Annotated in this window: 49 protein-coding genes, 1 tRNA gene and 10 pseudogenes (1 of these 60 running past the window's edge); 34 read left to right on the forward strand and 26 right to left on the reverse strand. The window is 39.8% G+C overall.

The genetic code is table 11. The annotated features are described in order from the left end of the window. The first annotated feature begins 47 nt into the window (after positions 1-47). A complete protein-coding gene (locus tag JEU79_RS12505) occupies positions 48-296 on the forward strand; it encodes a hypothetical protein (protein ID WP_198264382.1) in 249 nt (82 codons plus the stop codon). Here JEU79_RS12505 and JEU79_RS12510 read toward each other — a convergent pair. Next, positions 276-1640 (reverse strand): HD-GYP domain-containing protein, encoded by a 1365-nt coding sequence (locus JEU79_RS12510; protein ID WP_198264383.1) that lies wholly within the window; start codon positions 1638-1640, stop codon positions 276-278. The genes JEU79_RS12505 and JEU79_RS12510 overlap by 21 nt on opposite strands. 67 nt (positions 1641-1707) lie before the next feature. Beyond that, entirely contained in the window at positions 1708-4197 is a 2490-nt protein-coding gene (locus tag JEU79_RS12515) for a glycogen/starch/alpha-glucan phosphorylase (RefSeq protein ID WP_198264384.1), read from the reverse strand. A gap of 334 nt (positions 4198-4531) precedes the next feature. On the opposite strand from JEU79_RS12515, the gene JEU79_RS12520 reads away from it, so the two are divergent. The 4 genes and pseudogenes from JEU79_RS12520 to JEU79_RS12545 all read left to right on the forward strand — a co-directional run bounded on the left by JEU79_RS12520 (position 4532) and on the right by JEU79_RS12545 (position 8843). Continuing rightward, complete coding sequence (locus JEU79_RS12520; protein WP_198264385.1) at positions 4532-5881, forward strand: TolC family outer membrane protein; 1350 nt, start codon at positions 4532-4534, stop codon at positions 5879-5881. Positions 5882-5965: 84 nt separating this feature from the next. Next, positions 5966-6199: an LEPR-XLL domain-containing protein gene (locus JEU79_RS12525; RefSeq protein WP_198264386.1), complete on the forward strand. Its 234-nt coding sequence runs from the start codon at positions 5966-5968 to the stop codon at positions 6197-6199. 31 nt (positions 6200-6230) lie between these two features. Beyond that, positions 6231-7389, forward strand: a pseudogene (locus tag JEU79_RS28595) (IS3 family transposase). Positions 7390-8045: 656 nt separating this feature from the next. Next, positions 8046-8843, forward strand: a complete 798-nt coding sequence (locus JEU79_RS12545) for a DUF4347 domain-containing protein (protein ID WP_343075008.1) — start codon at positions 8046-8048, stop codon at positions 8841-8843. On the opposite strand, the pseudogene JEU79_RS26470 reads toward JEU79_RS12545, so the two are convergent. The 5 genes and pseudogenes from JEU79_RS26470 to JEU79_RS12565 all read right to left on the reverse strand — a co-directional run. Further along, positions 8834-9334: pseudogene (locus JEU79_RS26470) on the reverse strand (IS3 family transposase); the annotation flags it as partial. The gene JEU79_RS12545 and the pseudogene JEU79_RS26470 overlap by 10 nt on opposite strands. Next, complete coding sequence (locus JEU79_RS12550; RefSeq protein ID WP_198264389.1) at positions 9241-9798, reverse strand: hypothetical protein; 558 nt, start codon at positions 9796-9798, stop codon at positions 9241-9243. The pseudogene JEU79_RS26470 and the gene JEU79_RS12550, both read right to left, overlap by 94 nt. Then, complete coding sequence (locus tag JEU79_RS12555; protein WP_198264390.1) at positions 9799-10818, reverse strand: DUF4123 domain-containing protein; 1020 nt, start codon at positions 10816-10818, stop codon at positions 9799-9801. Then, positions 10818-12974, reverse strand: coding sequence for a type VI secretion system Vgr family protein (locus tag JEU79_RS12560; protein WP_198264391.1), 2157 nt, complete (start codon positions 12972-12974; stop codon positions 10818-10820). The genes JEU79_RS12555 and JEU79_RS12560 overlap by 1 nt, the downstream gene beginning before the upstream one ends. A gap of 267 nt (positions 12975-13241) precedes the next feature. Then, positions 13242-13883, reverse strand: coding sequence for an adenylate kinase (locus tag JEU79_RS12565; protein ID WP_198264392.1), 642 nt, complete (start codon positions 13881-13883; stop codon positions 13242-13244). A gap of 203 nt (positions 13884-14086) precedes the next feature. Here JEU79_RS12565 and efpL point away from each other — a divergent pair, with 203 nt between their 5' ends. The 13 genes and pseudogenes from efpL (at position 14087) to JEU79_RS12635 (ending at position 22732) form a co-directional block, all read left to right on the forward strand. Continuing rightward, positions 14087-14653 (forward strand): elongation factor P-like protein EfpL, encoded by a 567-nt coding sequence (gene efpL / locus JEU79_RS12570; protein ID WP_198264393.1) that lies wholly within the window; start codon positions 14087-14089, stop codon positions 14651-14653. A 127-nt stretch (positions 14654-14780) separates the two neighbouring features. Next, on the forward strand, positions 14781-15530 hold the full coding sequence (locus JEU79_RS12575; RefSeq protein WP_198264394.1) for a cytochrome c: 750 nt from the start codon (positions 14781-14783) through the stop codon (positions 15528-15530). Positions 15531-15616: 86 nt separating this feature from the next. Further along, on the forward strand, positions 15617-16261 hold the full coding sequence (locus tag JEU79_RS12580; RefSeq protein ID WP_246540255.1) for a TatD family nuclease-associated radical SAM protein: 645 nt from the start codon (positions 15617-15619) through the stop codon (positions 16259-16261). A gap of 79 nt (positions 16262-16340) precedes the next feature. After that, positions 16341-16417: transfer RNA gene (locus JEU79_RS12585), tRNA-Val, on the forward strand. 387 nt (positions 16418-16804) lie between these two features. Beyond that, positions 16805-17137 (forward strand): hypothetical protein, encoded by a 333-nt coding sequence (locus JEU79_RS26475; protein ID WP_246540258.1) that lies wholly within the window; start codon positions 16805-16807, stop codon positions 17135-17137. A 17-nt stretch (positions 17138-17154) separates the two neighbouring features. Next, complete coding sequence (locus tag JEU79_RS26480; RefSeq protein WP_246540260.1) at positions 17155-17583, forward strand: hypothetical protein; 429 nt, start codon at positions 17155-17157, stop codon at positions 17581-17583. 191 nt (positions 17584-17774) lie between these two features. Continuing rightward, on the forward strand, positions 17775-18263 hold the full coding sequence (locus tag JEU79_RS12595; protein WP_198264395.1) for a hypothetical protein: 489 nt from the start codon (positions 17775-17777) through the stop codon (positions 18261-18263). 115 nt (positions 18264-18378) lie between these two features. Beyond that, a complete protein-coding gene (locus tag JEU79_RS12600; protein ID WP_198264396.1) occupies positions 18379-19383 on the forward strand; it encodes a type II toxin-antitoxin system HipA family toxin in 1005 nt (334 codons plus the stop codon). Between the two features lie 26 nt (positions 19384-19409). Further along, positions 19410-19682 (forward strand): annotated as a pseudogene (locus JEU79_RS12605) (transposase); the annotation flags it as partial. A gap of 127 nt (positions 19683-19809) precedes the next feature. Further along, positions 19810-20908 (forward strand): annotated as a pseudogene (locus tag JEU79_RS12610) (IS3 family transposase). Between the two features lie 164 nt (positions 20909-21072). Continuing rightward, positions 21073-21984: pseudogene (locus tag JEU79_RS28600) on the forward strand (IS3 family transposase); the annotation flags it as partial. Between the two features lie 276 nt (positions 21985-22260). After that, positions 22261-22536, forward strand: a complete 276-nt coding sequence (locus JEU79_RS12630; RefSeq protein WP_198266127.1) for a hypothetical protein — start codon at positions 22261-22263, stop codon at positions 22534-22536. Further along, on the forward strand, positions 22529-22732 hold the full coding sequence (locus JEU79_RS12635) for a helix-turn-helix domain-containing protein (protein ID WP_246540262.1): 204 nt from the start codon (positions 22529-22531) through the stop codon (positions 22730-22732). The genes JEU79_RS12630 and JEU79_RS12635 overlap by 8 nt, the downstream gene beginning before the upstream one ends. Before the next feature lie 25 nt (positions 22733-22757). Here the strand turns inward: JEU79_RS12635 and JEU79_RS12640 are convergent, their stop codons facing one another. After that, entirely contained in the window at positions 22758-22994 is a 237-nt protein-coding gene (locus tag JEU79_RS12640; protein WP_343074964.1) for a GlsB/YeaQ/YmgE family stress response membrane protein, read from the reverse strand. 271 nt (positions 22995-23265) lie between these two features. Between JEU79_RS12640 and JEU79_RS12645 the strand changes: the two genes are divergently transcribed. The 7 genes and pseudogenes from JEU79_RS12645 to JEU79_RS12675 all read left to right on the forward strand — a co-directional run. Further along, positions 23266-23481 (forward strand): hypothetical protein, encoded by a 216-nt coding sequence (locus JEU79_RS12645; protein WP_198264400.1) that lies wholly within the window; start codon positions 23266-23268, stop codon positions 23479-23481. Positions 23482-23613: 132 nt separating this feature from the next. Beyond that, entirely contained in the window at positions 23614-24543 is a 930-nt protein-coding gene (locus JEU79_RS12650) for a 5'-nucleotidase (protein WP_198264401.1), read from the forward strand. Positions 24544-24550: 7 nt separating this feature from the next. Continuing rightward, the gene (yfbR, locus tag JEU79_RS12655) at positions 24551-25174 is read left to right on the forward strand and encodes a 5'-deoxynucleotidase (protein ID WP_246540264.1); all 624 of its coding nucleotides are present in this window, start codon (positions 24551-24553) and stop codon (positions 25172-25174) included. A 7-nt stretch (positions 25175-25181) separates the two neighbouring features. Beyond that, positions 25182-26429, forward strand: a complete 1248-nt coding sequence (locus JEU79_RS12660; protein WP_198264402.1) for an exonuclease SbcCD subunit D C-terminal domain-containing protein — start codon at positions 25182-25184, stop codon at positions 26427-26429. Beyond that, on the forward strand, positions 26426-29671 hold the full coding sequence (locus JEU79_RS12665) for an AAA family ATPase (RefSeq protein WP_198264403.1): 3246 nt from the start codon (positions 26426-26428) through the stop codon (positions 29669-29671). The genes JEU79_RS12660 and JEU79_RS12665 overlap by 4 nt, the downstream gene beginning before the upstream one ends. Before the next feature lie 45 nt (positions 29672-29716). After that, positions 29717-30082: a group II truncated hemoglobin gene (locus JEU79_RS12670; RefSeq protein ID WP_198265991.1), complete on the forward strand. Its 366-nt coding sequence runs from the start codon at positions 29717-29719 to the stop codon at positions 30080-30082. Positions 30083-30098: 16 nt separating this feature from the next. After that, positions 30099-30792 (forward strand): annotated as a pseudogene (locus tag JEU79_RS12675) (IS3 family transposase); the annotation flags it as partial. 503 nt (positions 30793-31295) lie between these two features. On the opposite strand, the pseudogene JEU79_RS12680 reads toward JEU79_RS12675, so the two are convergent. The 14 genes and pseudogenes from JEU79_RS12680 to JEU79_RS12750 all read right to left on the reverse strand — a co-directional run. Beyond that, positions 31296-32226 (reverse strand): annotated as a pseudogene (locus JEU79_RS12680) (IS1595 family transposase). 535 nt (positions 32227-32761) lie between these two features. Further along, a complete protein-coding gene (locus tag JEU79_RS27475; protein WP_198264406.1) occupies positions 32762-33088 on the reverse strand; it encodes an AMP-binding protein in 327 nt (108 codons plus the stop codon). A 17-nt stretch (positions 33089-33105) separates the two neighbouring features. Continuing rightward, entirely contained in the window at positions 33106-34428 is a 1323-nt protein-coding gene (locus tag JEU79_RS12695) for an AMP-dependent synthetase/ligase (RefSeq protein ID WP_198264407.1), read from the reverse strand. Positions 34429-34566: 138 nt separating this feature from the next. After that, entirely contained in the window at positions 34567-35040 is a 474-nt protein-coding gene (locus tag JEU79_RS12700; RefSeq protein ID WP_198264408.1) for a 3-hydroxyacyl-CoA dehydrogenase family protein, read from the reverse strand. A 276-nt stretch (positions 35041-35316) separates the two neighbouring features. Beyond that, positions 35317-36021 carry an IS3 family transposase gene (locus JEU79_RS12705; protein ID WP_198265992.1) on the reverse strand — a complete coding sequence of 235 codons (705 nt, stop codon included), beginning with the start codon at positions 36019-36021 and terminating at the stop codon, positions 35317-35319. A 4-nt stretch (positions 36022-36025) separates the two neighbouring features. After that, entirely contained in the window at positions 36026-36694 is a 669-nt protein-coding gene (locus JEU79_RS12710; RefSeq protein ID WP_281401065.1) for a 3-hydroxyacyl-CoA dehydrogenase family protein, read from the reverse strand. Positions 36695-36730: 36 nt separating this feature from the next. Continuing rightward, a pseudogene (locus JEU79_RS28605) lies at positions 36731-36915 on the reverse strand (3-hydroxyacyl-CoA dehydrogenase NAD-binding domain-containing protein); the annotation flags it as partial. Positions 36916-36956: 41 nt separating this feature from the next. Continuing rightward, positions 36957-37325, reverse strand: coding sequence for a 3-hydroxyacyl-CoA dehydrogenase NAD-binding domain-containing protein (locus JEU79_RS12720; protein WP_198264409.1), 369 nt, complete (start codon positions 37323-37325; stop codon positions 36957-36959). 41 nt (positions 37326-37366) lie between these two features. Continuing rightward, complete coding sequence (locus JEU79_RS12725; protein ID WP_198264410.1) at positions 37367-37738, reverse strand: hypothetical protein; 372 nt, start codon at positions 37736-37738, stop codon at positions 37367-37369. Between the two features lie 6 nt (positions 37739-37744). Beyond that, the gene (locus JEU79_RS12730) at positions 37745-37888 is read right to left on the reverse strand and encodes a hypothetical protein (RefSeq protein WP_198264411.1); all 144 of its coding nucleotides are present in this window, start codon (positions 37886-37888) and stop codon (positions 37745-37747) included. A 161-nt stretch (positions 37889-38049) separates the two neighbouring features. Further along, complete coding sequence (locus tag JEU79_RS28610; RefSeq protein WP_198265995.1) at positions 38050-38229, reverse strand: IS3 family transposase; 180 nt, start codon at positions 38227-38229, stop codon at positions 38050-38052. Next, positions 38154-38387, reverse strand: a complete 234-nt coding sequence (locus JEU79_RS12740; RefSeq protein ID WP_198262780.1) for a hypothetical protein — start codon at positions 38385-38387, stop codon at positions 38154-38156. The genes JEU79_RS28610 and JEU79_RS12740 overlap by 76 nt, the downstream gene beginning before the upstream one ends. After that, a complete protein-coding gene (locus tag JEU79_RS12745) occupies positions 38365-38562 on the reverse strand; it encodes a hypothetical protein (protein WP_198264412.1) in 198 nt (65 codons plus the stop codon). Before JEU79_RS12745 ends, JEU79_RS12740 begins: the two co-directional genes overlap by 23 nt. Position 38563: 1 nt before the next feature. After that, positions 38564-39351 (reverse strand): annotated as a pseudogene (locus JEU79_RS12750) (ribulose-bisphosphate carboxylase large subunit); the annotation flags it as partial. Between the two features lie 121 nt (positions 39352-39472). On the opposite strand from JEU79_RS12750, the pseudogene JEU79_RS12755 reads away from it, so the two are divergent. From JEU79_RS12755 to JEU79_RS12765, 4 genes and pseudogenes are all read left to right on the forward strand, one after another. Beyond that, positions 39473-39654 (forward strand): annotated as a pseudogene (locus JEU79_RS12755) (helix-turn-helix domain-containing protein); the annotation flags it as partial. Positions 39655-39990: 336 nt separating this feature from the next. After that, on the forward strand, positions 39991-40575 hold the full coding sequence (locus tag JEU79_RS26490; RefSeq protein ID WP_246539956.1) for a hypothetical protein: 585 nt from the start codon (positions 39991-39993) through the stop codon (positions 40573-40575). Beyond that, the gene (locus JEU79_RS12760) at positions 40569-41534 is read left to right on the forward strand and encodes an IS66 family transposase (protein WP_198262524.1); all 966 of its coding nucleotides are present in this window, start codon (positions 40569-40571) and stop codon (positions 41532-41534) included. The genes JEU79_RS26490 and JEU79_RS12760 overlap by 7 nt, the downstream gene beginning before the upstream one ends. Positions 41535-41559: 25 nt before the next feature. Next, a complete protein-coding gene (locus JEU79_RS12765) occupies positions 41560-42330 on the forward strand; it encodes a LysR substrate-binding domain-containing protein (protein WP_198264413.1) in 771 nt (256 codons plus the stop codon). Here JEU79_RS12765 and JEU79_RS12770 read toward each other — a convergent pair. Both JEU79_RS12770 and JEU79_RS27485 read right to left on the reverse strand, forming a co-directional pair. Then, on the reverse strand, positions 42283-44061 hold the full coding sequence (locus JEU79_RS12770; protein WP_198264414.1) for an alkaline phosphatase family protein: 1779 nt from the start codon (positions 44059-44061) through the stop codon (positions 42283-42285). The two genes, JEU79_RS12765 and JEU79_RS12770, sit on opposite strands and share 48 nt — an antisense overlap. Positions 44062-44167: 106 nt before the next feature. Continuing rightward, the gene (locus JEU79_RS27485) at positions 44168-45298 is read right to left on the reverse strand and encodes a methyl-accepting chemotaxis protein (protein ID WP_198264415.1); all 1131 of its coding nucleotides are present in this window, start codon (positions 45296-45298) and stop codon (positions 44168-44170) included. A 336-nt stretch (positions 45299-45634) separates the two neighbouring features. Between JEU79_RS27485 and JEU79_RS12780 the strand changes: the two genes are divergently transcribed. Beyond that, positions 45635-47806 carry a YgiQ family radical SAM protein gene (locus JEU79_RS12780; RefSeq protein WP_198264416.1) on the forward strand — a complete coding sequence of 724 codons (2172 nt, stop codon included), beginning with the start codon at positions 45635-45637 and terminating at the stop codon, positions 47804-47806. A gap of 64 nt (positions 47807-47870) precedes the next feature. Here JEU79_RS12780 and JEU79_RS12785 read toward each other — a convergent pair whose 3' ends face one another. After that, positions 47871-48458: a lytic transglycosylase domain-containing protein gene (locus JEU79_RS12785; protein WP_198264417.1), complete on the reverse strand. Its 588-nt coding sequence runs from the start codon at positions 48456-48458 to the stop codon at positions 47871-47873. 16 nt (positions 48459-48474) lie between these two features. Next, entirely contained in the window at positions 48475-50181 is a 1707-nt protein-coding gene (locus JEU79_RS12790; RefSeq protein WP_198264418.1) for a proline--tRNA ligase, read from the reverse strand. A gap of 897 nt (positions 50182-51078) precedes the next feature. Between JEU79_RS12790 and JEU79_RS12795 the strand changes: the two genes are divergently transcribed. The 4 genes from JEU79_RS12795 to JEU79_RS12810 form a co-directional block, all read left to right on the forward strand. Next, a complete protein-coding gene (locus JEU79_RS12795) occupies positions 51079-52215 on the forward strand; it encodes an efflux RND transporter periplasmic adaptor subunit (protein ID WP_198264419.1) in 1137 nt (378 codons plus the stop codon). Positions 52216-52295: 80 nt separating this feature from the next. Beyond that, the gene (locus JEU79_RS12800; RefSeq protein WP_198264420.1) at positions 52296-56132 is read left to right on the forward strand and encodes an efflux RND transporter permease subunit; all 3837 of its coding nucleotides are present in this window, start codon (positions 52296-52298) and stop codon (positions 56130-56132) included. A gap of 50 nt (positions 56133-56182) precedes the next feature. After that, the gene (locus JEU79_RS12805) at positions 56183-56803 is read left to right on the forward strand and encodes a nucleotide-binding protein (RefSeq protein ID WP_198264421.1); all 621 of its coding nucleotides are present in this window, start codon (positions 56183-56185) and stop codon (positions 56801-56803) included. A 62-nt stretch (positions 56804-56865) separates the two neighbouring features. After that, positions 56866-57671 carry the 5' portion of a hypothetical protein gene (locus JEU79_RS12810; protein ID WP_198264422.1) on the forward strand. The gene runs 280 nt beyond the window's last position, so only the first 806 of its 1086 coding nucleotides appear in the window; its start codon is at positions 56866-56868; its stop codon lies off the right edge, out of view.

The raw sequence follows: 57671 nt of genomic DNA on the forward strand, positions 1-57671 counted from the left end.
GCGGTTATTTTTATTTGCTAAAAATATTAATCGTAGGCAATTAATATTTGTTTACTATGATTGCGAAAAAAGTTGAATTTGTTTTCGCTATTTTTTTGATTGTGTTTTTTTCACAATTGTTTGTCAGAATCTGGAATATATGGGCAAAGAAGGGTGCGAGTTTATTAGCGGGAGGCATTGCTTTTACTTTGCTTGTTTTAGTGATGGTTGAGGAAGTCCGTTATGGTATTGGCTTTCGATATATGACGGCGCAGGTTCAACTGATTTTTTTAGGATTATATTTTTATTATCTCTAAAACGGCATCAACCATCTGTGGATCCCATTGTCCGGAATCGCGCTCTGTGCGAATAATAGACAAGGCTTTTTCTTTACTCATTCCTTTTCGATAACAGCGATCACCTGTCATGGCATCCCAGGTATCTGCAATGGAAACAATGCGTGCCATAAAGGGGATGTCTTCACCTTTTAAACCATCAGGGTAGCCCTTGCCATCCCAGCGTTCATGATGCCATGCGGCAATTTCACGGTGGTGTTCATAGTGAAGTAACGGCTTGAGAATTTCGGCGGTTTTTACCGGGTGTTCACGCATGATGGCGAATTCTTCGTCAGTGAGAGGACTTTCTTTATTGAGAATTTTATCTGGAATAGCAATTTTTCCCAAGTCATGCATTAAAGCACCTTGTTTTAAAAGGGCTAAATCTTCCTTTGATAATTTGAAATATTTTCCAAGTTTTACTGAAAAAGCAGACACTCGACTGGAGTGCTGTGCTGTATAGTCATCTTTTGCGTGCAGTGCTCTAGTGAGAGAGTTAATGACTTCAATATAGGACTGGTTTTTACTATTGATAAAATCTTGAATACTGCCAGCCATACTATCAATTGATTGACCTAAATGAGTGATTTCTTTGGGCGCATTAATTTTATTTATGCGACTGGAAAAATTTTCTTGAGTAATATCACGCGCTGTTTGTTCAATTTTTAAGATAGGGGCAATAAGCCGGCGGTGTAAAAAGTAACCCAGAGATAAGACTAACAATAAACCACTGAGGCTAATAATAATCGTCATCCGAGTATCGTATTGACCATCGATCATTTTAATATTATTTAATGTTTTTTCGATATTGATTTCAATTTCTAGGGCTGCAACCACCTGATTATTTTCATATAGAGGAATAATAACATCAGTAATAGAAACTAACTTACCCTTGATCTCCCTGCCGGGCTTATACTCAATTTCTTTACTGACTAAAGAATGTTGTTGCTGAAATACTGGTTCGAGATATTCGCTGACATTCTTTCGAGTGTCATATTTTTGATGTGAGTCGGCAAGAATTTCACCTTTTGCATCAAAAATGTACAAGCGGTAAATAGAAAAGTTGACTTCATGAAATTGACTGAATTTTTCAAATTGGCTTAGGGCTCGGGAGACTTTTTGGCGTAATAAGACTTTATCATGAATGCTCGAAAAAGAGTTAATTTCTCTCTCTAGGCCATGTAAAAAAGTTTGTGCCTGTTTGCGACTTTCATCGAGCAAAATATCTTCAATCATCTCTTCGCTTTGGTAATACAATAATGCGGATTGAATACCAAAGAGAAGGGCTATAAGAATAAAAATTTCGCTAGTAAGAGATAATTTCATGAGTGCTGTTTTTTTATTTGGACACTCTTATTAATAGCCCGTATTGGCGAATTTGTATAGCCTTTATCTATTTTACTGGGTGAGCAGGCACCGCCTTCATTTTCCAGATATCTCGATTATACTCCTGCATGGTTCTATCGGTAGAAAATTTACCGCTGGAAAGGGTATTGATAATACTCATTGTGGTCCATTTTTCAGTATCCTGATAGGCGATGGCCACTTCTTCCTGAGCATCAATATAGGAGCGAAAATCAGCCAATGTCATCCACATATCATGGGAACTCTTAATGGAGTTTAGTATGGGTTCAAAGAGTTTGTGCTCACATTGATTAAAATAACCTGACTCAAGAATTTGCATGACATTAGCGATGTCAGTATCATTGCTAATAATACTCATAGGGTCATAGTGTGGCCTGGAAGTATCAATTTCTTCAGCGGTTAAACCGAATAAGAAGAAATTATCGGCACCAACTTCTTCTCTGATTTCAATATTGGCACCATCTAAAGTACCAATGGTTAATGCGCCATTCATCATGAACTTCATGTTACCAGTGCCGGATGCTTCTTTACCTGCAGTTGAAACCTGCTCTGACAAATCAGTACCGGGGCAAATAACTTCCATAGCGGAGACATTATAGTTGGGAAAAAATGCAACATTGAGTAAGCCTTTGGCTTGCGGATCATTATTAACAATATTAGCTACATTATTGATTAATTTGATGGTTAATTTGGCCATGGCATAACCGGGTGCGGCTTTACCGCCTATTAATACACAGCGAGGAGTCCAGTCTTTTGTGTCGCCAGCCTTAATACGATTGTATAGGTGTATTACGTGTAAGATATTGAGCAGTTGACGTTTGTATTCGTGAATGCGTTTTACTTGCACATCAAATAGTGCGTTGGTATTAAAGTCAACCTGACATTGTTCTTTGATCAGTGCAGCTAACCTCACTTTGTTCGACTTCTTGATGGCTTGCCATTGTTTACGAAATTCTTTTTTATGGACGAACTTCTCAAGTTGTTTTAATTGGGATAAATCTTTGATCCATTTTTCACCAATTTTCTTGCTAATAAGTTGGCGCAATTCAGGATTACAACCGGCTAACCAACGCCTGGGGGTAACACCATTGGTTTTATTATTAAATTTTTCTGGCCACAGTTGATAAAAGGGATTGAATAAGCCTTGTTTGAGTAGTTCAGTATGTAGGGCCGCGACACCATTGACGGAAAAACTGCCGACGATGGCAAGGTAAGCCATACGCACTTGTGGCACAGAACCTTCTTCAATGATGGACATTTGCCTGCGTCGTTGGGCATCGCCCGGCCAGTGCATGGCGACCTGTTCTAAAAAGCGGGTGTTAATCTCGTAAATAATTTCCAGTAAGCGGGGTAATAATGACTTAAATAAAGGTACTGACCAGCGCTCTAATGCTTCGGGTAATAAGGTATGGTTGGTATAGGCCATACTATTACTCGTAATGGCCCAAGCTTCATCCCAGGTATGCTCATGCTCATCAATCAATAGGCGCATAAATTCAGCAATGGATATGGTGGGGTGAGTATCATTGAGTTGAAAACAGTTTTTCTCTGCAAATTGACTAAAATCATCATGACGGAATAACCATTCACGTAATACATCCTGCAAACTGGCAGAAGCGAGAAAATATTGCTGGCGCAGACGTAATTCCTTACCATTTTCACTGCTGTCATTAGGGTATAGCACCATCGTAATATGTTCGGCAGAATTCTTTTCTTCCACGGCTTCGGTATAACTGCCCATATTAAATTCATCTAAATCAAACTCGTCGGTTGCAGCTGCCTTCCACAGGCGCAGCGTGTTGACCGTACCGTTCTGAAAGCCTGGAATAGGGATGTCATAGGGCACAGCCAATACATCACGTGTACCATTCCAATATACCGTTAATTTACCTTTATTGTTCTTATGAAATTCGGTATAGCCGCCAAATTTGATGCGTTGGGTGTATTCGGGGCGTTCCAATTCCCAGGGATTGCCATTGAGTAACCAGTGGTCAGTGTCTTCAATTTGATGACCTTGCTCTATACGCTGTTTAAACATGCCGTATTCATAGCGCAAGCCATAGCCCTTTACGGGCAACTGTAAGGTGGCACAACTATCAAGAAAACAAGCCGCCAAACGGCCCAAACCACCATTACCAAGTCCCGCATCTTGTTCACTATCAGCAATTTCTTCTAAATCGAGACCGAGTTTATAAAAAGAAGCTTGTACAGTTTCATTCAAATCCAAATTGAGCATGCAATTACTTAATGCCCGACCCATTAAAAATTCCAGAGAAAGGTAATAAGTTCGTTTGCAATCGGAATCCTCATAGGCGCTGCGGGTTTTTTTCCAACGTTCCATCAGACGATCTCGTAAGGTATAACTCAGGGCTTTATAGGGATAGTGGGTGGCCAGACAATTATTACTTCGCCCTAGGGTATGATTATAATAATAGCGAAAACAGTTCCTTACGGATTCTTCATCCATTCCAAGTGGTGGTACAGTGGTTAATTCATCAACAGGTTTACTTTTGATCATGAGCTTGAAATTGCTGCAATGTTTATACATTTGAGGGACTCATTCGGTTAAATTTTATGAATGTAAATATTATGGCTTAGGTCTAAGAATTGTCAACAGTGTAAACTCTCTAAATAAGAGTAAAATAATTGTAAGATCAATCCTACTTTCAGTGCATTATTTATTATATTAATGCACTTAAGTCTGGCGGATGTGTGCTTACTTGTCTAAAATGGTAAGGAATTATTTTACATTTAATCAGTGCGTTAAATTATTATAATATACTGTTTTATAAAATATTTTCCTCATTATTAAATACTTCAAACTAATAATAATAAATAAATTGAGGTTGTAAATGCTTACCACCAACTGTATCGCTAGAAAGAATTTTCCTTCCCTGGTATTATGCTCGATTTTTGTACTGAGTAGCAACGTTTATGCGTTAAACTTGCTGGAATCCTGGAACTTAGCCTTAGAAAATGATCCCGTGCTGGCTCGAGCACAATTTGAACATAATTCGATACAAGAGACCAAAGAGCAGGCCTTTGCCGATTTATTGCCTGATATTTCACTGGATTTAGAAGAAAAAAGAACGGATTTTGAAGTTAAAAGAAGTGATAATCCTACCCCTAAGACAAAAGATAAGTATGACACTACTACTTATACCGTGAATATGACTCAGTCGGTATATCACAAGGAAGAGTGGGAACGTTATGGGCAGGCAAAAAAAGAAGGCTTGCAAGCTGAAATCCAATTAGCGAATACCACACAAGATAGGATTTTACAGCTGGGTGAGCGTTATTTTGAAGCACTCAATGCTGAAATGACGCTGAAATACACAAAATCAGAACGGGATGCGGTTGAACAAAATATGGCCTTGGCAAAGGGCAAGCATAATTCTGGACTGGGACGTAAAACTGATACCCTGGATGCTCAGGCGCGTTTAGCCGATGTCGAGGCTCGAATGGAAGAAGCGCGTCATAATGTCAGACAGACTCGCCAGTCACTCATCGAAATTATTGGCGAGCGTCGTGATCCATTAGCACCACTCAAAGATAATATTAGTCTGACCAGTCCACAGCCAGAAAAAGTAGATGATTGGTTGCAAGGTGCTTATGATGGTAATTTAAACGCTCAAGTACAGCGCTTACAGGTTGAAATTTCTAAATATGATATGGAAATTCAAAAAGCCGGGCATTATCCTTCGGTTGATTTATTAGCTCAGTATACGGATCAGGAGCTAGGGGGAAGTATTTATGATGGCGCCAGTGATACTAATACAACTGAAATCATGTTACAAATTTCAATTCCTATTTATCAAGGTGGCGGCGTTAACTCACGAGTACGTCAGGCTGCAGAAGACTTTTTTGCTGAAAAAGAACGTCAGGATGAAGTGTTTCGAAATATTGAACGAGAATTAAAGATAGCCTTTGATGGTGTGAATAGTGCTATTCGCCGTATAGGCTATCTAGAAAAAGGTGTACAAGCACAACGACAATCTGTACAAGCCAAAAAGGAGGGCTTTAGAACCGGACTCTATACCGGTATTATCTTGCTGGATGCGAATCGCGATCTATATTTTTACTTAAGAAATTTTTCCCGAGCCAGAACCGATTATTTGCTGAATACTTTACGTTTAGCCAAACAATCAGGATCTTTAAGTATCACCGATCTAAAAAAATTGAACCAACTATTAACAATGTAACGACTATCACGCACTAGCGCCAGTTGATTCATTTATTAGTAAGTACAATCCAGCAGTCGCCAGTTATCTGGCATAGAGGTCTCCATGAGCAAGCAAAGCAAAAAGCAAAAGAATAATTCTAAGCCTACCGCATTTGATAGCCAAAAAGAGTTTCAGCTTGAAACCCTTGAACCCAGGATGCTTTTATCCGCAGATGGACTGCTGCCTCCCGATGTTTTAGAACAACTTCAAAGTGAAGACATTGTTGAAGAATTGGTGGCTGATGAAACACTCTTAGCCGCAATAATGTGGCTATACTTAACCGGACACACAACTTAAAACAACTAAAAGATAAAAAGTGTGACCTAAAATGAATGATCAAACAAAAAAACCGAATAAAAGCTATACATCAGAATTTAAAGAATCAGCTGTCAAATTAGCTAATGAGACGGATCAACCCGTTTCTCAGACTGCCAGGGAGCTAGGTGTTAATGTAAATACTCTACATACCTGGATCAGTAAATATTCCAAACCGGTGAAGACGGTAGCCAATAGAAGTGATGAACACATTTATGATGAAGTAAAACGTCTGAAAAAGAATTGGCAAAAGTGATTCAGGAGCGTGATTTATTAAAAAGGCCACAGCGTACTTTGCAAGGGAAACTTTGTGAAGTACGCATGGATAACTGATCAGGCTAAAGATTACCCGGTAACGATTCTGTGCCGTTTTATGGATGTTTCCCGTAGTTGCTATTATGATTGGGTTAGCTCTCCTAAAACGGATAGAGAAAAGAAAATGAAGCGCTTACTGAGCAGCTAAAAAACTGTTTGAAGACAGTCGCAAGACTTATGGAACCCGTCGTCTTAAAAGAAAACTGGCTGAAAAAGGCGTTCATATAAGCCGCCGGAGAATTGGTCGATTAATGAAAAAAGCCGGTTTGTTTTGTAAAACGAAGAGACGCTTTAAAGCGACGACTAATTCCAAGCATAATAAGCGTATATCTCCAAATTTACTGGAAAGAGAGTTTACTGTCTCTCAACCTGATCGCTACTATGTGGGTGATATTACCTATATTGCCACCAAGGAAGGCTGGTTATATTTAGCGGTTGTCATTGACTTATTCTCTAGGCAAATTGTTGGCTGGTCGATGGATGAGCGAATGAAAGCCAAGCTAGTCAATGATGCTTTACTGATGGCCATATGGAAGCGTAAACCAATGGATGGATTGCTTTGGCATACTGACCGAGGTAGCCAATATGCCTCTGATAGTCATAGAAAAATATTGTCGGATCATAACATAATTCAGTCTATGAGCCGCAAAGGAAATTGCTGGGACAATGCTGTATCAGAGAGCTTCTTTCATAGTTTGAAAACTGAATTGACGCACCATTGTCGATTCAAAACCAGAGTAGAAGCAAAGCAGGCAACATTTGAATATATTGAGGTATTTTATAATCGGGAGCGACTTCATTCGGCTAATGATTATTTGTCACCAGTCGATTATGAAATACAGCAGGAAATAGCTTAAATCGATTGATTGAAGAGGGGTAAAAGGCGACATAAATGCCGCCCATTACCGTTGACGGCCATCGGCTCCTCAGCCTGTGCCGTGAAGATATTGTAACAGGATCATTACCGTTGTGAAAATACCTTGGGTGAATGGAACGGCTCTATCGTTCCAGAGGGCAAAGCCCTTTCTCTTCATCTGTTTAAAGTTAACATGAGAAACTAAAATGATAGGAAATACAAAATGACAAAAATCACTTGAAACAGCCAAAAAAATATTTAAAGTGTTGACACATCACAACGCATTTTCAGCTTAAAGAAGAAGATGGTCAGATTCAGGTTCTGGATAACAATGATTTATTAGATGTGCCGGTGATCAAACCTGATGCTGAAGCAACTATCATTGCACAGCAAGCACAAACACTACCGCCACTGGAATTACAGGCCAGCACTGAAAGCAAGCAAGAAAACTTTGTCGGTTTTGGACAAAGAGTCCAGGCCAATGAGATTGTCATTATTGATTCCCGTGTAGAGAATATTGAACAACTACTCAATGATAGTTCCAGTTATAACACTTCAAATACAATAGAAAAAAGCCCCCAAAACTTAGCACAAGATGCTGATAGAGAAGCCTGGGTCATTATTGATTTAACCCAAACTGATCTAAGCTCTGCTGTAATGGTCAGCCAAAACTCAGGACAACGTATTGCTTATATCGTTGATGCAGAAAAAGATGGTATCGATCAAGTCAGTGATATTTTATCCCAATACAATGATTTATCTGCAGTGCATATTTTTTCTCATGGAGCGTCAGGTGCTTTATTATTAGGCGCAGGACGTTTAACCACCAATACCTTGCAGCAAGAGTCACGTAAAGTTCAGAATTGGGGTAATGCCCTGGCAAAGAATGGTGATATTTTACTCTATGGTTGTAATGTTGCTGAAGGTGAAAAGGGTGAGCAATTCGTTCAAGAACTGGCACGACTGACTCAGGCTGATGTGGCAGCTTCCAATGATGAAACTGGTGCTCAGGCGCTGGGTGGTGATTGGGATTTAGAAGTTGCTACGGGTGCTATTGAACGTAGTCTGCAAGTGACAAATTATCAATCTATCCTCTTGGATGTTACGTCTAAGCCGGGAGTGGCGATTGTTGCCAATAGTGATCTGACGAGTAATGCATCACAATTACTTGAACAGGGGATAAAAACCCTGGATTTAAGCGCAGTCACAAAGGATTTGACAATCACCATCAGAGCCAGTGGTGTTTTCAGTGTGAAATCGGGCTCGTTTGATATTAATTTTGATCGTAAAGACAGTAATGGTCTGGAAAACTTAGTATTAGGCAAGGGTATCAACACGCTGATTTTTGAAGCCAAGGCAAATATTGTTGGTGAACTGAGCGCACCTACGGGCGCTACTTTATCACTTGAATATCGAGGTAGTGATGGTAGTAATAATGATGTGTCAATTTCATAATCGACTGGTGACAAATAATCATTAGCCGAATGAAGTCGCTCCCGATTATAAAATACCTCAATATATTCAAATATTGCCTGCTTTGCTTCTACTCTGGTTTTGAATCGACAATGGTGCGTCAATTCAGTTTTCAAACTATGAAAGAAGCTCTCTGATACAGCATTGTCCCAGCAATTTCCTTTGCGGCTCATAGACTGAATTATGTTATGATCCGACAATATTTTTCTATGACTATCAGAGGCATATTGGCTACCTCGGTCAGTATGCCAAAGCAATCCATCCATTGGTTTACGCTTCCATATGGCCATCAGTAAAGCATCATTGACTAGCTTGGCTTTCATTCGCTCATCCATCGACCAGCCAACAATTTGCCTAGAGAATAAGTCAATGACAACCGCTAAATATAACCAGCCTTCCTTGGTGGCAATATAGGTAATATCACCCACATAGTAGCGATCAGGTTGAGAGACAGTAAACTCTCTTTCCAGTAACACATTAGTTCATCTCTTAATTGATTATAGTTGTCTCTAATGCCCTCAGCATTGGGCATAATCATAATATCTTGGCAGTGCTGATTTTTCCAATTATAATTTTTGTTTTGCTTGTTTTTTTTTGTTTGCTCACTCCCATCCTTCTTTTTTGGTAGCGGAAGTCCTTTCTTTTTACGACGTGCAAATGCGGCATTGCGCTTTTCAAGCTTTTTTTGTTGCTTTTTATCCTCAGTGGCAAATTTCTTTTTTTGTTTTTCGGTCAATTCACAAGTTTTTTTGAGTGATTTACAATCCTGACGACAATTAAGCTTGGCATTAGATTCATTGGAATAGGCCCATTCACCCGCTTCACTGATACAGCCTTGCTGTTTGCAATCAACAATGCCCTCAGAAGGTGTTGTTGGCTGTCTTTGACAATTTTCTTTCACTATTTTTGCTTTTTGAGCATTTGTTCGTTTGGCCATTTATGAGAAACTTCCTGATAGGTGATTGTCATTAGCAATGTTTAAAGGTGAAATGTTTAAAGATGCACTGTCGTTAGGCATTTCTTTCCAGGCAGGTGATTCCGGATCATTATGCATACTATCCCACACGGTATCATGCATTTGGTCAACCAACGCCAGAACCGATGTGTCAGGCGTTCTATTAATAAGCCATTGTTGAATTTTTGGGTGCTCATCAAAATCGGCAGCGAGTTCAAACATGAGTCCTAAAAAAAAGCTGAGTTCTTCCCTTGTCTTCAGGCCATAATGCCGAGCGCGTTTAATGCCATGCTGAATTAACTTGCTCAGGGTTTTGTTTTGATAAGGTAATAAGGCATCGAGATGCCACTCTAAAAGATGATCGCCCAAATTGCTTATCAATGCTTGTTCTGTGAGAGACTGTAAGTAGATAAAATGTGCTTCTTTTAAATGCCACCAAGCAGTTTTTAATGGTGGATCTATCTTTTTTAAATCAGATAATGGTAATGCCAATTCAGGATTTAATTGATAAACACATGACCATTTATCGAGTTCATCATAGAGATAAACGGCATCACAAAATGCCAGTAGTTGTGCCTGTTCATAAGGCTGGCAGGCTTTTAAATAAGGGCCTAGAATTTGTGCCGTGTAGAATTTAAAAATAGCGACTTCACCATCTAATGCGTAGACTGTAAGTAGGCTTTGCCAGTGCTGACTGAGCGTCTCAAAATGATGATTTGAAAAGATGAGCATAAAATGTTCAGGGGCTTCATTTAATAAGTGAGTCAGAAAATCATATTGGTTTAATTGAATTTGTATTAAGCAGGGCGATTGGTCACGTAGTTCCTGCATAGCGGTTGCATGAAACAGGTTGTAAAAAATTGGGTCGTCACTGAGGTTGAATAGTTCACCTCGCAGTGATTGTCTGGAATTGATGTCTATGAGTGCATAGACATTGCTTTCACCATTGAGCAAGATTTGGTGAATGGTTTCAAGCGGATGATGTAGGATAGCTTCACTCATTAGGACGGCTTATCCTGTGATGCTGCTTTCGGTTGCTCCTCTTTTTGTGCGGCTTCGGCACAGGGTTTACAACCACCAAATTTATCTAAGTCTAATGTTCGTTCATTGCCTGCACCGGTGGCAAACAAAAACTGGGACAATTGATAAGGGGCTTCAGGGGCAATGGGTTTGAAGCTTTGTCCCGGTTTGTCTTTGTCGGCTTCTACAGCCTGAAAAGGATTGATTGGGGCGGCACTGGAAGCTGAGCCAGGGCCGCCACCACTATTGAGGTTGACTTTGGGGCCACTAATCGTCACGCCAGAGGGATCGATTTTGACAAAACTGCCGCCGGCTTTAAAGGTGATTTCACTGCCGGCATCCAGTTTGATGCTGCTGGCGGCTTTGATGTGAACTTCACTGCCCGCACTTTGTAAGATTTTGCTACCGGCTTTGATGTGCAGTTTTTGGCCGATAGTCTGGGATAAATTGTTGCCGACTTTGTGTTGATGATTATTGCTGATTTTTTGATGATTATCAACTTTGATGTGTTCGTGTTGTTCATTGTCAACGATGAGTGAACGGGTGTTTTCGATGTGTTCACGGCGGTCATTTTTACAACGGATATCCAGGTCTTTTTCACTGTGAAAATAAATTTGTTCCTGGGCTTTTTTGTCCTCATAACGAATTTCATTATAGCCTTCGCCACCGGGTGTTGAATGGGTTTTTAAGGTACTACGGGTTTTATTTGCAGGCAAGGAATAAGGTGGTAGGCTGTCACCATTGTAGGTGCGACCACTGATTAACGGTCTGTCGGGATTGCCGTGCTCAAATTCAATCAGCAATTGCTGACCGATGCGAGGTGTCATGATTTGTCCCCAGGCATTGCCGGACAATTCGTTGTTAGTGCGTAGCCAGCAGGTGGTTTTTTCATCATATTGGCCTTCGCGATCCCAAAGAAACTGCACTTTGACCTGACCGTATTGATTGACATAAATCTCTTCGCCTTCTGGCCCCGTCACAAAGGCATATTGTTCGCCATGAATGAGTGAAGCCCGTTGCTGAAGGGGAGGTCGATATAAACTATTAGCAGGGATCGTAAACAGTTCATTGTGGTAGGAACTGCCTTCATTGGCATTGTTTGGCGTGTCTTCGTCCAGTGATTGGGGTTGTTTGCCTTCATGAAAAACATGGGTGATTAATTGATCAATATTATTGGCCTGATAATAGTGATCGGTTTGAGTAAATAATCGACCTGCTCTGAGGCGTTGTACATTGCTTTTGCCAGTGCCGGTTTTTATAAAGGTTGAGTGGCGTTGTTGCTGTAAGCTGGCATAAAATTCTGCTTCGCTTTCGGTTTTGTAATTACCGGGGTAGTGATAATCTTCTAATGAAGGGTTCAGTTCATTTTGGCTGAATTTTTCTAGCGTTCGAGTCGGTGTAGTGAAGTTGTAGTCCCGTAGGGTACTTTTGCCGCTATGGGTATTTTGCGAAAAGACAAATTGATTGATATGCTCATTTTTTTCCAAAGAGCCTGCTGCAAATAAGCCAGAATTATGTTTGTAGCTGACTTCAGGGATTTGCTCAACAAAACTAAAGGCGGTTTTACTGTCACCAATCACCATGAGGTGTTTATCAGCGCTGTGCTGATAATGAAAATGCAGGCCTTCTTCAGCCATCAAACGGCTGACAAATTGCCACTCGGTTTCGTTATATTGGGTGCAGAATTCACGGCTAGGGAGTTGTCGATCGGTTGACCATTGGTAGTGAGTGCCGGATACCAGACCTGCTTCATCGAATATTTGTTTGATGATATCCTGTACGCTGAGATTTTGAAAAATTCGACAGCCTTTGCGGTATTCTAAAAACCAGGCCATAGGGACTACTTTGGCTCGATACCGAGCAAAGCGAGTGCCATTTTCTATACATTGAGTTTCAGCAATAATACCGTTGAGATATTGGACTTCATCTTCACCCTGAATGGTAAGTAGGGCTGTCTTTTTGATGAGTGCGCTATGATCCAGGTTTTGATCATCACAGACAAAATCAACATGAAGATAAAAATGATCACTGATGCTTTCGCTGAGATCGAATTGATAGACACGGAGTTTATTATGAAGACTGGCCTGATTGGCAATGCTGAAAGTAAAACGACTGGTATTTGCGCTGGTGTACGGCATAACACGTCCTTGTTTAAAAGATGCTCATGAAGTTTCTTGAAGGTTATACGAGAATGTTCATAAGACTAAGTCAGGCGGTTCCGTTTGCCCGATCATTAATTTGTGGTAATTATATTTTATTCTTGAAGTTAATTGCAATGGGGTTTAACCCGAATTGTGACTTTGAAGCTAAAAATTCATAAAAAAACTAAATATTAGAGAAAAAAGGCAAAAAAAAGCTGCTGGGCGATATGCCGAGCAGCTTTTATAATGTTGCATTGAGCGCTATTAAGAAGCTAATTTAGCTTTAATTGCATCAATAACAGCATCACTCGAAGTGGCTTCAACAGTCAATAACATGCCTTCTTTATCATAGAAACCGGCTAAAGGTGCAGTCATTTCATTGTATACTTCTAAACGGTTGCTGATCACTTCGACAGTTTCATCATCACGTTGAACAACAGGGCCACCACACTTGTCACACTTGCCTTCTTCTTTAGGTGGGTTAGATTTTACATTGTAAATCTCGCCACAATCAGAACAAGTACGACGCGTAGTTAAGCGATCAAGGATCACGTCACGTGGTACGTCGATGTTAACAACAGCATCTAATTCTTCGCCCATGTCAGCTAATAATACTTTTAACGCTTCAGCTTGAGGAATAGTACGTGGGAAACCATCTAGTAAGTAGCCGTTTTTACAATCGTCTTCTTTCAGGCGCTCGCCCATGATGCCCATGATTAAATCATCAGAAACCAAATCACCGGCATCCATAGCGGCTTTTGCTTGCTTGCCTAGGTCAGAACCGGCAGCAACAGCAGCGCGTAAAATATCGCCTGTTGAGATTTGAACGGAACCGTCCATCTTAGTTAATAATTTAGCGACAGTACCTTTACCTGCACCGGGTGCACCTAATAGAATAAGTTTCATTATGACTCCAAAGAATGTTTAGAAAATATTGATAATTATCAAAAGCTTACTTTTAAGCGTCTGTAGTCACCAATTTTGAAAAATTTAACTGGGAAATATACACTTATTTTGCCTAATTTGACAGCATTTTTTACATGTGTATTTATTTTTCTGCAATTTGCTAGAATAGTGGCAAATTTTATTAAAACAGGGAAATCCAAGCAATGCCAAAAGCATCCGATCTCAAAAAAGGCGCCATTGTCGAAATTGATGAGCAACTCTATCAGGTACGCAATATTGATGTGCGCAGCCCTTCTTCCCGTGGTGCGAATACCTTGTATAAGATTACCTTTATGAATATCCAGAAAAAACAGAAACTGGAACAGACGCTTGGTGGTACAGATTTTCTTAAAGAAGCAGATTGTATGCGTCGTATGCTGCAATTTTTATATAAAGATGAGCAATTCTATACCTTTATGGATAATGAAGACTACAACCAATACACCCTGTCGATAGAAGAAATAGATAATGCGGCTGATTATTTACCCGATGGTCAGGAAGGCATATTGGGGATGCTCTATGAAGATAATCTCATTGGTATTGAATTGCCCGCATCGGTTTCACTGAAAATTATTGAAACCGCTCCGGCAATTAAGGGCGCATCGGCCTCAGCCAGAACTAAACCCGCTGAATTAGAAACTGGTTTAGTGGTGCAAGTGCCGGAATATCTGGCAGAAGGGGAAGTGATACGAGTGATCACCGCAACGGGTAAGTTTGCCGCAAGAGCGTGAGTGTTTGCTATGTTAGTCAATAAATGGGTGCTGTATGTTTAAATTTTTCTCAAGTCTTGTTCTCTTAACTCTACTTATTTTACTTCCAACCTCTTTCGCGGCAGAAATAAAAGCACAGACCATTGTCTTGAAAAAGCCTCCAGAAGCTTTAACACAATGGTATAAACCGGCTAATAAACGTCAGGTTTGGCTACACACTATGTTTCGCTTACGCCGTGAAGTTTTGGCGATGAAAGACTATGCTGCAAAAGGGCAACAGCCAGAGTTAGAAAAATGGTCGCAGAAATTTGCCAAAGATTATCGCAGCATCGCAGAAATGGTACCGCAATGGGAAGAGTATTTATATGTTGATAAATTGACTCAATTGCAAACACTTGTCAAGCAACAAGATTATGCTGCTATTCCAGCACAACTCAAAAAAATCAGTAAAAGCTGTATGCATTGTCATGATGACTTTCAAACCGTCAGTACATTGCTTTATCGTACGCCTGATTTTAGTACTCAAACTATCCCGCAAGGTCATGATGAAGTGGCTTTGGATTATGATGAAATGATGGAGCACCTATCGGATTCCGTGAATCGCATCAATATTGCCATTAAAGATGGTTATTATACCGATGCCCATCAGGCTATTGCCCCTCTGGACAAACAATTGCAAGCACTGGCAAGTCATTGCAGTTCGTGTCATAAGCAAGATAAACAGCCTATTGAACGTATTATGTCAGCATCACGCGATCTTTTGGCGGAGTTAGCGGCACAATTACAACATCAAGATAAAAAAGCCGGTAGAAAACTGGGGGAGTTTGCAGTGAAAGTCTGTGCCCGTTGTCATGCAGTGCATCGATTAACTGCGGATTTAAAAAGTATTGCTGAATGAATCAATATTAACTTGAATCATGTGACGTGCAATCCCATATTAGTGAGTTATAAAGACAACATTTTTGTAAAAGAGCAGGTAAAGCATTGAGTAAACCAACCATTTTGACACCTCAAGCAGAGAAAGCACCTTCAGAAGAAACATTGGTGTATACCATCGGTGAAAATCTATACATCAATCTAACTGATCGTTGTACGCTGGCCTGTGAATTTTGCCCTAAAATTCAGGGCAGTATGGATGTCCATGAATACAATCTACTCCTATCGCATCGTCATCAGGTCGATGAGTATATCGAAAAAATCGGTGATCCCAGTCAATATGAAGAAATTGTATTTTGTGGCTTTGGTGAACCCACCCTGAGACTCAAAGCCTTGTTGGAAGTCGCCACCTATTGTAAACAAGCTGGGGCTAGGGTGCGTGTTAATACCGATGGTCTGGGTAATCTGGTGAATAAACGCAATATTCTGCCCGATATGGCAAAATGCGTTGATGCACTTTCAGTGTCGATGAATGCACAAAATGAAGAAGTTTATGATCGACACTGCGTCCCCGCATTGAAAGGCTCTTTCGATAGTATGCTTGATTTCTTACGCTTAGCACCTGATTTCATACCTGATACTACCGCTACTGCGATTGATGGTCTGGAAGGTGTTGATGTTGAAGCCTGTGAAGCAAAAGCACATGAATTGGGCATTAAATTTAGACGTCGAGTATTAGATATTGTTGGTTAGATAGAAATTGCAAAAAACTTCATTTTTTTAATTGCATTTTTCTAAAACTCAGGTAGAATACGCACCACTTAACAGTTGTGGGTGATTAGCTCAGCTGGTTAGAGCATCGCCCTTACAAGGCGGGGGTCATAAGTTCGAATCTTATATCACCCACCATTTTACAGTTTAAAAACAGTATCTTAGGGATTATTGAATCGTTTAGTAGATTCTAATAATCAGGCAAGCACACTATCAGCACATTGTTGTGAGTTTGTAAGTCTTAATTAAGGACTGCACATCATTAATAATCAGAAAGCTACCATCAGATCATTATCCGCTCAAAGGATATCAAGCCTTTCTACAAGACTTTCCGCATTAAACAAGAAGCTAAAGATAATTTTTTATCTGTAGCAATATTTGTTTATAAGCCTTATCTTTACCGCCCACTTCAAAAATAGACTGATCATCGACAAATAAACTCTCCCATAATGGTGCCAAGATCGGGTTTGTGGCATAATTTTTAACATAAGAAGGTGAGTGAAGGTAAGTATTTTTTATTATTTTATGTTAACAAACCAGATGCGTGGTCGTGCTATTCGAATTAATCCCCAGGATAATAACAAAATAAGTTCGATATGGCGCTTAACCGCCATCAATGCCAAATCATATGCGGGTTGGAGTGACTTTTATAACTTAAGAAAGCGCTTTGATACCTTTGTTGGTCTGTCTGAAAAAGCGCTAAGCATTGAAAGTGGTTTTGAGCGAATGAATGCAACCGCCATTGAAGTGAAAAACAATATTCTGAGTGAAACCGCACCAATCACGGCCAATAACCGGCAGATGCAAGGTCGCTATAAAAAATTGCACTGCTTTATTTACCCATTGATGGTGCTTTAAAACAAATCGGCAAGGCATTGGCAGAAGCACTTTGCCAAGCGGGTTTTATAGAAACGTTGATTCGACATATGAAGGTAAATGTCATCAAAGATTATGAAGGACATTTTTATCTTTCTTTATCAGGCTGCACATTCTATGAATCCTCGTTGTTTGCCGATTGTCTGGCAGAAATTCTAGCACCGATTGAAAATCCCCGGTATTTAGTCTTACGTGAAGGCAATTTTTTAAGGACACAAAGAGATGATTATCATTCGGTGCCGATAAAATTTGCAGTAAAAAAAGAAACTGCCATGATTTTTTATAAATCATGGTGTAAAAATGTTAGTCTTTCAGAGCTTGTTTATACGCGAACCGCTGATGGACGAAAAAGACTACTCAAGGCAAAGATGAAAGCGTTTTCATCGACATTTAAAGGTGAAATTAAACGACAGGATAGGTGGCAATAAAAAAACTATCCGTTTCTTGTTTTTTAATAATTTTAAATATTCAGCTTTCATTCATTTAGTGCTCTGTAAACTGTTTATGAAAGGTCGAAATGATGGAGTTAGGGCGTGAGAAATGTATCTATTAAAATAATTTCTTGCTATTCTTAATATTTAGATGACGATTAAAACGGTTATTTTTAGGGAGAAGGTTCATGAAACAGTTAGAAAATAAATCATTGACAATTAGTATGTTGTTTACGCTTTTGTTGTTTAGTACTTTGCTGCAAGCTGCCCCTCAGAGTTATCCACTGGTTTGTAGAGGTGGAGGGGATAACCAAACAACTATCTATAATACCCAGAACGGTACGATGGTGTTTTATAAATTTAAGAGAAGTGCGAGAGGTGCATCATCCGGTGTGGGTAAAGGGGAATGTGCATGGCTTGATCGGGGGATTTCAAGTGACGAACCGGGCGTGATATCCATGACATTCAAAAAAGCGCATTCAAAAGTATCCATCAGCCAAAAAAACGGCAAGCTTTCTGCGTATAAAGTGCTTACCTGGGGTGATCGGGAAAGTTATACAAAATTGAATAAATTAATGAGTGATATTAAAAACGGCAGAGAATTTCAAGTTCATGCTTATTCATATAAACCCCCTAGAGGAGGTAGGAAGCTGATCATGACAAAGTTCGGACCATAACACGATTGTTTTTAAATAGGTAGAATAGTAAAGCAGTACAAATGATAATTTTAGTTTACATTTTTGTGTTAATTTGAAATAATGTAAATTATTATTATCATTTAAGGCTGTTTTCGTGGAAACAATAACGGTATTAATCAATCAGCAAGCAATTGGCGAACTCTTCTATGAAAAGAAAGGTCATCAATATGGCTTTAACTATACTAAAGACATATCACCTGTTTCTTTGATTATGCCTTTTAAAAAATCAACTTACCTCTGGCAAAACAAATTACATCCAATTTTTGACATGAATATGCCCGAAGGCTATTTATTTGAGATTTTTAAAAATTTTCTTAGCAAAGAACATGGATATATTGATGATTTTTTAATCTTTTCTTATCTCAGTCCTAATATTCAAGGACGTATTCACTATCGTTGTAAAAAAAATGACAGTCAAGCCACTCATTTTGATCTGGATGAAGTGCTTCGTCATGATAATAAAGATACTTTTACCAAGATTCTAAATTGCTTTCTGAATAAAAATGCAATTTCTGGTGTGCAACCAAAGACACTTGCATTACTAGAAGATAAAGCCAGCCTTGTAACAAAAGAATACATTATAAAAACTTGGGGTAACGAATATCCACAATTAGCTCTGAATGAATATTTTTGTTTAAAGGCCGTGCAAAAAACGGGTGTAAAAATACCTCATATCAAATTGTCAAATAATAATAATTTTTTGCTAGTAGAGCGTTTTAATTATAATAAACAGCTCAAAGAATATATGGGCTTTGAAGAAGTTCTGGTTTTGCAAGGAAAAAACAAAGATGAAAAATACAGTGGTAGTTATGAGTCAGTAGCCAAGCTTGTTTATGCTGTTAGTACGGATAAACAAGCCTGCATGGTGAGTCTGTATAAAATTATAGTGATGAATTATTTGCTTAAAAATGGTGATGCTCATCTAAAAAACTTTGCCATTATATATGATCAAGATATTGCCCATATTCGTCTCTCTCCAGCCTATGATATTGTTAATACTAGTGTCTATATTTACAACGATCGTCCGGCTTTAACCTTGTTTGGTAAAAAAATATGGTTTAATGTGGCTATACTTAACCGGACACACAACTTAAAATAACTAAAAGATAAAAAGTGTGACCTAAAATGAATGATCAAACAAAAAAACCGAATAAAAGCTATACATCAGAATTTAAAGAATCAGCTGTCAAATTAGCTAATGAGACGGATCAACCCGTTTCTCAGACTGCCAGGGAGCTAGGTGTTAATGTAAATACTCTACATACCTGGATCAGTAAATATTCCAAACCGGTGAAGACGGTAGCCAATAGAAGTGATGAACACATTTATGATGAAGTAAAACGTCTGAAAAAAGAATTGGCAAAAGTGATTCAGGAGCGTGATTTATTAAAAAAGGCCACAGCGTACTTTATAGTGGACCCCGAAAACTGGACAATAGGTTAAGATATAAGAGCTAACCTAACGGGGAACAAAAAATGAGCACAAAAGAAAAACATTCAACAACAAATTTAAAGCAAAAGTAGCCATTGAGGCTTTGAAAGGTCAAAAACAGTCGCAGAAATTGCGTCAGAATTTGAAGTGCACACCACCCAGGTCAATAGCTGGAAAAAGCAGATGCTTGATGGTGCAGCCGATACTTTTCAAAAAATTAGAGAATAAAGATGCTGAACATGAAAGGAAAAAGAACACCTGTACAGCCAAATAGGTCAACTAAAAGTAGAGGCTGACTGGCTGTCAAAAAGTTGAAGATGTTCAACTGAGTAGAGCAGAAAAGCGGTGTTGCATAGAAAAAGAGCACCCTCAGTTGAGCATCAAAAACAATGTGAGCTTATCGGCCTGAACCGTTCAAGCTATTACTATCAACCTAAAAAGCCTCTGCAAAATAAAGATTTAACATTAATGAATTTGATTGATGAGTTGTACATAAAACATCCATTCTATGGCAGTCGTCAAATTCGTAATGCATTAAGATTGAAATGTTATAAAATTAATCGTAAAAAGTTCAACGGCTTATGCGGATCATGGGATTGGTTTCAGTGGCACCAAAACCCAATACCAGCAAGCCTTGCAAAGTAAATAACCTCTATCCATATTTGCTCAAAGGAATTGATATTAATAGGAATAACCAGGTTTGGTGCACAGATATCACGTATTTACGGATGCCACATGGATTTGTCTACCTAAGTGCTGTTATGGACTGGAGTAGCCGTTTTGTGCTGTCCTGGGAAGTGTCAACCAGCATGGAAGAAAGCTTTTGTATCAGTAGTCTGGAAACAGCACTGCGACGATATGGAAAGCCAGAAATCTTCAATACGGATCAAGGTGCTCAATATACTAGCAGAGCATTTACAGGTGTTCTAAAGGCCAATGATATAAAAATCAGCATGGACGGCAAAGGCAGAGCAATGGATAACATTATGATTGAACGACTCTGGCGAAGTGTAAAATATGAGGAAATTTACCTCAAGGATTACCAAAGTATTGATGAGCTAAAGAGCTCATTAAAGGAATATTTTGAGTTTTACAACCATGAACGACCACACAGTACACACGGTGGAAAAACGCCTGCAGAGATCTATGGCGTGATGAAAGAAGTTGTTCCAGACTTAAAACGGGCAGCATGATGAGAGGATAATCAACTTTACTGGCAACCGCCTTGTCCACATATCCAAGGCCAAGCCAGTAGCCCTGAGATATATCGCAAGCGTCTCTGGACTACTGGCAGACCTGTGGATATGTGGATAAGACTAATACTATAAATAACCAACAGAATTATATCTTAATATTTGAGAAAGCTGTCTTGACAATGGGGTCCACTGTACTTTGCAAGGGAAACTTTGTGAAGTACGCATGGATAACTGATCAGGCTAAAGATTACCCGGTAACGATTCTGTGCCGTTTTATGGATGTTTCCGTAGTTGCTATTATGATTGGGTTAGCTCTCCTAAAACGGATAGAGAGAAAGAAAATGAAGCGCTTACTGAGCAGCTAAAAAACTGTTTGAAGACAGTCGCAAGACTTATGGAACCCGTCGTCTTAAAAGAAAACTGGCTGAAAAAGGCGTTCATATAAGCCGCCGGAGAATTGGTCGATTAATGAAAAAGCCGGTTTGTTTTGTAAAACGAAGAGACGCTTTAAAGCGACGACTAATTCCAAGCATAATAAGCGTATATCTCCAAATTTACTGGAAAGAGAGTTTACTGTCTCTCAACCTGATCGCTACTATGTGGGTGATATTACCTATATTGCCACCAAGGAAGGCTGGTTATATTTAGCGGTTGTCATTGACTTATTCTCTAGGCAAATTGTTGGCTGGTCGATGGATGAGCGAATGAAAGCCAAGCTAGTCAATGATGCTTTACTGATGGCCATATGGAAGCGTAAACCAATGGATGGATTGCTTTGGCATACTGACCGAGGTAGCCAATATGCCTCTGATAGTCATAGAAAAATATTGTCGGATCATAACATAATTCAGTCTATGAGCCGCAAAGGAAATTGCTGGGACAATGCTGTATCAGAGAGCTTCTTTCATAGTTTGAAAACTGAATTGACGCACCATTGTCGATTCAAAACCAGAGTAGAAGCAAAGCAGGCAATATTTGAATATATTGAGGTATTTTATAATCGGGAGCGACTTCATTCGGCTAATGATTATTTGTCACCAGTCGATTATGAAATACAGCAGGAAATAGCTTAAATCGATTGATTGAAGAGGGGTAAAGGCGACATAAATGCCGCCCATTACCGTTGACGGCCATCGGCTCCTCAGCCTGTGCCGTGAAGATATTGTAACAGGATCATTACCGTTGTGAAAATACCTTGGGTGAATGGAACGGCTCTATCGTTCCAGAGGGCAAAGCCCTTTCTCTTCATCTGTTTAAAGTTAACATGAGAAACTAAAATGATAGGAAATACAAAATGACAAAAATCACTTGAAACAGCCAAAAAAATATTTAGAAAACTGTCCGGAAAAGTGTTGACACATCAGTTTGCCCAAAAGGATCTAATAAAATTTGGCATTAATCATTGTTTTTTGTCAAAAAAGGATGCCAGCCAATGCTATGAACAATGTATAGAGGCACTTAAAAGTAGTGTAGAAGAACTTAAGCTGTATATAAAAAAAGATGAGAATTTTGCGAGCGTGGGGGGAAGAATGGTTGATAGTTGGAGCTATTCACTTAAACAAGTCAAACATAAGGAGCTTCCGGTTGAAATTATACGAAATTGGCAAACAGATACAAATGCTTAGGAAAGACCAGCAACTCACGCAATTAGAATTGTCAAAAAAAGCCGGTATCAGTCGTGTGACTCTAGGCAAACTTGAGCGTGGTGAAGTTGTCTCTGTTTCCATAAAAACCTTAGATTTTATTCTGAATGCACTGTCTTATGAAATAGATATAAAACCTATGGAGAGTTATGGACTGCCGAGTTTAAAAAATGGTTAAGCAAGGCTCTGGTCTTAGAGGTGGTTCATTGTGATTTCTTTAAGAAACCAACAATAGCAAGCAGTACAACCGCACCGGCTGTTGAAGTAATAATTGCACCGATTAGACCGCCAGCCATTGAAAGGCCAATCAGGGTGAATAAATAGCTACCAACAAAGGCGCCGACAATACCCACCACGGCATTCATAAGAAAGCCCATGCCCTTACCTTTTAAAATCAGTCCTGCCAACCAGCCTGCCACCGCACCAATGAGTACAGTCATAATTAAGCCATACGCTTCCATATAAATCTCCAACATCAACAATTTTATTTATATTTTTAATAGTATCACACGACTGGTGACTTTATAAATCACTATTAACTTGTATTTATTCAAATTAATTTTAATGATTTCTTGACATAATCAAAATGATTATGTACATTTAAGTCATCAAATTGATGATGACTTAAATATTTTGTTTGTTAGACTTATATGAGCCTGATTCAGTTGCTTAAAACGGTATTTTTCTGCTAACAGCAATAGGAACTTTATTATGTCAATTTTAAACAGCGTCGAAAGTAGTTTTATACAACAGCATGTTATTTTATCAGGAATCACTAAAAAGTTGGGTTTGAGTATGACGCTAGGTGAATCAGGTTGGGTTGTGAGCGATCCTTTGCAACGCAGTTTGATCATGAATTCACGTCAGGTACCGAGTGAAATGGGCGCATTAGAAGAAAAGCTGAGACGAGTATTTTTTAATTCGTAACAAATCATGGCTACCCAGAAAACGAAAGGGCTATAGCTTAATAGAAAAGCTTAATACAAATAGCCTAATAAAAGTTGCTAGAAACTGCTATTATCGGATCAGTGATTACTTTCGATAATAAGGAGATTTAAATTGAAAAATCATAACAAGCTGACCATCGCCATCTCTTCAAGAGCTTTGTTTGATCTGGAAGAAGGGCATAAGGTGTTCACTGAGCAAGGGGTTGAGGCCTATTGTCGGTATCAGATTGAACATGAAAATGATCTGCTTGAGCCGGGTGTTGCCTTTTCATTAGTAAAAAAACTATTGGCTTTAAATGGGGTTGCTTCTAGTGATAGTCATTTAGCCGGTAGTCAGGCTGATCAAGATAAAAAAGTCGAAGTCATCTTGCTGTCAAAAAACAGTGCAGATACTGGCTTGAGAATTTTTAACTCCATCGTCAAACATGATTTAGATATTTGCCGTGCGGCTTTTTCCAGTGGTGAGTCTCCCTATCGCTATATTGAGCCCTTTGGTGCAGATTTGTTTTTATCGGCTGAAGCCAATGATGTGCGTGAAGCTTTAGACATGGGCTTTGCAGCGGCGGCCATCTTGCCCTCAGCGAGTCGCAGTAATGATAAGGGACAATTACGCATTGCCTTTGATGGGGATGCGGTGATTTTCTCTGATGATGCAGAGCGTATTTATAAGCAAAAAGGCCTAGCAGCTTTTGATGAATCAGAGCGTGTGGCAGCAAATGATCCCTTGCCCGGAGGCCCGTTTAAAGAATTTCTTAAATTATTACATCAATTACAAAGTAACGATACCAGTGCTGAATCGCCCATTCGAACTGCCTTGGTTACAGCTCGTGGTGCACCCGCCCATGAACGAGTGATACGCACCTTACGTGCCTGGGATATCCGTATTGATGAGGCTATTTTTCTCGGTGGTAAATCCAAGGGAGAGTTTCTTAAGGCCTTTGGTGCCGACATCTTTTTTGATGATCAAATGGGACATTGTGAATCAGCCGCAGAACATGTGCCATCAGCACAGGTTTTGCATGGTGTAGCGAATCAGAAATAAATAATATATGTCAGATAAGATAATGAAAAGTACCTTCTTAGCCTGGGTTTTCAGAATGCCCCTAATCAAACGCTGGTCATTGATGTTTTGTCATCAGCCGGAAAATATTGCCGAGCATTCGCATCAGGTGGCTGTGGTGGCTCACCTATTGACTTTGATCTACAATAAAAATAATCCGACTCAAGTGCTCAGTGCAGAAAGGGCAGCCACCATTGCCTTGTATCACGATCAAATTGAGATCTATACCGGCGATACAGTGACACCGATAAAATATCATAATCCTGAACTGACAATGGAATTTAAAAAGTTAGAATCAACGGCAGAAAATCTGTGTCTGCAAACGCTACCCGAAGCGTTAAGAGAAGACTTTAAAGGCTTATTGTTATCTGAACAAATTGACCCTGAATATGCCCGACTAGTCAAAGCGGCTGATGTCATTTGTGCCTATATAAAAACACTGAATGAGTTAAAACAGCATAATTATGAATTTGAACATGTGAAAGACAATCTCGAAATAAAAATCCATACCCTGAAAGAATATCCAGAAGTCGCCTATTTTATGGATACATTTATAGACTCCTGCATGACATCCTTAGATAAATTAAGCACCACAACCCATATTAAGCAATAGGAGAAACATGAAGCTACTACATACCTCAGACTGGCATCTGGGACGTTCTCTCTATGGTCGTAAGCGTTATGATGAGTTTGGTGAATTTCTTAATTGGCTCAGTCAAACCATTATCACTGAAAAAATTGATGTATTGTTGGTGGCCGGTGATATTTTTGACACCAGTACACCCAGCAATAAAGCGCAAGAACTGTATTATCAATTTCTCTGTAAAATCGCCAACTCATGTTGTCGTCATGTGGTGATTATTGGTGGTAATCATGACTCACCGACTTTTTTAAATGCCCCTAAAGACTTACTCCGTGTTTTGAATGTGCATGTGGTGGGCGCGATGACTGAACAGCCAGAAGATGAAGTGATCACCCTTTGTAATAAAGATGATCATCCCGAAGTGATTATTTGTGCTGTTCCGTATCTAAGAGATAAAGATATTCGCAATGTCGAAGCAGGGGAGAGCATAGAGGATAAAAACAATAAACTCATTCATGGCTTAAAAGATCATTATGCCCAAGTCTGTCAAATCGCACAAACTCAACGAGATGACTTATCTAAAACAAAGCCTATTCCTATTATTGCCATGGGACACCTTTTTACCGCTGGTGGTAAAACTCTTGATGGTGATGGTGTCAGAGAACTCTATGTTGGCTCGCTTGCCCATGTTGATGAATCAATTTTTCCTAAGAGCATTGATTACGTTGCCCTTGGTCATTTGCATGTACCGCAATGTGTTGGTAAAAAAAATCACATTCGCTATTCAGGCTCACCTATTCCGATGGGCTTTGGTGAAGCCAGACAAGAGAAAAAAGTTATTATTGTAGATTTTGAAGATACGCTTAATAAAGACAATATCCAGATCAATGAAATGTCCATTCCTTGTTTTCAAGCATTGGAAAAAATTGCCGGTTCACAAGATAAAATTTATGCGCGACTAGCGCAATTAAAACAAGCAGATAGTTCAGCCTGGTTAGAGATAGAATACACAGGCAAGGAAGTAATCAGCAATTTTCGTGAAACATTGGATGAATTACTACTGGATACAGACATAGAAATACGACGAATAAAAAATAAGCGTATGACTGATAGCGTGATCAATGCCATTTATCCTGATGAAACTCTGGATGACCTTGATGTTAACGATGTGTTTCAGCGTTGTCTGGAACGCTTTGATGTCCCTGAAGAAGAACGGGATATAATTACTCAAGCCTACTTGGAAATCATAAAGTCTTTAAATGAAGACGATGTGAATGCAGAATGAAAATACTTAAACTACGATTCAAAAACCTCAACTCGCTCTATGGCGAATGGCAAATTGACTTTACTGTACCTGATTATACAAGCAATGGTATCTTTGCTCTCACGGGTCCTACGGGAGCAGGTAAATCGACGGTATTAGATGCCATCTGTCTGGCACTGTATGGTGCTACGCCACGATTGGGTAAAATCACCAAAAATAATAATGAAATCATGTCACGCCAGACCGGTGAATGTTATGCAGAAGTCACCTTTGAATCACAGGCAGGGACTTATGTCTGTCACTGGAGTCAGCATCGGGCCAGAAAAAAAGCGCAGGGAAAGTTAGCAGATGCTAAACATGAAATTTCAGATGCAGTAAGTGGTGAGCTATTAGAAGCAAAAAAGAAACTCGTTGCTGAAACCATAGAAAACAAAACGGGCATGGACTTTGATCGTTTTACCCGTTCAATTTTGTTGGCGCAGGGGGGCTTTGACACCTTTTTAAAAGCTGATGTGGAACAAAAATCAAAAATACTGGAACAGATTACGGGCACAGAAATTTATACTCATATTTCCCGTAAAGTCCATGAACGACAAAAAGAACAACGCGAACAATTAGCGCTCTTACAGGCAAAAACGGCGGGTATTATCGTGCTGGATGATGAGCAAGAGGCTGAACTCAGTATGGCCAATGCTGAGAGTAAAAAAAGAGCACAATACGTTCAGGAAAAAGTCTCAACATCAAATAAGGCCATTGTCTGGATAAATGGCATTAGTGCTTTAAAAAATGAACTCAATGAATTAGAGCAGGAGAACAAACAACTCGCTATTGACTTAGAGGCTTTCAAAGCAGCAAGACTTCGTTTGCAATGGGCGGGAAAAGCCGCCAAATTTGATGGTGAATATGCCACATTATCGGCAAGCCGTAAACAACAGGTATTGGATAAAGAAAGCTATCAACAGGCACAATTAAAACTACCTGAATTTCAACTAGGCGTCAAAAATCAAGAGGTTGTTTATGACGCTTCCAGCCAGACAATAGTGACGCTAAAAAAACAATACAAAGAACTTCTGCCATTGTTGCAACAAGTGCGAACAATGGATCAACAAATACGGGATAAGAACAATAATATTGCTCAAAAAGAGGACGACTACCAGATTTCGGCTAAGAAAATTAACTTAGAAAAAGCCACCTTAGAGGCTATTGAAGAAAAATTAAAGAAACAAAATCAAGCATTGGGTTTAATTGATGACTATTTAAATGCACATGCTAGTGATGAAATATTAGTGACACAATTTTCAGCGATAGAAGTACAATTAAAACAATTAATGGCAGTACAAAAGAGCAAGAAAAGTCAGCAAACCATCTTGAACGCTAAACAACAAGATGCGATACAAGCAGAAAAAGTCCTACAACAGCAGCAGGATTTATTGCTGAGTGCCACTCAGGAATATGACAATGTGCAGCAACAACTCGCAACGAAAAAAAACGATCTGGAAGCACTATTAGAAGGTCGTTTGTTACGTGAGTATCATCAACAAAAAGAAGCACTGTTTCGTGAACAAATTCTCTTAAATAAGATTGCTGATTTGGAGTCAGAACGTCATAAACTTGAAGATGGTACGATGTGTCCTTTATGTGGTTCTTTGGAGCATCCTTTTGCGGATGGTAATATTCCACAGCCTGATGCAATAGAACAGGCAATAGCATCGATCACGCAACGATTAAAGGATGCTGAAAAACTTGAAACTGCTATTAAGCATTATGAAGTAATAGAAAAACAATTGATTGAACAGCTTAATCAGTTGGATAAGAAAAAAATAGCTGCCCGTAATGATAAGGACAATGCGAGCAATGCTGTTGAAAATGCACAAAAAGAATTAGCCAGTCTTACTTTGCAATTTAATGAACTCAGTCAAAGCAGTTTGCAACAAGTAAAACCATTTTCTATCACATCCTTAGAAGAAGTAAGTATCAGTGAGCTATTAAATGATTTAAGCCAGCGATTAGAACGATGGAATAAACAACAGCAAAAGAAAGATAATGCTCAGCAGCAATGTGATACATTGCATGATCAATTAAAACAACTCAAAACGCACTATGAAGCTCAATCTCAGGTGCAAGCGGATAAACAAGCTGAGTTAAAGGCCTTAGGCGATGATTGTCAGCAACAGGTTTTACAACGTCAGGAATTATTTGCCAATAAACAGCCTGATGTGGAACAAGAACAGCTTGAAAAGCAATTGCACAAAGCAGAACAGCAAGAAAATGAACAACGCAGTAAGCTGGAACAAGACAAACAACTATTAAGCACGGCTCAAACACGTCTTAGCACTTTATTAAAACAAATTGAAGTACGAGAAACAGAGCTCAGTCAACTTGAGAATAATTTTAAACAGGCATTAATACAGGCTGATTTTAGTAATGAAACACACTTTTTAGACAGACGATTATCCACACAAGCGCGCGATGACTTAGCCAATAAGGCTAAAACGTTGGATGAAAAACACATCAATCTTCAGGCGAGACAGAAGGATCGTCAAACACGCTTGCATGATGAGCAGGCGAAAAAAATTACTGAGCAGTCACTTGAAAGTTTACAAATTGAATATGATGATCTTACGCTTGAATTAAAACAACTCAATACGGACATAACAACCATAGATAACCAGTTAAATAATAATCAACAGGCTAAAGCAGCGATAAAAGATCAGCAGGAAAAAATAAACCAGCAACAACAAGAATGTCATCGCTGGGATAAACTGCATGGACTGATTGGCTCGGCAGATGGAAAAAAATTCCGTAATTTTGCTCAAGGGCTGACCTTTGAACTCATGGTATCACATGCTAATCGTCAATTAGAGAAAATGACTGATCGCTATTTATTAATTCGTGATGAAGAACAAGCACTGGAACTCAATGTAATTGATAATTATCAGGCAGGTGAAATCCGTTCAAGCAGAAATCTTTCCGGTGGTGAAAGTTTCATTGTTAGTTTAAGTCTTGCCCTGGGCTTATCTAAAATGGCCAGCCACAAAGTGAGAGTTGACTCCTTGTTTCTTGATGAAGGCTTTGGCACACTGGATGAAGATGCTTTAGATACCGCTTTGGAAACTTTATCGAGCCTGCAACAGGATGGTAAGTTAATCGGTATAATTTCTCATGTGGCCGCTTTGAAAGAGCGTATTAGCACGCAGATCAGCGTAGTGCCGTTGTCATCGGGCAAGAGTGTTATTAAAGGCCCTGGGTGTATCATGCTGTGATTAATATTACGCTATAATATGTTAGTTAACAAACGAGACGATTTGATGAGTGCTAAAGATTATGAATACGGTATAGGTGATAATTCTTATCAAGCAGCAGGGGAATTAGCCGGTATTACGAATTTAGTGGATGATTTTTATCACAATATGGACAGTTTTTCTGAGTCACAAAAAATTCGTAATATGCATCCGCAGGATTTGGCTGAATCCAGAAAAAAACTGACCTATTTTCTCTCAGGCTGGCTAGGTGGGCCTAATTTATATAACGAACATTATGGCAGTATCAATATTCCACAGGTCCATAGACATTTTCCTATCGGTGTTGAGGAAAGTGAGGCCTGGTTATTGTGTATGCAAAAAGCAATTGATAAGCAAGCTTATGAAGTAGCCTTTAAAGTGAAGACGGTGTAGAAGTGATGATGAAGACAGTCGCAAGACTTATGGAACCCGTCGTCTTAAAAAGAAAACTGGCTGAAAAAGGCGTTCATATAAGCCGCCGGAGAATTGGTCGATTAATGAAAAAAGCCGGTTTGTTTTGTAAAACGAAGAGACGCTTTAAAGCGACGACTAATTCCAAGCATAATAAGCGTATATCTCCAAATTTACTGGAAAGAGAGTTTACTGTCTCTCAACCTGATCGCTACTATGTGGGTGATATTACCTATATTGCCACCAAGGAAGGCTGGTTATATTTAGCGGTTGTCATTGACTTATTCTCTAGGCAAATTGTTGGCTGGTCGATGGATGAGCGAATGAAAGCCAAGCTAGTCAATGATGCTTTACTGATGGCCATATGGAAGCGTAAACCAATGGATGGATTGCTTTGGCATACTGACCGAGGTAGCCAATATGCCTCTGATAGTCATAGAAAAATATTGTCGGATCATAACATAATTCAGTCTATGAGCCGCAAAGGAAATTGCTGGGACAATGCTGTATCAGAGAGCTTCTTTCATAGTTTGAAAACTGAATTGACGCACCATTGTCGATTCAAAACCAGAGTAGAAGCAAAGCAGGCAATATTTGAATATATTGAGGTATTTTATAATCGGGAGCGACTTCATTCGGCTAATGATTATTTGTCACCAGTCGATTATGAAATACAGCAGGAAATAGCTTAAATCGATTGATTGAAGAGGGGTAAAAGGCGACATAAATGCCGCCCATTACCGTTGACGGCCATCGGCTCCTCAGCCTGTGCCGTGAAGATATTGTAACAGGATCATTACCGTTGTGAAAATACCTTGGGTGAATGGAACGGCTCTATCGTTCCAGAGGGCAAAGCCCTTTCTCTTCATCTGTTTAAAGTTAACATGAGAAACTAAAATGATAGGAAATACAAAATGACAAAAATCACTTGAAACAGCCAAAAAAATATTTAGAAAACTGTCCGGAAAAGTGTTGACACATCAGTGTATTTGATGAGCAACTCCGTGTGCCAGCGGAAAGAATTAAAATGACCTGCGCTCAATAAGGTATAAATATGCACAGTAAAAACCTGAACCCGGTGTTTCACGTGATAATCGTATTGATGATGCAGGGCTAGAACGATTGGAACAGCATTTGAAATGTGGCTCTAAAATGCAAGCAGCAGTGCTGAAACAATGGATAAAACGTTACTTGATTACCCATAAAGCTCCGCCATTTTTAGGAGCTTTCCATTCATAGGTGGCGTTTTCATCGCCACGCATAAAAACCTTGGCATCATGTCTTTTAAGTTAAAGCGTCTATTAAACCGATAACAAAATTCAGCAAGATACCGAGGTAAATGTTTTGAGTTAATGGAATGATAGCTTCCCTTCATAGAGTTTTTAATATTACCTATCATAGTGTTAACCCAGATAAACTCAATTTTATCAACACTTGCCGCACCACCACCCGTGACGATTGGAACATGCTTACAGTCAGCTTCTTTAACCGCAGGAAAACAATTTAACCCATCTGAGTAAACAGTACTTCCAGGTGTTAAATGAGTTTGTGCCCATCGTTTTATTTCACTGGATTTAAACCCTTTAAGCACATTTAAATTCATTGCAATCGGGTGTCCATCTTCATTAGTAGAAACGGCTGCAACGAACGGTGTTTTATTTTCTGAACCACGACCTCTGGAGCCGCCTCTGTGCTCACCACCCCAGTAGGCATCATCAATTTGAATGATGCCTGATAAAGGTTTACTGTCATCACGTTCTTTCATAACCTGCATGATCTTTTGTTTCATACTCCAGGCTGTATTGTAGCTTACCTTAAGCTGTCTCTTTAATTCTAATGCTGAAACCGCTGTCTTCAATTGAGTCATAAGATGAATCGCTAAAAACCACTTAGATAAAGGCAGTTTGGTACTATCAAATATTGTCCCACAGGTTGCTGATGTCTGATGATGACAATGGTGGCACTGATAAAGATGGCGATGTTCTAGAGTGCAAAGTCTTATTGCCACACTCTGGGCAAACAAATCCATCAGGAAATTTCCATTTAAATAAGGCTTGTCGGCACTGTTTGTCAGTGCCATAATCATTAAAAAGCTCAAATAAACTATAACCTTCTTGAAACTGAATTTTATTTTTGACATCATTCTACTCCACACATAATCTATACTTTAATTATAGTATAATTATAGTATAATTATCGAAATATGGCGGAGCTTTGTGGGTAATCAAGAAACGTTATGGTGATTCAGCCCGAGTGCTTATTAAGCAATATGGGCAATACAGCTCAGCCATGGACTAAGTTATTTTTCTGCTTCTAGCAGTTTTTGATGACGTCGTGCTCGTTCTGCTTGTCTTTGTTCAAATTGCTGGGATGCTTGACGCATCATATGAGAATAGGACGTGAATCCGCCTTGACTTGTGTTGAGCTTTCGGTGGCTGCGTACTTTTGTTGATGAGCGGGGGGTGCTACACATAGTTCACTCCTGTTTGAGTTGCTAGTTTTAAGCATAGCAAAAAATTGCTATGAATAAACTCCGTATTATTACTTAATCTGAGTTCTGGTTAGTGCCCACCCGTAAATAGGATTTGTTATATACAAACCCCGTAGGGTGGGCATGGCTTTATCTGCCCACGCGGATTCAAGTGCTTATTATGCATACTTTCAGCGTGGGCACAAAAAGCGTGCCCACCCTACGATCTCAATACCACCACTTAAAGGTAGTGTTTCATTTAATACCACAATGGCACTGAGATAGGGCTTGGCCTCACCAATCACGATGGCTTGTTCAAAAATGGGATCGCTGCAAATGGCCATTTCTAATTCAGCAGGGGGCACTTTTTCACCATTGCTTAAAACCAGAATTTCTTTGACTCGACCGGTAATATAAAGATGATTGTTTCTAATTTCAGCTTTGTCACCCGTATGAAGCCAGCCATCAGAGCTAATGATTTTTTGAGTTGCCTGATCATTGTTCCAGTAGCCGGGCATGACATTGCTGGCCTTAATTAAGAGTTCCCTTTATCAGTAAATTTTGTCTTGATGCCGGGTAAGATTTGGCCAACGCTGAAAGGATCATTATCATCCAGTAAATTGGTGCTAATGACCGGTCCAGCTTCAGTCATGCCATAGCCCTGAGTGATGTTAAGACCCAGACCAATAAAAAATTGGGCAATTTCATTAGATAATGCCGCACCACCACTGATGGCAAGACGTAAATGACCACCCAATTTTGCCATGACTTTTTGTGCCACAATTTTATTCAATAGCGGCCAAAGTAATAGACCTGGAAACCAAGCTCGGCGATGTTGTTGAAAGAGAAATCGCTGCCAGCCTATGTCGATGGTGAGCATAAATAAATAGTTTAAAATAGCGGGTTCGGTGGCCAACTGCTGAGTGATTTTGGCATGAATACGCTCAAAAATACGTGGCACAGTGACTAGCACCTTGGGTTTAATGGTTTGTAAATCAACGGGTAGTGCATCTACTGAGCGTGCATAGGCGACTTCAGCCCCAGACATCATAGGAATATAGTAACCTGCGGTACGTTCAAACATGTGCGACAAGGGTAGAAAAGATAAGAAAAGATCATCACTACGACAGGGTACAGCAGTGATGGCTGCCCAAGTGTCAAACAGAATATTTCGATGGGTAAGCATAACCCCCTTAGGCTTGCCTGTAGTACCAGAAGTATAAACAATGGTGGCTAAACTGTCAGGATCACTGATATGATTATTCATAAGCGGTGTGGCTTGCCAGTGTTTTAAATCCTCAGTATTGGAATAGGCTTTGCTTTCCTCAAAAAAATTGATAGTTGGGCAATTTATATTTGTCTTTTGCTCAGATTTATCTTGCGCTGAATGATGTTCAATAGTGACCAGCATATTCAGTTTGTTAATTTCTTGATGAATTGATTCCAAGGTTAAAATTTGTTTATGACCATCAATAATTAATGCCCTTATTTGAGCATCATTGATGATATAAGCGATATTTTCTGCCCGATCATTGGGATAGAGAGGGACAACAATAATACCCAAGCTAAGCGCTGCTTGTTCAGAGAAAACCCAATTGGGACTATTTTTAGCCATGATGGCAATACTATCATCTGCTTGCAGGCCATTTTGTTTAAAGATAGCCTGCCATTTTAGTACTTCAAAATAGGATTCAAGCCAGCTCAAGCTTTGCCAGTCATCTAGGTCTTGAGAATAATAATGATAAGCTATTTTATGTGGTGTCGCTGCAACACGCCTAAAAAATAAGCCTGATAGCGTTTCTGCCACTTTTGGGTCAATAGCATGAGTCTTTTTATTTGTCATTGTTTTTGTTTTCATGATAAGTACCTCGTTAAGTACTATTTAATTGTTCCTATGATGTTAATGTATTCCAACCAATGCCAGGTTTAAAACGTGAGCCAAAATCTTTACTTAGATCAATAAGCACATGATCCATTTCTTTAATGCCCTGATGTTTTATATAATGCATTGGTCCACCCAGGGGGGGGCAAAGCCTGTACCAAAGATAATACCTGCATCCAGATAGTCTTCATTGGCAACGACTTTTTCTTCCAGACAGGCAACCGCTTCATTGAAGAGGCGAAACATAAGCCGATCACTGACTTGCTTAGAAGATAGGCCATGATAGCGTTGCTGATGTTTGATGGCATGGCCATTTTTGTAAGTATAAAAACCTTGTTGCGTTTTTATCCCTAAGCGTCCTTGTTCAACCCATTTGACTAATGTCTCAGGTACGACAATATTTTGTGACTCAGATAGATTGTTAGCAACGGATAAACAAATATCTAAACCCACTTTGTCAGCCAATTCGATAGGCCCCATAGGCATACCAAATTCTTTGGCGGCATTATCGATAAAGCTGGCGGGAACACCTTCAGCAAATAACTCCATTGCTTCGAGTAAGTAAGGGGTGAGTTGATGTGTCAACACTTTTCCGGACAGTTTTCTAAATATTTTTTGGCTGTTTCAAGTGATTTTTGTCATTTTGTATTTCCTATCATTTTAGTTTCTCATGTTAACTTTAAACAGATGAAGAGAAAGGGCTTTGCCCTCTGGAACGATAGAGCCGTTCCATTCACCCAAGGTATTTTCACAACGGTAATGATCCTGTTACAATATCTTCACGGCACAGGCTGAGGAGCCGATGGCCGTCAACGGTAATGGGCGGCATTTATGTCGCCTTTTACCCCTCTTCAATCAATCGATTTAAGCTATTTCCTGCTGTATTTCATAATCGACTGGTGACAAATAATCATTAGCCGAATGAAGTCGCTCCCGATTATAAAATACCTCAATATATTCAAATGTTGCCTGCTTTGCTTCTACTCTGGTTTTGAATCGACAATGGTGCGTCAATTCAGTTTTCAAACTATGAAAGAAGCTCTCTGATACAGCATTGTCCCAGCAATTTCCTTTGCGGCTCATAGACTGAATTATGTTATGATCCGACAATATTTTTCTATGACTATCAGAGGCATATTGGCTACCTCGGTCAGTATGCCAAAGCAATCCATCCATTGGTTTACGCTTCCATATGGCCATCAGTAAAGCATCATTGACTAGCTTGGCTTTCATTCGCTCATCCATCGACCAGCCAACAATTTGCCTAGAGAATAAGTCAATGACAACCGCTAAATATAACCAGCCTTCCTTGGTGGCAATATAGGTAATATCACCCACATAGTAGCGATCAGGTTGAGAGACAGTAAACTCTCTTTCCAGTAAATTTGGAGATATACGCTTATTATGCTTGGAATTAGTCGTCGCTTTAAAGCGTCTCTTCGTTTTACAAAACAAACCGGCTTTTTTCATTAATCGACCAATTCTCCGGCGGCTTATATGAACGCCTTTTTCAGCCAGTTTTTTTTTAAGACGACGGGTTCCATAAGTCTTGCGACTGTCTTCAAACAGTTTTTTAGCTGCTCAGTAAGCGCTTCATTTTCTTTCTCTCTATCCGTTTTAGGAGAGCTAACCCAATCATAGCCACATTACCAGGTTTAAAACGTGAGCCAAAATCTTTACTTAGATCAATAAGCACATGATCCATTTCTTTAATGCCCTGATGTTTTATATAATGCATTGGTCCACCCAGGAAGGGGGCAAAGCCTGTACCAAAGATAATACCTGCATCCAGATAGTCTTCATTGGCAACGACTTTTTCTTCCAGACAGGCAACCGCTTCATTGAAGAGGCGAAACATAAGCCGATCACTGACTTGCTTAGAAGATAGGCCATGATAGCGTTGCTGATGTTTGATGGCATGGCCATTTTTGTAAGTATAAAAACCTTGTTGCGTTTTTATCCCTAAGCGTCCTTGTTCAACCCATTTGACTAATGTCTCAGGTACGACAATATTTTGTGACTCAGATAGATTGTTAGCAACGGATAAACAAATATCTAAACCCACTTTGTCAGCCAATTCGATAGGCCCCATAGGCATACCAAATTCTTTGGCGGCATTATCGATAAAGCTGGCGGGAACACCTTCAGCAAATAACTCCATTGCTTCGAGTAAGTAAGGGGTGAGTACTCGATTAACCAGAAAACCGGGGGTACTTGTTACGGGCAGTGGTAACTTAGCCATTTTACCGGCAAATAATAAGGCGGTGTTTTTCGCATCGTCTGAACTGATGGCGGAACTGACAACTTCGATTAATGGCATACGTGAGACGGGATTAAAAAATGAATGCCAATTAAGCGTGAGGGTTGTTTAAGCGCAATAGAGATATCATCTAAGGGAATACTTGATGTATTAGTGGCAAAAATACAATCGTCTTTTGCCATTTGTTCACAATATTTAAACACACTTTGTTTGGCTGATACATCTTCTATGATCGCTTCAATGACTAAATCTGCTTTTTTAAACCATGATTTTTAAGGTCAGGTATTAAGCGATCCATCGCCGCTTGTATCAGATGCTTCTGCTTGAGTTTTTTACTGAAAAATTGATTGGCACGGTGTATGAGTTGTGCCAATACCTCATTGTTTTGATCGTGTACGGTCACATAAAAGCCTTTATAAACACTTTCAATGGCAATATCACCACCCATCACGCCACCACCAATGACATGTATATGTTTGAGTGCTTTGGCTTTAAGTTTGTCGTGAGTATGAGTCAATGATTTTAATTGATTTTGTAAGTTGAAAATACGTATCAAATTTTGTGCGGTTTCACTGGTAATAAGATGAGCAACAGATTCAGCTTCTTTTTCCATCATCAAAGCACTATCATGGGCATATAATTGCCATAATTTAATCAGTGCAAAGGGTGAGGGATAGTGTGACTGATTGACGCGCTTACTGACCTCTCTTTTGAGTATAAAAGCGATAAGCGGTCTAATGAGATTGCTATTGAATAGTTGATGGTAATAGGGGCGTTTATGCTGTTTAGTAAAGTTAGCATCTTCAAGCCACTTTTTAACAGTTGATTAAAATGTTGCTGAGGAATCTTATTGGAAATGACATCATCAATTAAACCCATTTTTTTTGCATGATAAATTGATAATGCACGACCGGAAAGCATTAATTTCATGGCTTTAAATACCCCCAGCAATTGGCTACTTCGTACCGTGCCACCAAAGCAAGCCGATAAACAAAGGTGTTGATATTTTTGTATAAAAACACCCATATTTGCTCAAAGTAATGAATTTCCAAGTTTAGAAATAGTTTTTAACAATGCTTGTCTTTTGATTTTGTTATCTTCATTATGTGCTACTTCACTTAATGCTGATAACTCTTTATGTTTCTTATTATCTGCATCAAATTCTGGTAAATTCATGTGTGATGTGTCAACACTTTTCCACAGTGATTTTTTCTAAATATTTTTTGGCTGTTTCAAGTGATTTCCTATCATTTTAGTTTTTGTCATTTTGATGTGTCAACAACGGTAATGATCCTGTTACAATATCTTCACGGCACAGGCTGAGGAGCCGATGGCCGTCAACGGTGCTTATTATGCTTGGAATTAGTCGTCGCTTTAAAGCGTCTCTTCGTTTTACAAAACAAACCGGCTTTTTTCATTAATCGACCAATTCTCCGGCGGCTTATATGAACGCCTTTTTCAGCCAGTTTTCTTTTAAGACGACGGGTTCCATAAGTCTTGCGACTGTCTTCAAACAGTTTTTTAGCTGCTCAGTAAGCGCTTCATTTTCTTTCTCTCTATCCGTTTTAGGAGAGCTAACCCAATCATAATAGCAACTACGGGAAACATCCATAAAACGGCACAGAATCGTTACCGGGTAATCTTTAGCCTGATCAGTTATCCATGCGTACTTCACAAAGTTTCCCTTGCAAAGTACGCTGTGGCCTTTTTAATAAATCACGCTCCTGAATCACTTTTGCCAATTCTTTTTTCAGACGTTTTACTTCATCATAAATGTGTTCATCACTTCTATTGGCTACCGTCTTCACCGGTTTGGAATATTTACTGATCCAGGTATGTAGAGTACACATTAGTGATGTAATCGTGCATAATGATAGGTGCACCGATTTCTTTCGCATATTCAGCACGTTTCATCATTTCATCAGAAGTTGCAGCGGTTACGTTCAGGTAGTGACCCTTACGCTCGCCAGTTTCTGCTTCTGCTTTATGAATGGCTTCCATAACGAAGTCAAAACGAGCTCTCCAACGCATGAATGGCTGTGAGTTAACGTTTTCGTCATCTTTGGTGAAATCCAGACCACCACGTAAACCTTCATAACAAGCACGGCCGTAGTTTTTGGCAGATAAGCCAAGCTTAGGCTTAATGGTACAACCCAACATAGGACGACCATATTTGTTTAGAATATCACGCTCTAATTGAATACCCTGTGGTGGACCATTACAAGTCATTACATAGGCAATAGGGAAACGAATATCTTCTAAACGTAAAGCACGTAATGCTTTAAGTCCGAATACGTTACCCACCAGAGAAGTCATGACATTAACCACTGAACCTTCTTCAAAAGGTCAATTGGGTAAGCAATGAATGCGTAGAAGCAAGTATCATCGCCAGGTACATCTTCGATTGCGTATGCACGACCTTTGTAGTAATCAAGGTCAGTTAGCAAATCGGTCCATACTGTGGTCCAGGTACCGGTTGAAGATTCTGCGGCAACTGCTGCTGCTACTTCTTCACGAGGTACACCATCTTGTGGTGTGACTTTAAAACAAGCCAGAATGTCTGTTTCTTTCGGGGTATAATCCGGCATCCAATATGTTTCGCGGTAGTCTTTTACACCCGCATCATAGGTCTTAGCCATTGCGTTCTCCAGTAATTCATTAAATGTTTTAATAGCGATATTCATCGCGTGTAGACATTATGCTTAAATCGATGTATAAAACATAATCAATAGTTTCTATCTTAAACATAGAGGATTATCTATGGTCTACTCAGTAGCCAAAAACCTGATTCGTCATATCAGTTTGCGTCAGATGCAAATTTTTGAAGCCGTGGTTCGACTCGGTGGCTATACCCGGGCAGCAGAAGAATTACACCTCACCCAGCCTACGGTATCAATGCAGGTAAAAAGCTCAGTGAAACAGTAGGTTATCCATTGCTTGAGTAACTTCTCAATAAGTCTGTGCAAAACTTGAAATAAAAACAAAAAAGTCTTGACAGCATTTTAGAGGACAAAAATTGCATTTTCACTGCCCCATGTAATTTATCCCTATAAATGATCCTGTCGATCTGTCTCAGATCGAAATAGAATATTTTTGAATGTTATCTTAACTGAGAGGGAGTTTGATCAACACAGGGCAAACTAAAGAGCCTTAAAAAGCCATGATACAATTGTTTTATTGAAAACAACCTGTATTGATTATAGTGAAAAAATTACCTCCAATTCCAGAGATACCTGAAGAAGAAAAGACACCGGTAGTCCGATTACTCCCTTGCTTTCATGGAGCAACAACAGGAAATCATTCAAAACCAACAGGTTGAAATCGATGCCCTTAAAACAGAAGTTGCTAAGCTTAAAAAGCTACCTCCAAAGCCTAAAATAAGAGCCAGTAAATTGCCAAAGGATGATGACAATGATAATCCGACAGGTCATTCAGGAAGCAAGAAAAACAACTCAGGAAATGGGACTAGTAAAAGTCGTAAACGAAAGAAGAAATTGGCTATTCATAAAACCACCGTTATCAAACCAGATAACCTGCCAGAACATTCACGTTTTTTAGGGTATCAGGATTATTTTGTTCAGGAGCTGCTGATTAAGCCTTTCAATACTCGTTATCGATTGGCTCGCTATAAAACACCCGATGGTGATACCTGTATAGGAAAATTGAGCTTTGATACACATATAGGACATTTTGGCCATACATTACAGAGTTATATCGTTTATCAATATTATCACCAGAGAGTGACTCAGCCATTGATAATACAACAATTAACAGAATTAGGTTTTGATATTTCAACGGGTCAGATCAATGAGATTTTAATCCATGACAAAGACCATTTTCATACTGAAAAAATACATTGCTAACTGCCGGTATCAACAATAGTACTTATATCCATGTTGATGATACGGGTAGTCGTCATGATGGAAAGAATGGTTATTGTACTCACGTTGGCAATGAAACCTTTGCCTGGTTTTCAAGTACTCGATATAAGAGCCGGATTAATTTTCTACAATTGTTACGAGGTGCTGCTGTTGATTATACGCTCAACGATGCAGCACTTGATTATATGAGAGCAGAAAAATTACCTCACAAGCCATTGAGCGTTATTGAACAAAGTCATCAGACTTGCTTTGATAATGAAGAAGCCTGGAAATACTATCTGCAGAACAATAGTATCATAACACAACGGCATGTTCGCATTGCCACAGAAGGCGCTTTACTGGGGGCATTAATTAACAGTGGCTTTCCAAGTGATTTGGTGATTGTGAGTGATGATGCAGGACAATTTGATATTTTGTTGCACGCATTATGTTGGATACATGCAGACAGAGTGTTTCAGCGGATACTACCACTCAATGAGCGACATGATAAAGAACTGAACTGGGTACATACTCAGATTTGGGAACTATTTTATGATCTCAAACAATATAAACTTGAGCCAGATGATCCGTTGAAGTCAGCGATTGCTGAACATTTTGATGAATTGTGCCGGACTAAAACAAGCTTTGAAACGTTGAATCAGGCACTGAAACGATTGGCAAGAAATAAAACAGAATTACTGCTGGTATTGGAACGGCCTGATATTCCTCTTCATAATAATTTGAGTGAAAATGATATTCGAGAATATGTTATTAAGCGTAAAATTAGTGGTAGTACACGCTCAAAGGATGGGCAACTTTGCAGAGATACCTTTGTCAGTTTAAAGAAAACTTGTTTGAAACAAGGAATTTCATTCTGGGATTTTATTAATGACCGGATCAGCAAGAGAAATTTGATCCCATATCTGCCTGAGTTGCTGAAAGGTAAAGTTTGTGCTGTTTAAATGCACAGACTTATTGAGAAGTTACGTGCTTGAGAAGGTGGGTAATAGCCTGCATACCACGACTGTAGGCGATGAAGTCTATGCCACATCGAAGAATATACTCAGTAGTATGGTGGCATTGGGTGAGTCAACAGCAGATTTAGATGGTGTGGTTAAAGGGCCATTGCGCCTAGCGGTGATTACTACGGCTAAGTATTTTATGCCGCATTTACTCGGTGCTTTCATTAATTTGCATCCAGAAGTGCAGCCTATATTGAAAGTGACTAATCGCTCACGGGTTTTAGAACGCTTAAAGGCCAATGAAGATGACATTTTAATTATGGGGCAAGTACCAGAAGAGATCAGTGTTGAAGCGCATCCCTTTGTTGACAATGAATTAGTAATAGTGGCTGATCCTAATCATCCTTTAGCACAGCGTTCATCCGTGAGCTTAGAAGACTTGAGTAAAGAACGGTTTTTAGTCCGTGAATCAGGTTCGGGTACGCGCTTAGCGATTGAACGCCTGTTTGAAGAACAGCGGCTTAAAGTCAATCCTTATATGGAATTAGGCAGTAGTGAAGCCATCAAACAGGCCGTCATGGCAGGCTTGGGCATTTCTGTTTTATCAAGACATAATTTGCGTTTAGAATTGGCAGGAAAGCATATTGCAATTATTGATGTCGTTGGTTTTCCTCTCTATTATCGTTGGTATGCGGTACATCTTAAGGATAAAAAATTATCGTTAGTCTCACGTACATTCTTAGATTTTTTATTGCAACAGGGAAAAGATATGTTGCAGAAGTATGACTTCTTTTAAGGGGATGCCACTAGCGCCAGAAGGTGAATTGGTTTTCATTATCTTGGCTAAGGTGGGTGCGATATCAATGGGCTGTATTTTTCTATTGATTCGCTGTGCGGTTATTTTCCCACCGGCAAAAATAACCGGAACAAAGGTGTCATAGTTCCATGGACCGCCATGATTAGCTGCCACGTGTTCATTATCGAAATCATTAATAAAGTATTGAGGCTGAAAAATGATTAAAATATCACCGGAACGTTTTTTGTGATAATTGCGCAAGGCTGCACGATGTAGAAACGTGTCAGGTAATTCGTTAGTGCTTAAGGCGTTGCTGGAAATAGCTAAGGCAACACCTTTAATGCCCATTAATTCATTGGCAATGGCGGTTTCGACTTCACTTAAATTAAGCCCTTTTTGCTTGATGACTGCGTGATCAAGATATAGATAGGGAGGGAAAAATGATTTAATCAACTTTTGGCCAATGCCAAAACGTTTTTTTAGGGCGGCAATGGCAGGTGCTTTATCCCATGTGTTAGGGGATACATAGTTTGATTCGATACCATAACTATTCCAGTGTGCTGGTGTTTCAGGTCCACCATGATCAGCGGATAGCACAATGAGTGTATTTTCTAAACCGATATGCTTGTCTACGTAGGCAAATAAATCTTTCAAAGTGCGATCCAAATGTAACATATTATCTTCTGCCTCGCGGCTGGATGGGCCGAAAATATGGCCTATATAATCAGTGGAAGAAAAACTAATAGCAAGAAAATCGGTAATGTCATCCTGGCCTAATTGTTCCTCTGCAATAATAGTTTTGGCAAAGTCCAGGGTTAATTCATCACCAGCCGGGCTAAAGGTTAGATAATTATTAAAGTTTTTATGATCTGACTTGCCATAAGCATGAGGAAACGTGCGCCCAAAGCCAGCGAGATCGACTTCCCCGGCTTGGTTATCCTTATTAACATAAAGTTGAGGAGATTGTTTGTTGACTAGCTCCCAGCTTTTGCCGCTATAGGCATGCGGTTTTTGTTGCTGATTCCAGCTAATGACCCATTCTGGATATTGTAGGTAATAATAGGAGCTAGTAATAAATTCACCGGCACTTTTGGAAAACCAGAAGGCTTTACCATGATGACCCGCCAGCGTAACTGCCCCTCGATCTTTAACAGAAACAGCAAATATCTTAGCCTTACCATTGCTGCTTAATGACAGTTCGTCACTGAATGTTGTCACCATGATATTGGCGGGTGAACGTCCGTCAGTGGAAGCCAAGGCTTGCGAGGCATCTACTTCAGTGCTTTTATCAATATCGGCATTTTTTGACAGGATATGATAGCGTGAGTCTTCAATGTTATAAGCCAACTTGCCTGTTTGTCGATCAAACCAGACGTTTGAAACCATGCCATGCTCTGCAGGATCAGCCCCAGTCGCTAAAGAGGTATGACCTACAACGGTTTCTGTATTGCTATGGCCATAGTGAGCATTGTTATACCAAAGGCCATTGTTTTTTAGATAGCGAAATCCACCCTGTCCCATATTTTTCATGTATTTATCAGGTAAATCGCCACGTAGTTGATCAACGGTGATTTGTAAAATCAGTTTAGGCTTTTTTGAGGGGGGGTTAGCGAATACGGTTGTAGTTAAACTGATAAGTGAAATAAAGCAGAATATGCTAAGGACATTTAATAAAAATTGATGAGCAATGTTTTGCTTGTTTAATACTATAATGTTTTTTGAACTATCCATCAGCTTTGTTTTGACCTTAGTGATCCCTATAAGGTCAAAAATATAACATGGCCGGCAAATAAATTCTTGTTGTTTTAGTTCAATAATTTATCTTTTTAGATAATCACTAAGACTCATGGGCACAAAGCAAGGATTTATCGGTTTCCCCGCTTTGAGCCATTTTTTCTAGAAAACTTAATACTTTGAGGCTGGCATTTTCCATTTCTTCCAGTGAATTTAAGCCTGCAACAATATCATTGTCCATAAAATTATTAATTGCCTCAATACCGGCTTTATGGACAACAAGATGGGGCTGTTCAATGTCTGAATAACCGGGCAGTTTAGAAAAACATTGCTTGCCATCACCTTCATAATACCATTTACCTAATCGGCATAAGGTGTGATCGGAAAAATCACTGGCTGTTTTTTCGCTTCTACCCATAAAGACTTTATAAATTTCAAACTTATAAACTAGGTGATCCAGTTTTGCTAGTTCGACAAAGCTTCTTAAGGCTGAGGCGGAAATAGTGCCTTCCATTTGTAATGATAAATCTAATAAGCTATGCATATTATTGGCAGCTTGATCACCTATCTGGCCAAAATTTTCAGAATCGTTGGTCACGCTTTCCATTTGTTTTTGCGCAATTTCAGTATCTGATTGAATGACATTAACCAAGGAAGCAATTTCATCAGTCGCAATGCTGGCTCTTTCTGCTAGGGAGCGTACTTCATCAGCAACGACGGCGAAACCACGTCCTTGCTCACCCGCACGAGCTGCTTCAATGGCAGCATTGAGGGCTAATAAGTTGGTTTGTTCAGAGATATCGCGAATGACTTTTACAAAACCACCAATGTTATCAGCATGTTTATTCAGTCCATTGACAGCTTCAGAGTTCTTTTGTGTGTCGCCAGACATTTTGTGTAAGCTACTGGCTATATCGTTAATGTTGTCACGGGTGGTAACGGATACCTCAGCTGCTTTTATGGCGACACTTTTTTCTTCTTTTAGAGTGACAGCCATGGTATTGAGCGAGCTTTGAAAGGCACTTAAAGAACTTCCAAAACGTTGAAAGTTTTCATAAATTCCCTGTGATAAAACCTGCTGTTGTTGTCCATTTGTATGTTGTTGTTGCAGGGCTGCATTTTCTTGCTTGACCGTATTTAACTCGTCTTCTAATTGTTGATGTTTGTTTTTTAGCTCAGAGAGTTCTTCCTGAGTTTGTAATAATAATTTTTTATTTTTAGATGAAGTAAACATATAAATTCCACTAAGTTACATTAACTTTATACGGTTAATCTTTAATTTTTCAGTATTATAGCCTGTAGTATTCGGACTACATAGTATTTATCGGCATTTAAAGTTATTACTTTAAAAATATTGCTTTTTGTATGATAAATACGCTTAACTTAAGCAAATAATAGCCGAATAAAATTTAAAGTACAGATATATTGTTATTATAATTATCAATATATGGGGTGTTGTAATTAATACCATAGTAAAACGCTTGGTTTTGTGGCTTTTAAAGGAAATAATAGGTTATAATGGCTAATCTCCCAGCTAAACGCATCGACTGGATGCATTGAGTCTTTTCACATGTCTACTGCAAAAAAATCCCGTTCGCATAAAAGTTCTAATTTGCATAATATTTTCGCCTATGACAAATATTGGGCAGAATGCTATGGCATTTCTGATTTTTTACCCCACACACGTGAAGAAATGGAGGCTTTGGGCTGGGATTCCTGTGATGTTGTTTTAGTGACGGGTGATGCCTATGTTGACCATCCGAGTTTTGGTATGGCTTTAATTGGTCGTTTACTGGAATCACAAGGCTTTCGGGTTGGCATCATTGATCAACCGGATTGGCAAAGTTGTGAACCCTATAAGATACTGGGCAAGCCGAATTTATTTTATGGTGTCACTGCAGGCAATATGGATTCCATGATCAATCGTTATACGGCAGATCGTAAATTACGCCATGACGATGCCTATACACCGGATGATGAGGGGGGTAAACGTCCTGACCATGCTGTTTCTGTTTATACTCAACGTTGTAAAGAAGCCTGGTCTGATGTGCCGGTTGTCATTGGCGGAATAGAAGCCAGTCTCAGACGCATTGCGCATTATGATTATTGGTCGGATAAAGTGAAACGCTCGATATTGGTGGATTCAAAGGCTGATTTATTAGTTTTTGGTAATGGTGAGCGACAAATTACAGAAATAGCCCATCGTTTATCTCGCAGTGAAGACATCGCCAAGCTGGATAATATTCGTGGCACAGCTTATATGGTGAAACACCAGCAAAAAAACTGGATGGAAATTGATTCCAGTCGTGTTGATCGCCCGGGCAAGGTAGATGCGGTGGTGAGTCCATATAAAATGATCGATCAAAATAGTTGCTCGGATGCCAAGGCATCTAAAGACTCTAATGATATGGCTCAGCAAGTTAATGAGGCGGGTGAAATTGCTGTTCCTATAAAAAGTATTGCGAAAACGTTAAACCGTGAACGCTCGGTGATCCGTTTGCCGTCCTATGAAAAAGTAATTGCCGATCAAGTGCTTTATGCTCATGCCTCCCGGGTGCTACACCTTGAAACCAATCCAGGTAATGCCCGAGCCTTAGTACAGCGTCATGGTGATCGTGATGTGTGGTTAAATCCACCGCCTTTTCCTTTGACCACAGAAGAATTGGATCAACTCTTTGAATTACCTTATAAACGTACCCCGCATTCGGATTATGAAGGCAAAAAAATGCCTGCTTATGAGATGATCCGCTTTTCAATTAATATTATGCGTGGTTGCTTTGGTGGCTGTACTTTTTGTTCTATTACTGAGCATGAAGGCCGGATTATTCAGAATCGCTCAGAAGATTCAATTATTCGTGAGATTGAAGAAATACGGGATAATGTGCCGGAGTTTAAGGGCTATATTTCTGATCTGGGTGGTCCGACCGCTAATATGTGGCGACTGGCCTGTGATGATAGAAAGGTTGAGGCTGCTTGTCGGCGTTTATCCTGTGTTTTCCCCAAGATCTGTTCCCACATGAATACAGATCACGGGCCTTTGACGCATTTATACCAACGGGCTCGACAATTACCCGGTATTAAAAAAGTGTTTGTTGCTTCTGGCTTACGTTATGATTTAGCCGTACGCTCACCTGAATACGTCAAAGAGTTAGTTACGCATCATGTGGGTGGCTATTTAAAAATTGCCCCTGAGCATACCGAAGAAGGTACGCTAAGCAAAATGATGAAGCCGAAAATAGACTCTTATTATGAATTCAAACAAATGTTTGAGCAGTTTTCTAAGGAAGCGGGCAAGGAACAATATTTGATCCCGTATTTTATTGCTGCACACCCTGGCACGACAATAGACGAAATGATCAATCTGGCATTATGGCTTAAAGAAAATGATTTTCGCTTGGATCAGGTGCAAAATTTTTATCCATCACCAATGGCTACAGCCACGACGATGTACCATAGTGAACGTAATCCGCTGAAAAAACTCAGTTATAAATCAGAAAAAGTACTGACAGCAAAGGGTGAAAAAGTAAGGCGTTTGCATAAGTCCTTATTGCGTTACCATGATCCTAAAAACTGGCCTCAAATCCGGGAAACTTTACGAGAGATGGGACGACATGACCTGATAGGTGATGGTGATACGCAGCTCGTACCGGCTGAGGAAAAACGTAAAAACTCATTTTCGCGTGGGGCTAAAACGAATTTTATTCATAGGAAAAAGCCAAAGAATAAACGCGCTTCGGTTTAGTTGATAATTAATAGTATTGTTCAGTTTGTACTCTTTGTGATGCGCTTCGTTCCTCAGCAGCATCCTACTGCTCATACCATTTAGAGCTCATCGCCTTAAGCACCTTATTCGGATACCGAGCCTTTCCCAAACTGCCATTATAGCGTCCCAAAGCACGAAACAAATCCCCTTTTTCAATTTTTAAATAATAACTCAAAATAGTACAACCAAACCTAAGGTTGGTTTGAATATCAAATAAATTATCATTGGGGTGGCCAATTTCTCGAAGCCAGAAGGGCATGATTTGCATTAAGCCTCTAGCGCCTACCCAGGAAAGGGCATATTGATCAAAGTTACTTTCCACTTGAATGACCGATAGAACCAGTTCAGGTTGCAAGTCAACTCGGCTCGCTTCCTGATGCACATATCTTAATATTTCCAGACGTTCTTCGGGATTCGGCACTTGTTTGGCCATGCGAGTAGACATATCCAATAGCCAGACTTCTGCATCAAAACGATCGGTAAAACTGGAGGTGTCTGCAACGGCTTCGATCAGTAAGTTTTTTAGTTTCTCATCGATCTGAGTGCGATAGTCTAAGGCCTGTGCTGTGTTCAAAGCACTGAGGAATAAGGCCAATAGCAGTATGCACAATAAATAATATGCATACGCCATTGGTGTGTTGGGGTGTTTAAAGCGCCTGTACATGCTTGATGATATCTTCAACAGCAATTTCACTGGCTTCACTATCGGTACGGCCTTTAAATTCGAAGACACCCTTGTCAAGACTGCGCTCACCAATAACGATTCGGTAGGGGATACCAATTAATTCCATATTGGCAAACATGACCCCAGGACGCTCTTTGCGATCATCAAATAAGACTTCGATGCCAGCGGCTTGGAGGTCAGCATATAATTTGTCAGCCGTTTCACGGACACGTTCACTCTTATGCATGTTCATGGGTACAATACCGACTTTAAACGGTGCTAGAGCCGCTGGCCAGATAATGCCATTATCATCGTGATTCTGTTCAATGGCAGAAGCAACCACACGGGATACACCAATACCATAACAGCCCATGCTCATGATTTCGGCCTTACCATTCATATCCAAGACACTGGCATCCATGGCTTTGGAATAGGTTTTGCCTAATTGGAAAATATGACCGACTTCAATACCGCGCTTAATGCTTAAAATGCCTTTGCCGTCAGGGCTGGGATCACCATCCAGGACATTACGAATATCGACTATAGTGCCAAGCTCAACATCGCGTTCCCAGTTGACACCCGTGCAATGCTGGCCATCAATATTAGCACCACAGACAAAATCACTGCAAGCGGCAGCACTGCGATCAACAAAGACTGGAATGTTCAGACCGATAGGGCCGATAGAACCCGCCTGACAATTGACGGCGGCTTTTATTTCATCATCGTTAGCGAAGGTTAAAGGATTGGCAATAGCCATTAATTTTTCTGCTTTGATTTCATTGAGTTCGTGATCACCGCGTAGTACTAGGGCAATGACATCAGCTTCCACTTCTTCACTGGCTTTGACTAATAAGGTTTTAAGCACTTGGGCTGGTGGTACATTTAAAAACTGGCTGACTTCTTCAATACTATGTTGATTGGGTGTATCAATGGTGTTTTTTTCATTATGGGGGGCAGCGCGTTCGGTGTCACAAATGGCTTCAGCGAGTTCGACATTGGCTGCAAAGTTACTCTCACTACTAAACGCGATAGCATCTTCGCCGGAATCAGCGAGGACATGAAACTCATGGGAGGCATTGCCGCCAATTGAACCTGTGTCAGCATGTACAGCACGAAACTCCAGCCCCATTCGACTAAAGATACGGGTGTAACAGTCGTACATCGTTTCATAGGTTTTTTGCAGGCAGTCTTGTGACGCATGAAAAGAATAGGCATCTTTCATAATAAATTCACGAGAGCGCATGATGCCGAAGCGGGGACGAATCTCATCACGAAACTTGGTTTGTACTTGATAGAAGATAGCGGGTAATTGTTTATAGCTTTTTAATTCATAGCGTACCAGATCGGTGATCACTTCCTCATGGGTTGGGCCAATACAGAATTGACGATTATGACGGTCAGTGACACGTAATAGTTCGGGGCCGTATTTTTGCCAACGACCGGATTCCTGCCATAGTTCAGCAGGTTGTACGGCAGGCATTAAGAGTTCCTGACCGCCAGAATTATTCATTTCTTCACGTACAATTGCTTCTGCCTTACGTAAAACTCTGAGTCCAAGTGGTAACCAGGAATAGAGACCTGATGCCAGTTTACGGATCATACCGGAACGTAGCATCAGTTGATGGCTGATGATGGTGGCATCAGCAGGTGATTCTTTAAGAGTAGGTAGTAGATATTGTGAAGTACGCATGGATTAATCTTCTTTACGATAAAGGTGATGTTAACAAAATTTTATAAGTGGCTCATTTTACCCTAAGCCGCCTGATGAAAATAGGGGAAAGCTTGTTATTGATTAGAATGTTCGAGTAGCTCATCCGTAGTTAGGTAGAGGTATAACGAAAAATTATCATTACGTTATTAAAAAATCCAGTAAATAAACATAATAATGATTTTTTTAGGTTTATGACTCCCCCTAGGGTAAGTCCTAATAGAGTCCAAGGAAAGAAGTGATTATTATATGCCCATAAAAACAGCTAGATTATTATTAATTTTTCGCTTATAAAAGTTAGAACATTCTTATATTAGGTAATGATTATTTTTAATAAATGTTGTATAGTGTTGATTTTAATCAGGCTATATTATTCATTTTTGTGATAAAAAGTCATTTCCTAGTATAAATAATAAAAATTTAACTTATATGGATGTAGCAGCGGGCTCTAGTTAAAGAAAATAATAACAAAATAATAAAAAGTATCTTGTAATAACCCTAAAAAAATAATAAGTTTAGTAGTTCTATTGCGTGGTTTAGCCTAATTTCAGAGCTAGATTGCCCTAAATGAAAAAAAAGTCGCGACATTAGCTCGATACGTATAGAATATACCCCTGATACTTCCGTGATTACGATGCGAAAATTTATTTGTGAGCTAATATTAATCCATTATCTATTAACTTGTTAATAATACTTTTATACACCTGTTTTTATTACATAAATAACGATATACAGCTTTTTTATTCCATGTTTGATTTACAACACATTTGTTTACAAGACATTTACAACACTTTGTTTCAACATGGCTATGACTATTCACAACAGCGGTTTGTGAGCAAAATTACGAATACAAATTACTAATTAAAAAGGTATTAAATGATGTTTAGGCGTTTAAGCGGCATTTTAGTTTTAAGTCTTGGCTTGCTAGCGGCTGGGAATACTTTTTCTAGCGAAATTATTGAAGTAGGTGCGCAACGAGATTTAGAACAGGTTTTTTTAGGGGGAAGTGTTATCCCATATAAGGAAGTGACACTCTCCGCTCAAATGCCCGGGCGCGTAGAATTTTTAGCAGGTAATGAAGGTGATGCCTTTGACACAGGGGCATTACTGGTCAGTATCAGTGATGAAAGCTTATTAGCCAAACGTAAATCTGCCATTGCTCAATATGATCAGTCAGTTGCCTCTTTACAAAACTCTCAAGTTCAATACAATCGTGAACTTTGGTCTCCGCAGTCTGAAAATGCCACCCAGATGCCGGGCATGGGAATGCCGGGTATGTTCGATCAAATGTTTACCAAGCAAATTGGCGACACCATGGGCTATGGTGATAGCGATGTTCAGCGTCAAGCTGATTTATACAATCAAGGTGCTGCAGTCAATCAGGCTCAGTCCAGAGTCAGAAGTGCCAGAGAAGCGATTAATGAAATTAACGCCAGTATTCGTGACACACGCTCCATTGCACCGTTTAAAGGTATGATCATTAAAAAGCTGGTTGAAGTCGGTGACACGGTACAGCCGGGTATGCCGCTTATTTCTTATGCTAATACCGATTACATCCGAATTCGCACCGAAGTCCCTGTCCGTTTAGTGCCGTTTATTAAAGTCGGCGATACCGTTAGAGCTTACCTTGATGTGAGTGGCATGATGATTCCAGCCAAAGTTGCGCAAATATATCCGTTGGCAGATAAGAGCAAACACACAGTTACCGTGAAATTTGATTTACCTATCGGTACTCATGGTGTACCGGGTATGTATGCTGAAGTCGCTATTCCGGTTAAAAATTCCCAGCCTAACACCTCTATTACTATTCCTAAAACGAGTATTCTTAAGCACATGGGTAGTTTGCCTAGTGTGTTGGTCATGAATGATAAAAATATCGCTGAATTACACGTCATTCGTCTGGGTAAAAAAATCAATGGTGGTAAGTCCTTTACTGTTCTATCAGGTTTAAAATCGGGTGATCGTATTGTTGATCACCCACCTCAAAACTGGAAGCCGGGTTTGGAAATAAAATAAACCCTTTTATTTCATGCCATCAATGGCATGTCATTCGGCAAAGTAATAACAAATAATAAGTACGAGTAAGTTTAATTATTATGGATAACACAAAAAACAAACATGGCTTGGGTCTCGCTGGTAATCTGACTCGAACCTTTATGCATTCGCCATTGACCCTACTACTTTTGATCGCAACATTTGCTATCGGTTTGGCGGGCTTTATGATGACGCCCCGGCAGGAAGATCCACAAATCTCTGTGCCAATGGTTGATATCTTTGTCAATTATCCTGGGGCATCGACAGAACAGGTTGCATCCTTAGTTGCTGTGCCTTTAGAACGTATTATGAGTGAGATTCCAGGCGTCAAACACGTCTATTCAGCTTCTCAGCGTGATCATGCTATAGTCACCGTGCAATTTGAAGTGGGTGAAGAAATGGGGCCCTCACTGGTCAAATTGTATGACCGGTTGCAATCGAATATGGATAAAATTCCACCGGGTGTTTCCCAGCCTCTGGTTAAGCCTAAGGGAGTGGATGATGTACCTTTGGTGGCATTAACACTCTGGTCTGATAGTCTCGATGATGCGGCTTTGCGCTTAATTGCCCTCGATGTCATGCAGGAATTAAAAGAGATCCCTGAAACCAGCAAAAGTTTTGTTGTTAGTGGCCGTCAGGAACAATTACGTATTGAAGTGAAGCCTGAGCGCTTAGCGGGTTATGATATTACTCTAGAACAAATTGCCGGAACAATTATGACGGCCAATAGTGAAAAGACTGTTGGTTCTATAGAATCAGGGGACAATAGCTTTAAACTCTATACTGGTTCGTTTTTGCGTAATGCAGAGGACGTGGAGCGTCTAGTTGTAGCTATGCACGATGGCAATCCTGTTTACGTTAGAGATGTTGCAGAAGTCATGCATGGCCCCGGCGAAGCACATAAATTTGTCAATTTTTATACCGGTGCCGCAACCTCAGAAACAAAAATGGCCAATGGTGAGCCAGCAGTGACACTCGCCATTGCCAAAAAAGGCGGTACTAATGGTGTCAGTGTCGTAAAAGAAATTCTTTCCCGGGTTGAGGCCATGAAAGGTCGCTTAATTCCGAGTAATGTTGAATTAAGCGTGACCAGAAACTATGGTCAATCGGCTCAGGATAAAGTTAATGGCCTGATGTTTAAGTTGGTTCTGGTTACCGTTGCGGTATCAATACTGATTTTTTGGTTTTTAAATTGGCGTGCTGCTCTGGTATGCTTTATTGTTATTCCTAATGTTATTCTCGTGACAACTTTCTTTGCTCTGGTGATGGGTTATACCATTGACCGGGTGAGTTTGTTTGCGCTGATTTTTTCGATAGGGATACTTGTAGATGATGCCATTGTGGTGGTCGAGAATATGTATCGGCGTTGGGCAATGGATGGTGAAATATCAGATGACACCTCGATTGATGCCGTAAGAGAAGTTGGTAATCCGACCATTCTTGCCACCTTTACCGTAATTGCAGCTTTACTACCTATGGGAATGGTACGCGGTATGATGGGACCCTATATGGAACCCATTCCAGCATTAGGCTCGGTAGCCATGATGTATTCGTTATTTGCAGCATTTGTGTTCACTCCGTTTTTGGCGATTCGTTTTAAACCGAGTATGGACTCGCTGCAAAAAATGGAAGAATCAGAACATAAGACCGTTAAACAGTTGGACGGTTTTTATCGTGGTATTCTTAATCCCCTTATTGATAGCAAAGTAGCTGGCAATGGCTTTTTAATTGGCTTGTTTGTTATTTTCTTTATTGCTTGTAGTTTGTTTTATTTCAAATCTGTCAAAGTCAAAATGATGCCTTTGGATAATAAATCGGTTTTCAATGTAGTCATTAATTTTCCCGCCGGTACTTCCTTGCCTGTGACGGCTAACTTGACTCGTCAATTTGCGGAAGAAGTCAGACAAATTTCAGAAGTAACCGCTATCCAGTCTTATGTTGGTACAGCCTCACCCTTTGACTTTAATGGGCTGGTACGTCACTACTATTTGCGTCAACAGCCTTGGCAGGCAGACTTAAATGTACAGCTATTACACAAGAAACTGCGTGATAGAACCAGTCATCAAATTGCTCAGGAAGTGCGAGAAACATTGACTGCGCTGATTGCCAAGAAAGTCAAAGAGGGTGTTTATACCCAGATTAATGCACCAAAAATTCAAATTGTAGAAATGCCACCAGGACCACCAGTATTACAATCAATGGTGGCAGAAGTTTATGGGCCGACGGCACATGAGCGCCATGCTGTGGCAATGAAATTGACTCAGTTATTTGAACAGTCAAGTTCTATTACTGATGTGGATAATTATATTCAAAAACCGTATGAGATTTGGAATTTTAGAGTGAATCGTGAAAAAGCCATCCGTACTGGTGTCAGTGTGGATGCGATTAATAAAACCTTAGAAATGGCCATGGGTGGTTTTGTCTTAGGTGATATTAAGGATGGTTCAATTCTTGAAGCGACGATGATTATTTTGCAAGTTCCCCTAGATGTGCGGGCTAATTTTAATTATTTGAGTCAATTACCTGTACCCACGCAGCAAGGTGGTAGTGTGCCCTTGGCTGAGTTAGGTGTGTTTTCAAAAGGGTATAAAGAAGCTATTATTTATCATAAAGATTTACGTCCAGTTGAATACGTCATTGGTGAAGTGGTCGGTGAATTTGCTGCGCCAATTTATGGCATGTTTGATGTTTGGGATATGTTGGCGCTGGAAGAAAACCTAGGGCCACGAAAGGAACACATAGTCGGTACATGGATGGCCCCCCCCGAATCCTCTACAATGCACAGCGAATCGGGCTTTGAATGGACGGGAGAGTGGACGGTCACGTATGAAACTTTCCGCGATATGGGGCTTGCCTTTGGCGTGGCGATTATCTTAATTTATATGCTGGTGGTTTGGGAATTTGGTAATTTTACCTTACCCGCCGTGGTTATCTCGCCAATTCCTTTGACCCTAGTGGGAATTATTCCCGGGCATGCCATTATGGGGGCGGAGTTTACAGCAACCTCAATGATTGGTTTCATTGCCTTAGCGGGGATCATTGTCCGAAACTCGATACTGCTGGTGGACTATTCGCGGCAAGAAATTACCCGTGGAGTCGAAATTAGAGAAGCCATTATCATGGCCTGTATCACCCGGACACGCCCTATTGTGATTACGGCATTGGCCTTAGTTGTAGGTTCAATGGCTATTCTCTTTGATCCTATTTTCCAGGGCATGGCTATTTCATTGATGTTTGGTGTCTTTGTCTCCACATTGCTGACATTAATTGTTATTCCTTTGGGTTGTTATAGTGGTCGTGCGGCTTTTTGTGGAAATATGAATGAAGAGCATCCTGATTATCAGATGTGCTTGGATCATAAAAATAAAGTAAACTCTAAACCATCGGGTGGTAGTTCTTTTGCAAGCACTATGGGTAAGATTCTATTTACCACATACTCCATTATTGTCACCGTGGTACAGGTTGTATGGTGGAGTTTACAGGGACTTTATACGCTTGTTTTCAAGCGAAAAAAACCTGTTACAAAGACTGCGCCTGTCACAACGCCAAAGCCAGCACCTAAACCGGTAGCTCCAATACCTGCTGCTAAAAAAGAAGAAGTTAAACCTGAAGTAAAACAGGAAGCTAAGGTTGAAGAAGCTAAGCCTTTAGAAATAAAAAAGACGGAAGAAAGTGCGACTAAAATCGTAGCAACAGAAGAAAAACCGGTGGAAAAAGCCGTCGTTAAAAAGAAACCTGTCATTAAAAAAGCGGTAGCAAAAAAGAAGGCAATGAGCACTAAAAAAGCAGTGACAGTAAAGAAAAAATCTTCTACGACGGTGAAAAGTACAGTTAAAAAGACGGTTAAAAAGAAAGGTCGTCGTGGAATACAGCTAAAGGGTGATTTAGGCGAAGAATAGAGATTTATTATTAGCTAGGACAACAAATTTTTATAGGATAGGAATTTTAAATGATCACAGTGGTAGGTAATCTAAAGGGCGGCACGGGAAAAAGTACAGTCACATTTAATCTGGCAGTCTGGTTAGCTTTAAATGACCACAAAGTGAAAATTTTTGATTTGGATCCTCAGGCAACATTGAGTGATGTCGGTGATATTCGTGAAGAGGATGAATATGAGCCGATAATTTCTATTAGTAACTCCATTGATGAATTAGAAAAAACAGACCATGAACAAATACTCATCGATATTGGTACTGCGGATACTGAATCGATGAAGCGTGCCATTGCCCTGACGGATCGGATTATTGTACCTGTGCCACCGAGTCAGGCTGATATTTGGTCAACACAACGCTTTATTAAAATGGTTTTAGATATTCGTGGCAAAAAGAATATGCCGCAAATGCTAGGCTTTGTGAATCGCGCTGACACGCACAAAGGAGTGCGTGAAACGGGTGAGGCAGAAGATGCATTAAAAATGTTACCTTATATTGATCTTATTGGTACTCGCTTATATCAAAGAACGACTTACCGACGTTCCTTTAGTGAGGGGCTTGCCGTTTTTGAGCTTGAACCTAAAGGAAAAGCGGCCGCAGAAGTTAATAAATTTGCCAGTATTGTGTATCCAGGATAAGTTTTGTTAAGGTTTAACTAAATCGAATAGGGTATATTGTGTCAACATCAATTGGACCGGAAATGAAGTTTTTTCGCTGGATACTCAGTCATCTGACATTAATTTTAATGTTATCTCTAGCGGTCTACCTCTATTGGAATAGCGATGATACAACTGAACCTCTTGAGTCTAGTGCTTCTAAAACCCCCGTATCTGAAACGACAAAGTCTTTAGATTCAGATGTGACGACCGATCAGTCAACTGCTGATAACTCACCGCAAGAGCCAATAGAAGCTGTTGCAGAAACACCGTCAGCGAATGATGATTCACAGCCGCCAAATGATTTTTCCAAACGGATGCAGGAATATCGAGAAAAACTGCGTACTGAAGAGCAACAAGCAATGGACAAGGCTGCTAAAAGCTTAGCCTTAGAATATGCTTCGGGTGATGAGATTAAATATCCGACAGATAGCGATATTGATGCGGATCTTTCTACTAAGCACAACAACCTTAATGTAGAGCCATTCAAGGATAGCCCAGTCAATGTGGTCAAGGCGACTAAAACAAACAAAACAATTGTGCGCCCAGATAAAACTATAAATCAGCAAGAAGATAAAGCCTTAGAAGTGGTTATTCGAGATTCTTTGCTGCCTGAGACGCAAGCGCTTAAAGATAATAACGTCACTGATGCTGTTAAGACTAAAAATATTAAACGCCAGATACGTGATAGGCAAAGACAATTACAATCACAGATGGTCATGATGGTGCCCTTAGAAGGCATGAATGCTAAAATAAATAACAAGTCTCAGGCAGCAAAGAAAAAGAAGCTGCTTAAGCCGATTGAGCCAGTTATTGAAACTGCTGAACAGGGACGTTTGCTAGAACAGGC

Origin of the sequence: sulfur-oxidizing endosymbiont of Gigantopelta aegis (genome assembly GCF_016097415.1) — a bacterium.
GTDB lineage: Bacteria > Pseudomonadota > Gammaproteobacteria > GRL18 > GRL18 > GRL18.

Bases quoted from the DNA above. Each gene is read 5' to 3' on its own strand.
- JEU79_RS12510 (WP_198264383.1), bottom strand. From the start codon at position 1,640: ATGAAATTATCTCTTACTAGCGAAATTTTTATTCTTATAGCCCTTCTC.
- JEU79_RS12515 (WP_198264384.1), bottom strand. From the start codon at position 4,197: ATGATCAAAAGTAAACCTGTTGATGAATTAACCACTGTACCACCACTT.
- JEU79_RS12520 (WP_198264385.1), top strand. From the start codon at position 4,532: ATGCTTACCACCAACTGTATCGCTAGAAAGAATTTTCCTTCCCTGGTA.
- JEU79_RS12525 (WP_198264386.1), top strand. From the start codon at position 5,966: ATGAGCAAGCAAAGCAAAAAGCAAAAGAATAATTCTAAGCCTACCGCA.
- JEU79_RS12545 (WP_343075008.1), top strand. From the start codon at position 8,046: ATGGTCAGCCAAAACTCAGGACAACGTATTGCTTATATCGTTGATGCA.
- JEU79_RS12550 (WP_198264389.1), bottom strand. From the start codon at position 9,798: ATGGCCAAACGAACAAATGCTCAAAAAGCAAAAATAGTGAAAGAAAAT.
- JEU79_RS12555 (WP_198264390.1), bottom strand. From the start codon at position 10,818: ATGAGTGAAGCTATCCTACATCATCCGCTTGAAACCATTCACCAAATC.
- JEU79_RS12560 (WP_198264391.1), bottom strand. From the start codon at position 12,974: ATGCCGTACACCAGCGCAAATACCAGTCGTTTTACTTTCAGCATTGCC.
- JEU79_RS12565 (WP_198264392.1), bottom strand. From the start codon at position 13,883: ATGAAACTTATTCTATTAGGTGCACCCGGTGCAGGTAAAGGTACTGTC.
- efpL (WP_198264393.1), top strand. From the start codon at position 14,087: ATGCCAAAAGCATCCGATCTCAAAAAAGGCGCCATTGTCGAAATTGAT.
- JEU79_RS26475 (WP_246540258.1), top strand. From the start codon at position 16,805: ATGTTAACAAACCAGATGCGTGGTCGTGCTATTCGAATTAATCCCCAG.
- JEU79_RS12595 (WP_198264395.1), top strand. From the start codon at position 17,775: ATGAAACAGTTAGAAAATAAATCATTGACAATTAGTATGTTGTTTACG.
- JEU79_RS12635 (WP_246540262.1), top strand. From the start codon at position 22,529: ATGCTTAGGAAAGACCAGCAACTCACGCAATTAGAATTGTCAAAAAAA.
- JEU79_RS12640 (WP_343074964.1), bottom strand. From the start codon at position 22,994: ATGACTGTACTCATTGGTGCGGTGGCAGGCTGGTTGGCAGGACTGATT.
- JEU79_RS12645 (WP_198264400.1), top strand. From the start codon at position 23,266: ATGTCAATTTTAAACAGCGTCGAAAGTAGTTTTATACAACAGCATGTT.
- yfbR (WP_246540264.1), top strand. From the start codon at position 24,551: ATGTCAGATAAGATAATGAAAAGTACCTTCTTAGCCTGGGTTTTCAGA.
- JEU79_RS12660 (WP_198264402.1), top strand. From the start codon at position 25,182: ATGAAGCTACTACATACCTCAGACTGGCATCTGGGACGTTCTCTCTAT.
- JEU79_RS12665 (WP_198264403.1), top strand. From the start codon at position 26,426: ATGAAAATACTTAAACTACGATTCAAAAACCTCAACTCGCTCTATGGC.
- JEU79_RS12670 (WP_198265991.1), top strand. From the start codon at position 29,717: ATGAGTGCTAAAGATTATGAATACGGTATAGGTGATAATTCTTATCAA.
- JEU79_RS27475 (WP_198264406.1), bottom strand. From the start codon at position 33,088: ATGCCCGGCTACTGGAACAATGATCAGGCAACTCAAAAAATCATTAGC.
- JEU79_RS12695 (WP_198264407.1), bottom strand. From the start codon at position 34,428: ATGAAAACAAAAACAATGACAAATAAAAAGACTCATGCTATTGACCCA.
- JEU79_RS12710 (WP_281401065.1), bottom strand. From the start codon at position 36,694: ATGGCTAAGTTACCACTGCCCGTAACAAGTACCCCCGGTTTTCTGGTT.
- JEU79_RS12720 (WP_198264409.1), bottom strand. From the start codon at position 37,325: ATGGAAAAAGAAGCTGAATCTGTTGCTCATCTTATTACCAGTGAAACC.
- JEU79_RS12725 (WP_198264410.1), bottom strand. From the start codon at position 37,738: ATGGGTGTTTTTATACAAAAATATCAACACCTTTGTTTATCGGCTTGC.
- JEU79_RS12730 (WP_198264411.1), bottom strand. From the start codon at position 37,888: ATGAATTTACCAGAATTTGATGCAGATAATAAGAAACATAAAGAGTTA.
- JEU79_RS12745 (WP_198264412.1), bottom strand. From the start codon at position 38,562: ATGTGTACTCTACATACCTGGATCAGTAAATATTCCAAACCGGTGAAG.
- JEU79_RS26490 (WP_246539956.1), top strand. From the start codon at position 39,991: ATGGAGCAACAACAGGAAATCATTCAAAACCAACAGGTTGAAATCGAT.
- JEU79_RS12770 (WP_198264414.1), bottom strand. From the start codon at position 44,061: ATGGATAGTTCAAAAAACATTATAGTATTAAACAAGCAAAACATTGCT.
- JEU79_RS27485 (WP_198264415.1), bottom strand. From the start codon at position 45,298: ATGTTTACTTCATCTAAAAATAAAAAATTATTATTACAAACTCAGGAA.
- JEU79_RS12780 (WP_198264416.1), top strand. From the start codon at position 45,635: ATGTCTACTGCAAAAAAATCCCGTTCGCATAAAAGTTCTAATTTGCAT.
- JEU79_RS12785 (WP_198264417.1), bottom strand. From the start codon at position 48,458: ATGGCGTATGCATATTATTTATTGTGCATACTGCTATTGGCCTTATTC.
- JEU79_RS12790 (WP_198264418.1), bottom strand. From the start codon at position 50,181: ATGCGTACTTCACAATATCTACTACCTACTCTTAAAGAATCACCTGCT.
- JEU79_RS12795 (WP_198264419.1), top strand. From the start codon at position 51,079: ATGTTTAGGCGTTTAAGCGGCATTTTAGTTTTAAGTCTTGGCTTGCTA.
- JEU79_RS12800 (WP_198264420.1), top strand. From the start codon at position 52,296: ATGGATAACACAAAAAACAAACATGGCTTGGGTCTCGCTGGTAATCTG.
- JEU79_RS12805 (WP_198264421.1), top strand. From the start codon at position 56,183: ATGATCACAGTGGTAGGTAATCTAAAGGGCGGCACGGGAAAAAGTACA.